The sequence below is a fragment of the Pseudomonas sp. IPO3774 genome (assembly GCF_013386835.1).
In the GTDB taxonomy this organism is placed as follows: Bacteria; Pseudomonadota; Gammaproteobacteria; order Pseudomonadales; family Pseudomonadaceae; genus Aquipseudomonas.
This window is the reverse complement of sequence record NZ_JACAQY010000007.1, coordinates 56,075-112,180: the sequence shown is the minus strand read 5'-3', so window position 1 is coordinate 112,180 and position 56,106 is coordinate 56,075. Positions and strand designations below refer to the sequence as shown.

Here is a 56,106-nt window from a genome sequence, read left to right as displayed (position 1 = left end):
ACCACCGCCACTTCACCCGACACCGTGCCGACGCCAAACAGCATCACCACCGGCACCAGGTACACGAAGGTCGGGGTGGTTTGCATGATGTCGAGGATCGGCCGCATCACGCCCCACACCCGCTCGCTGCGGGCGCACCAGATGCCCACCGGAATGCCCACCACCATGCAGATCACAATCGCCGTGGTGATCAGCGACAAGGTGGTCATGGCCTCGTCCCACACCCCCAACGCGGCGATCACCACCAGGGCCACGGCGCTGAACAGCGCCACCCCCAGGCTCGCCGCACGGTAGGCGATCAGGAACATCAGCAACACCATGACCGGGAACGGGATCGCGTGGATCACCGTGTCACTCAGCCCCAGCAAATGCTCCACCGGCCAGCGAATCGCCTGGAACATTGGCCGCAGGTGAATCCCCAGCCACTCCACACCCTGGCTGATCCACTGGTCTACGGGTAAAACCGCGAGGTCTTCTGAACTAAGCATGCTGTGCAACCTCCGCAGCGGCAGGGCGCGGGGCCGGGACGCTGGCTATGCAATCAAGAATGTGCGCGCTGTTGAGGGTGCCGACGAACTGCCCGTCGCCATCCACCACCGCCACCGGCAAACCCGGTTTGAGCAGGCGCGCGGCTTCCACCAGCTTGGCGCTGGCCGGCACGCAAACGAACTGGCTCGACAGCCGTTGCAGTGCGTCGGCGCCGCCGCCCACGGCCAGCAGCGCTGCCGAGTCCAGCACGCCGACCGCCTTGCCGCTGGTGTTCAGTACGAATGCAGCCGTGCTGTCATTGCCCACCACCCGGGTGTCACCCTGCACCAGCAGCGTGTGGGCTTTTTCCATGATCGAGCGCGCATCGAACAGCCGCGAACGGTCCACCTCCCGGGTGAACGCCGCGACGTAATCGCTGCCCGGGTCCATCACGATTTCCTGGGGCGTGCCCTCGCGCACCACTTGGCCGTCGGCCATGATCGCGATGCGTGTGCCCAGCTTCAGGGCTTCCTGGAAGTCGTGGGTGATGAACAGGATGGTTTTTTTCAGGGTGCGTTGCAGGCGCAGCAACTCGTCCTGCATCTCGGTGCGGATCAATGGGTCGAGGGCACTGAAGGCCTCGTCCATGATCAGCACGTCGGCGTCGGTGGCCAGTGCGCGGGCCAGGCCGACGCGCTGGCGCATGCCGCCGGACAGCTCGTGGGGATGGTGGTCGGCCCACTTGGCCAGGCCGACAATCGCCAGTACTTCCAGGGCCCGCTTGCGCCGCTCGGCCGCCGAGACACCGCGCAGCTTGAGGCCGAACTCGGTGTTCTCGATCACGGTTTTATTCGGCAGCAGCGCGAAGTGCTGGAACACCATGGAGATACGCGTGCGGCGCACTTCCCGCAGTTGGTTTTCGTCGAGGCTCACCAGGTCTTCGCCGTCCAGCAGGATCTTGCCCGCGGTCGGTTCATTCAGGCGGTTGATACAGCGCGCCAGGGTGGATTTGCCCGAGCCCGAGAGGCCCATGATCATGTAGATCGCCCCGCTGGGGATCGACAGCGATACGTTGTTGAGGCCGACCACGGTGGCGGTCTCGGCCAGGATCCGGTCTTTGCTGGCCCCGGCGGTCAAGAGCTGCATGGCCTTGTCCGGGGTTGAGGAAAAGACCTTGTAGAGGTTCTCAATCTTTAGTCGTTCGCTCACCAATTGCCTCCAATTGTTGTTTTGCAATCTGCGGAAAACTTCATCAATAGAAATTTTTGGGCTACTGGCAGTTAAAAATCTTCGAGCTAAGGCGACGCAAGGCGCAGTCGCAAAAATTTCTTGTTGTGGTGCCAAGGCACTTACAGCATGAGCGGTGTGGCGAGTGCAAGGGTTGGGCGTCAACCGGTCGTTGAATCCGATGGAGCCATGCTTTCCCGGGCTTTGCGGGCCACACGAAACGCCTCGACACCCGCCGGCACGCCGCAGTACACCGCGATCTGCACGAGGGCGGCGCGCAGTTCGTCGTCGCTCAGTCCGTTGCGCAGGGCGCCGCAGAAATGCGTGCCGAATTCGTCCATGCGCCCCAGCGCCGCGAGCATTCCCAGGTTGAGCAGACTGCGTTGCTTGAGGTCCAGGCTGTCGTCGGTCCAGACCATGCCCCAGCAATACTCGTTGAGCACCTCCTGGAAGGGCCGGGAAAAGTCGTCGGCGCGGCCCAGGGCCTGGTCGACGTAGCTATCGCCGAGGACTTGGCGGCGAACGCTTTCGCCTTGGGCCTGCAGTGATTTATCCATGATGAGTCTCCGAGTCGGTTAGAAAGTCGCGTATCAGGGCGGCCACCTGTTGCGGCGCCTCGATCAGGATGCAATGGCGCAGCCCAGGCAGAATCCGCAGTTGCGAACCCTCGATGCGATCGTGCATGAACGCCGCCATCCGTGGGTTGGAGCCGGCGTCTTCGGCACCGGTGGCAATCAGCGTGGGGCAGCGGATCCGTGACAGCTGTTCGCCGAAATCCGACTCGGCCAGGATGCGATACGCCGCGGCATAACAGCCCGGGTCGTTGTCGGCATTCAGTTGGCGCAGACGGGTAACGGCCTCGGGATTGCGCGCCTGAAAATCCTCGGTCAGCCAACGCGACAGCGATGCCTCGTAGTGAGCCACCGGCTCCCCGGCCTGCAAGGCGGCGAGGCGCGCGTGTACCCGCTCGCGCTCCTCGGCGTTACGCCCGGCGACGGTCGACAGCAGCACCAACCGGTGAACCCGCGACGGATGAGTCAGGGCCATGCGCTGGGCGATCAGCCCGCCCAACGAGAACCCGGCCAGGTCGAACTGCTTGAAGCCCACGTGATCCGCCAGGGCCAACGCCTCACCCACCAAATGATCAATCTCATAACGACCGGGCGTGCGGGACGACTGGCCGTGGCCGCGCAGGTCGAAGGTCAGCACGGTGAATTGCTCCTGCAGACCCGCCACCGTTTCAGCCCACGCCTCAAGGCTGGAACCCACGCCATGGATGCACACCAGCGGGCGCGGTCCATGCCCGTCCAGGCGATAGTTGAGCGTGACGTTGGCCACGCTGAAACGTTGTGCCTGGCCCATCACGCGCTGACCTGGTTGCGTTGTCTGGCGCGTTCGCGCTCGGCGAAGAATGGCATCACTTCATCGATGAACAGGCGCAGGGTCTGCTTCTGCAGTTCGAACGGCAGGTTGAAGGTCAGGCCCAGGCAATACTGGTCGACACCGGCGGCTTCGTAGTCGAGCAGCTTTTCGATGATTTCTTCCGGGGTGCCGAACATCAAGTTGCGTCGCAGGTTTTCCGGGTTGTAGTTGTCTTTGCCGCGCACGCTTTCAAACGGCACCGGCTCGGGGAAGCCGTTGTGCACGGTGCCGATGTTCTGCATCAGGTTCTCGAAGGCGCGGCCAAAATCCATGCTGTGCTTGACCGGCAGTTCCCAGTCGTTGGCGTTGGCGTACACGCAGGTGCGGCGCTGCATCATGAAGCGCGGGCGTGGCACGTGGGGGTTGTCGGCCACGGCCTTGTTGAATTTTTCGCCGAGCACCGCGATTTCGGCCGCCGGCAGCGAGAGCGGGGTGGACAGGATGTTGGCGCCAATGCTCACTGCCCAGTCGAAGGTGCCCGGGTCCCGTGCGGCGACCCAGATCGGCGGGTGGCCTTTTTGCAACGGCTTCGGTACGGCGGCGGTCTGCGGGAATTTCCAGTAGTGGCCGTCGTGGGCGTAGTCGCCGGTCCAGAGCTTTTGCACCGCCGGCACCAGTTCCTTCATGTAGCCCACACCTTCCTGCTGTTGCAGGCCGGGGGTCATGCGGTCGAACTCGTACTGGTAGGAACCGCGGGCGATGCCGAATTCCAGGCGGCCGTGGGTCAGGTGATCACACAGCGCGGCTTCACCGGCAAGGCGGATCGGATGCCAATAGGCAGCAGCGAGGGTTGCGGTGCCCAGGCGGATACGCTCGGTGTGCTGGCCGAGCCAGGTCAGGGTCTGGAACGGGTTGGGCGCGATGGTGCATTCCAGGGTGTGGTGTTCGGAGGTCCACAGGGTTTCAAAGCCGCCGGCATCGGCGATCTTTGCCAGCTCCAGCAGGTTGGCCATGACGGTCTGCATCGGCACGTCTGGCGAGAAGCGTTCCATGCTCAGGGATACGGCGAATTTCATAAGATGCTCCTTGAATAATCAGCGCAGGCGAATGACGAAGGGGTCCTGCATTTCGCCGGAGTAATCGATGACCACGTTCTTGGCCCGGGAAAATTCGCGCATCACGTCAAAGCCGCCGCGACGGCCATATCCGCTGTGCTTGAAGCCGCCGTTGGCGGACATGTAGGCCGAGCTGCGGTAGGTGTTGATCCACACCGTGCCGGCGTCGATGCGGTTGGCAAAGCGCATCGCGCGGTCGATGTTCTGGGTCCAGATTCCGGACGCCAGGCCGTAGTGGGTATCGTTGGCCAGGCTGAGCATTTGCTCTTCGGTGGTGAAGGGCATCACACCCACTACCGGGCCGAACAATTCGTCGCGCATGAACGGCATGTCGTTGGTGGCGTTGGCCATCACCGTGGGCTCGAAGTACCAGCCTTCGGACAGGTGCGCGGCGCTGGGGCGCTTGCCGCCGACGGCGATCTGCGCGCCTTGTTGGGCGCCGCTGGCGATGTAGCCTTCGAGCTTTTGCAGTTGGGCTTGCAGAGCCAGCGGGCCGATGTCGGTGTGTTCTTCCATCGGGTGGCCGACGCTGATCTGTTGGGTGCGGGCCACCAGGGCCTCGACGAACTTGTCGTAGATCGGCGCTTCGACAAAGCAGCGCGAACCGGCCACGCAACTTTGCCCGGCGGCGGCGAAGATCCCGGAGACCACGCCGTTCACGGCCTTCTCGATATCCACATCGGCAAACACCACGTGGGGCGATTTGCCGCCCAGTTCCATCTGGCACGGCACCAGGTTATTGGCGGCGTTGCCAGCGATACGCCGACCCGTTTCGGTGCTGCCGGTGAACACGTATTTGGCGATGTCGGGATGGCGGGTCAGGGCCTCGCCGGTGACGGCGCCGTTGCCGGTGACTACGTTGACCACACCCGCCGGGAAGCCGGCTTCGATGATCAGTTCGGCCAGCGCCAGTGTGGAGGCGCTGGCGTGTTCCGAGGGCTTGATCACCACCGTGTTGCCGATGGCCAGGCACGGTGCGAGGGTGCCGGTGAGCAGCATCAGCGGCGAGTTCCACGGGGTGATCATGCCGACCACGCCCAACGGCTCGCGGCTGCTGTAGTTGAGCTGGTTGAGCTTGTTGACCGGGATCACCTCGCCTTGCAGCTTGTCGGCCATGCCGGCGAAGTACACGTAGGCATCGGGCAGGGCGCTCATTTGCGCGCGCATTTCCCGCAGCAGCTTGCCGTTGTCGCGGGTTTCCAGCAGCGCCAGTTCTTCGGCGTGCTCGGCCACCAGCTGGGCCAGGCGATACAACAATTTGCCGCGTGCGGTGGGCGTCATGTTGCGCCACTGCGGGTCGTTGAAGGTCTTGTGGGCGGAAGCGACGGCGCGGGCTACGTCGCCCGCATCGGCCTGGGCGAACTGGTACCAGGACTGGCCGGTGGTGGGGTCGAAACTGTCGACATAGCTGCCGCTGTCGGGAGCGACAAAGCGACCGTCGATAAACAGGTTGAGGCGGTTGCCTTCAAGGGCGCTGACCGTGGTTTTCATGCAAGAGTCCTGTAGGTGCGTGTCAAAGGGGCGCGTTTTCGAGCATCGCGATGCGGCCGCTGGCGGCAGAGCCGGTGTAGATGCCGAACTGCTGGTTCTGGCGCTCGCGGGCATAGCGGCGCACCACCGAGCGCAGTTCGTTGACCGGCATCTGCTCGATGGGCAACGCGTCCAGCGGGAAGAAGCGCAGGGTGTCGGGCAGCTCGGCGTCGAACGGGCCGAGCTGGGCGCGGTAGATCAGGTAGCCGGGGTCGGTGTCGTCGACATCGAACGCCGAGTACAGGAAGGTCGATTCCAGTTCCACCGGCAGCGAGCTGTCGCCGGCGTCGATAAAACCCTTGCGCTTGCCGGCCACCGGCAGCGTCCAGCCGCCCTGGCCATCGGCGCGAAACAGGATCGCGTCGCCGGCTTCGATCAGGTAGCCGATGATCATCTTGTGGGAGTCCAGCCAACTGGCCGGCAGCGGGTCCTGGATGTTCGCGTAGCGGCCCCGGCAGAAGCACAGCGGCAGCTTGGGGCTGGTGCCGAAGGCGCGGACCTGGCCTATCAGCACCAGGTGGTCGCCGGCTTCGATGCGCTGGTGCACGCTGCAGTCGAACCAGGTCAGGCTGTCGGTGAGGATCGGTGCGCCGGTGTGCACGGTGTCGTGGTTGACGGTGTGGAATTTGTCTGGCGACTTGGAGGCGAAGGTCCCGGAGACGTCCACCTGGCCTTCGTGCAACAGGTTCACGGCAAACTGTTCGGTGCTGGCAAACGCGGTGTAGCTGGCGGCCGACTTGCCCACGCACACCAGCAGCAGCGGCGGGTCGAGGGACACCGAGGTAAACGAATTGGCGGTCATGCCGCGCGGGTTGCCATCGGTGTCATGGGTGGTGATGACGGTGACGCCGGTGACGAAGGTGCCGAAGGCCTGGCGCAAGGCGCCCGGATCGACGGCTGCAACGTTGGCGCTGATCGCGGTGCTCGGCATCGGGGTACTCCTTTGTTCTTGTGGTGTGAAGCAAGCCTACGAGCAAGGGAAACCGTGGGCTTGCGTCGAAAAATGGTAGCGAAGACGAAAGTTTTGCTTCGTTTCGCAGTGGTCCGGCATTTCTGTGGCAAACATCAACCCTGTGGCGAGGGAGCTTGCTCCCGCAGGGCTGCGAAGCAGCCCCACGACGGCAACCGGGTGCTTTCAGGCGGACCATGGCGGGGCTCATGGGGCCGCTCCGCGACCCAGCGGGAGCAAGCTCCCTCGCCACAATTGAGCGTCGTTCTTCAGCCAGACGTCAGTCCTTGGGTTGTTCCGCTTCCATCTCGGCCATGTCCTGGTAGCGGTCGGCAATCCGTGGGTGGGCACGGGAGCCGTCGCTGGCGCCGATGGCGATCAGCACTTCGTCGGGGCCCGGGGCATCGGCGACCTGGAAGTTGGCGGTGAGAAAGTGCGAGCGCTTGCCGGTTTCGCTTTTGTGCACCATCGGCAGCGAAAGCAGGGCGCCCGGTGCATTGCGGGTGTTGGTGAAGCTCAAGTAGGCGGTGCCTTCCACGGCTTCGCGGAACAGGTTGCCGAAGCGCAGGGTGTGGATCAGGCCCGAGGCGTGTTCGATTTCGCCGTTGACCCCGACAGCCGCCGCCTTGCCGAAGGCTTCGACCTTGCCCCCGGGCATCAGGGCGATCAGGCGACGGGTCATCTCATGGCCCAGGCCGGGGGCCAGGCGCAGGATTTCCGGACGCAGGTTTTCGACGAAGCCCTGGCCGGCCCAAGGGTTTTTCAACACGGCTGCCACCACGATCAGGGTGATCGGTTTGCCGGCGTCCTTGCCGCCTTCGATAAAGGTTTCTTCGATAAAGGTGCAGTACTTCCTGACGCCCAGATTTTCCAGATTCATGATCACTCGTCGCCCTTTTGGCTGTTGGTTGTGGCCTTAGGCTAGGAGCGTTGGGCAGCAGCGTCTTCCGTGGTTACGCAGTGCAAATCCACTGGACATTGCTCTGAACCGGAGCAAGTATCAGGCGGGCCTGGCAGGCAACGTGGCTGCCGTGACCTCCATGTTCGGGTGAGCGCCTTGAATCGAGAAATGCAGATACTGTCGTTGCGCGATGTGGCCAGTCAGATCAACTCTGGCGGTGACCTGCAGTCGATGCTGCACCAGTTGGTGTACGCCAGTTGCCGCCACACCCACTGGACCATGAGTTCGATCATGGCCATCGACATGGACGCCGGCTTCGGCCACGTGATCGCCCGCCATGACCCGACCCTGGTGCAGCGCCCGCTGGTGGATTGCTGGGAGCTGTCTTCCAGCCCGGTGATGACCGCCCTGCAACGCAACGAGGCGGTGTTCATCCGCGACGTGCGCGAATGCGAGTACCCCGGCTACCGCCGCGAATCCCTGGAGCGCGATTACCGCACGGTGATGGTGATGCCGATGAACTGCACCGACTTCGACGGCCGGCCCATGGTGCTCAGTGTGATTTCCCGCACGCTGATGGACGTTTCGGAAGAAGACCGGGTGTTCCTCGGCATGATCATCCACCTGGGCGCCATTGCCGTGGAGCGCCAGCGCCAGCTGGAAGCCGAACGCCGCGCCGCCGAGCGCCTGCAGCAGGCGTTGCATGTGCATACCACGATGCTTGAACACGTATTGGGCGGCGGTTCGGTGACATCGTTGTCGCTGATGGTCGGCGACCAGTTGCCCAACCCGGTGATCGCCGTGGACTTCACCGCCAACCAGGTGGTGGCGGGGCGTTCCCCGGATCCCGCATTGTTTGACGACAATGCCTGGCAGGCCGCAGTCGCCGGGGTGCTCAGCGTGCAGGTCACCAAGGCCGCCCAGGAAAGTTTGCGCAGCGCCCTGCGCAGTACGGTCAACCTGTTCCTCGACGATGGCCAGCGCCAGTTCACCCTGCGGGCGCAGATCGAACCGTTGATGGTCGACCACGAACTGGTGGGCGCGCTGGTGCTGTTCCCGGTGGCGGCGCCGGTCAACGAGCTGGACCTGCTGATGCTGGAAAGCGCCAAGTTCGCCTTGAGCGTGCAGATGATGCGCAGTTTTATCCGCTTTCGTTTTGAAACCCGGACCCAGACCGAGCTGCTGCTCGAAGTGCTCGAGGGCCGCTGGCGCGATGCCGATGACATCCAGCAGCGCGCCCAGCGGCTGGGCATCAGCTTCAGCACCGCGCAGCAGATGATCATCGTCGACTACGGCGCCAAGGCCCGGGAGGCGAAGAACCTGCACCACAACGTCGCGCGCATCCTGCAGCGTGCAGGGATGCAGGCCACGGTGATCATTGTCGACAACGGTTTGGTGTGCCTGGTGCCGGCGGAAGGCGAGCGCTTGAGCAAAATCAAACGGCAGATTACCGATGACCTGGCGCACTACCTGGGTGCCGAGCCGATCCTGCTGGCCAGCGGGGTGTGCCGGGCGCTGGCGGATTATCCTGCCGCGTGGGAGCGCTGCCGGCGGCTGATCGAGATTGCCCGCTCGTTCGGCCGCAGCGGGCCGATCTCCGATCAGGATTTCGGGCCGATCCCGATCTTCGTCGCGGCCGTGGGCGGAGAAGACATCCGCACCTTCGTCAACGACAGCGTTGGCGCCATGCTCGCCCATGACCGCAAGCACCAGACGCCGTACCTGGAAACCCTGACGGCGTATCTGCGGGAGAGCTGCCGCAGCCAGGCATGCGCGGACGCGATGGGGGTGCATGTGACGACGCTGCGCTATCGGCTGGCGCGGATCCAGGAGTTGTTCGGGATTGATGTGGAAACGCCGGAACGGCGGTTTGCCACGGAATTGGCGATTCATTTGCAGCGGGTGATTGATAGCTGACGGGTAGCATTGCTCCACTTAATAGGAAGCATTACTATTCACACCCCGCCTCCCCAGTGCTTCCTTGATGACTCCTCAGCCGCCCCGCAGAACAGGCTTTTTCGAGCACTACGAAGAGTTGATCGGGACCTGGACGCGCCGCCTGAGAAACCGTCAGCAGGCCGAAGACCTGGCCCACGACACTTTTGTGCGGGTGCTTGAGTCCAGCGCCACCAAGGTTGAGCAACCTCGCGCCTATCTGCATCAAACGGCGCGCAATATCGCCGTTGACGCCTATCGCCGCGAGGACCGGCGGGAGGCGATGGCCCTGGAAGCCTTTGATCAGAGTTCGCCCCACAGTGGCGACCCGGAGCATTTCATGCACGCGATCCAGCTGGCGGATTCCATCGAGCGAGCCCTGGCCGAGCTGCCGCTCAATTGCCGCAAGATTTTTATCTGGCAGAAAATCGAGGGCCTGACCCAGCAGGAAATCGCCGAACGCCTGGGCCTGTCTAAAAACATGGTGGAAAAGTATATGATCCGCACCCTGCGGCATCTACGTGACCGCCTGGATGCGATGGCACCATGACCAATGCCCGCTTTGAAACAGGATCTTCCATGATGGATACCCGTGAGTGTGCCTGCGGCAGTGCGACGGCCCGCGACGAGGCGGCGCAATGGTTTGTGCGTGTGCAGGACAGCCCATTGAGCGCAGAAGAACGCGAGCGTTTTGATGCCTGGCGTGCAGAGCATGCCGAGCACCAGTACGAATTTGATGTGCTGCAAGGCTTGTGGAGTGCCACCGATCTGGTGCCCAAGGCGCGCTTGCAGGCGTTGTGCGATGCCCCGCAACCGCGTGCGAAGCGCCGGCCCGTGCTGCGTTATGCAGTGGCTGCAAGTGTGCTGGCGGTGGCCCTGGGCCTGGGGTTGTTCAGTGGCCTGGATCATCCGGCGACGTACAACGCCGAGTTCCGCACTGCATTGGGGGAGCACCGGCAGGTGGCGTTGCCCGACGGCTCGCTGATGGACTTGAACAGCCGCAGCGTGGTGGCCGTGCACTATGTAAAAGGCCAGCGCGGCATCGAGCTCAAGCAGGGCGAGGCCATGTTCAGCGTCGAGCACGACACCAGCCGGCCCTTCGTGGTGGACGCCGGGGCAGGGCAGGTGACGGTCACCGGTACGCGTTTCGACGTGCGCCGCGATGACGACCAGACCCGCGTGGTGGTCGAGGCCGGTACGGTCAAAGTGCAAGGGCGCTCATCCGATGACATCGTGATGCTCACGGCCGGTCGGGGCACCCATGTGGATACCCGGGGCCAGGTGGCGGCTGCTTACGCCGTCAACCCTGAAGAGCTCACGGCCTGGCGCACCGGCAAGCTGGTGTTCAACAACGCCACCCTCGGCGAAGTGGCTCGGGAGGTCTCACGTTACCGCGAGCAACCTTTGCGGGTCAGCGCGCCCGCGGTGAGCAACCTGCGCTTGACCAGCGTGTTCAAATCCACCGACACCGACGCCTTGCTCAAGGCCTTGCCGCACATTCTTCCGGTGGCCTTGCGCACCTTGCCGGACGGTAGCCAGGAAATAATTTCGCGATAGATTCAGGTTTTTTTCGAGTTCTTCGTCTTCTTGTGCAACTGCAACTGGTTTGCATTAACAGCCGCACTCTCTTGCGATCACAGGACTACGTTCGACGTGAAAAAACTCGCCATGAAAAACAATAAATCATCCCGCTGGGCACCCCTCGCCCTGGCGCTGGCCGTCAGCGCCGCACTGCCGGCGGCCTATGCTGACGATGGCATTCATATCCAGGCCCAGTCCCTGGGTTCGGCCTTGAGCCAATTGGGTCAGCAGACGTCGCTGCAAGTGTTCTTCAGCCCCGACATGGTGGCCGGCAAACAAGCCCCGGCCGTCGACGGCAACCTGTCGCCCGAACAAGCGCTGCGCCAGTTGCTGCAGGGCAGCGGCCTGGATTACCAGATCGATGCGGGCTCCGTGACCCTGCGCCCGCTGGGCAAGGGCACCGGCGAAGCCGGTTCGCCGCTGGAGTTGGGTGCCACCGACATCAAGGTGGTCGGCGACTGGCTCGGCGACGCGAATGCCCAAGTGGTGCAGAACCACCCGGGGGCGCGCACCGTGGTGCGCCGTGAAGCCATGGTGGAGCAGGGCGCGATGAACGTCGGTGACGTGCTGCGGCGCATTCCCGGGGTGCAGGTACAGGAGGCCAACGGCACCGGTGGCAGTGATATTTCCCTCAACGTCGGGGTACGCGGCCTGACCTCGCGTCTGTCGCCACGCTCCACGGTATTGATCGACGGCGTACCGGCAGCGTTTGCACCCTACGGCCAGCCGCAGTTGTCGATGGCGCCGATTTCCTCCGGCAACCTCGACAGCATCGACGTGGTGCGTGGCGCAGGCTCCGTACGTTATGGACCACAGAACGTCGGCGGCGTGATCAACTTCGTCACCCGGGCCATCCCGGAAAAATTCTCCGGCGAAGTCGGCACCACCCTGGAAACCGCGGCCCACGGCGGCTGGAAACACATTGAAAACGCCTTCATCGGCGGCACCGCCGACAACGGTATCGGTGCTGCGTTGCTGTATTCCGGGACCAAGGGCGATGGTTACCGCGACCGCAACAACTCCAACGACATCGACGACGTGATCTTCAAGACCCACTGGGCGCCGACCGATCAAGACGATTTCTCGCTGAATTTCCACTACTACGACGCCAGCGCCGACATGCCCGGCGGCCTGACCCAGAAGCAGTACGACGCCAACCCGTATCAATCGGTACGTGACTGGGACAACTTCAATGGCCGGCGCAAGGATATGTCCTTCAAGTACATCCGGCAGATCGACGACCGCACCCAGGCTGAAGTGCTGACCTACTATTCCGACAGTTTCCGCGGCAGCAACATCGCCAACCGCGACCTGAAGACCCTGGGTTCCTACCCGCGCACCTACTACACCTTCGGCATCGAGCCGCGTGTGTCCCATGTATTTGACCTGGGGCCGAGCACCCAGGAAGTCAGCGTCGGTTATCGCTACCTCAAGGAAGGCATGCACGAGCAGGCCACCAGCCTGGCGCTGGTCAACAACGTGCCGACGCCCGTGGGCCAGAGTGACGGCCACGTGTACCAGGACCGTACCGGTGGCACCGAGGCCAACTCGTTCTATATCGACAACAAGATTGATATCGGCAAATGGACCGTCACCCCGGGCATTCGCTTTGAGCAGATCCGCACCGAATGGCACGACCGTCCGGTGGTAGGCCTCAATGGCGCCACGGTTCAGGAGAAGCGCCGCGAGATCCACAACAACGAACCGCTGCCGGCCCTGAGCGTGATGTACCACGTCTCCGATGCCTGGAAGCTGTTCGCCAACTACGAAACCTCCTTCGGCAGCCTGCAATACTTCCAGCTGGGCCAGGGCGGTAACGGCGACCAGACCGCGAACGGCCTGAACCCGGAAAAAGCCAAGACCTACGAAATCGGTACCCGCTACAACGACAGCGTCTGGGGCGGCGAAGTGACGTTGTTCTACATCGACTTCTCGGACGAGTTGCAATACGTCAGCAACGATGTGGGCTGGACCAACCTCGGCGCTACCAAGCACGAGGGCATCGAAGCGTCGGCCCATTACGACCTGTCGAACCTCGACCCGCGCCTGGACGGCCTGACCGCCAACGCCGGCTTCACCTACACCAGGGCCACCTCCGAAGGCGACGTTGCCTTCAAGGGCCGCGACTTGCCGCTGTATTCCCGTGAAGTGGCCACCCTGGGGCTGCGTTACGACATCAACCACTGGACCCACAACCTGGACGTCTATGCCCAGTCCGGCCAGCGTGCGCCGGGCACCGGTACCACCTACATCACCCAGCCGACTGCTGATGGCCAGTACGGGGATATTCCCGGCTACGTCTCGGTGAACGTGCGCAGCGGTTATGACTTCGGTGCGCAACTGTCGAACCTGAAGCTGGGCGTCGGGGTAAAAAACGTGTTCAACCAGGAACACTACACCCGCTCCAGCGACAACAACTCCGGGATCTACCTGGGTGAACCGCGCACGTTCTTCGTGCAGGCCAGCGTCGGCTTCTGATGCGTGCCTGATCCCAGGTATCGACAGTGACGAGGGGGCGCAAGCCCCCTCGCCATAGCCCTTCTTCCTACTCTTTTTCTAACGATTTTCTGCGTCCGCAGGAACTGAATCCGACAGGTCTACCACACAAGGAGGTGCCCACTTTCCATGGGATACCTTGTATCGCCGAGGTGTCTTTGAGCCGGGAGTGAATCGTGTCAATACGCCGAACTGGAGATGCCTATGTCGGTAACCTTATCCAACTCAACTGTTGCCAACCCCTCTGATAACGCCGCGCAGCCGCATACTGATGCCGCCACATCGACGCAGTCACGCTCACGCTCCGGGCAGGGGTCGATCCACATCAGCTTCAACTTGCCACAGAATGGGATCGGCCCGGGATATTCGAATTGGACGACGACGCAGAGCACGATGGATCGCCATGGTGCCGCCAACAACTCATTCCGGGCGTCCTATGCAAACTCGTTCCTGGGCGGGCTGATCGGACAGCTTCAGGACTTTCTGCACAAGCTGTTCAATCCGTTCCGGCCTCACCCCGGTTATGGTCGTCCTGATCCCTCCATTCCACTCAGGCCTCTTCCCGGACACTGCCGTCCGACCCCCTGCAAGCCTGACCCGGGATACGGTCGCCCGGACCCACACTTTTCGAGGCAAACCCCCGATCAACTGGGGAACCTCCTCAAGAACAAATTTGATGCGTTCACGGTGCCGGGCCAGCCCTTCATCACAAAACAAAGCCTGGAGGAGATGGCGGGCAGACGGTTGACCAACGACCAGGACCGTAATGAGAACATTCTGTTGGCCCGGGAACTGCTGCGACGCCCAGACGTAATACAAGCCTTTGACCGAGCCGGCAGGACCGGTGATCTGGATGGTCGAATCTCCCGGCGGGACCTCAACGCCGTGCTCGACTCCGGCAACGCCTTGAAGTACAAGACCGACAAACAGCTCGCCGAACAGATGTTGAAGGACTTCGACGCCCTGAAGGGTATCTGGAGCCGCTCCATCAGTATCAAAGATTTGAAAAAATTGGCCGCATCGTCGTCGAGCGACCCAAAGCAACAGCGGCTCATCGAGTTGGCCAAGGAAGTCACTCAGCGCTCAAGCCTGTTAACGCTGATGGACTCTCTTGACCGGTATGACGGCAAGATCGGCAGAGCCGCCCTGCGCCACCTCTCTCTGAACCTGTTTTAGCTCGATCACGCCGCGACCCTCTCGCGGCGTGATGACCTGCCTTGATCAATCCGCTGCTTTCAAACTCTCAGCCAGGGCTCAGACATGGCTACACCTTCGTGTGGATCGCACAATCCTGGCTATCAGCCAGCCTGTCTTGCGCCGACGGGCAGCGATACCCTGCAACCGCCCCCCGTTGCCGCACCGGGCAAACGGTGCGAAGAGGGCGCCGAAGCCCGGCGAGTGAAGAACTTCACCGGGCAGCACACGTTCCAGGCGCCGGCGGCTGACGACTTCATCAAAGGCATGTTGCCGCACGGGCAGTTGCCTGCCTCCCACGCGCCTGGGTTACGCCCGTTGCGCGCGGTGATGGGCGCTATGGTCGCAGCGATCAAAGGCCTTTGGCAGGAGACGAAACCGACCTGGCCAGGGTCTCGAAAAGCCGACTGATTCTTCGGTTTTTACATGTTGTCATTGGAACGCTGCTCTATCTCGGAACCATTGCCACCGGCACACCACACACCTTTGGCCTGTTTTCACCTGAGCGATACGGCGATTGCCGGGATGATGACCAGGTCAATGTGGAACCGGAAAATGGTGGAGATGAATCATGACAATCAACGGCGGGTCGGTCTGCCAGCACCTCGGTGCTACACCCTGTATTGCCCCGGCACTGGACGGCGGTACACGGGCAATTCACGCCGCTTCAAGTGAACCCGGTGAGGCTGCGCGAAAGCACAGCCATCAATCCGGCGGGGCGCCTGTCCGCTCATCAGGCTATCGGCCTCCTTTGCGGGGGGAGAGTCACTGCAGGAGTCTGCTGCAACACCTGGGGCTTCAGAACGAAGTGGCCAGCCGCCTCCGCGGGCCCAATCCCTACATTCGTTTGCCGGACAGCGATTTGGTGAGCGCGGCGAACGCCCAATTTGCCATGCTGAAAAAACTCCATGAGAACTGACGGACTGAAGCTGTCTTCACTGCAACGAATCGCCAGTAAAAAGCTCGGTGCCAGCCGAGAGGCCGACAGCGCTATCCTGCTTGCCAAGGCGATCATCCAGCGTCCGCGCCTGATCGATGCGATCCTCGACCAGGACGGCTACATCACCCGCGAAAGCCTGGCACAGGCCGAGAACGTCGTGTTCGGCAACAGCGATCCCAGTGCCTTCAGCCCGGACCCTTTCCACACAAAAAACAATGCCGATCTCGTCCGTCTGTTCAAGGAAATGTTCACCGAGTTACGGGACCGGTCGCGGGACCGCATGGGGTTTTTCGAGCAGATCTGCTACGTCAATATCGAGGTGCTGGCGATGATGAGCAAAGACCCGGATGAGCTCGACAGCCATGGCCAAGTTGTACTGGACCCGGCCACGGGGCTACCGAAGAAGAAATACGACGAACAGCAGGTGTATATGGCGAAAAACCTTGTGGACCGGCCGGGCTTGTTGCGGTCGCTGGAAAACACCGCCGACAGCGGTCGGCGAATTTTCGGCAGTCATCACCAGGCGGGCTGGCTCAGCAACAAAACCCTTGATCGCTGGCTGGAACTCCAGAAAGCCAAATGACCCCGGGTTGACGCCTCAATGTACGAGGCGTGATGGGGCTGGGTGGTCAGACCCGCAGTATTTTCCCGCTGATCGCCACACCGATCAGCAGTACGGCAATCAGCACAAAGGCAGTGCTCAAGCTGCTGCCATGGGCGATGAAGCCGATCACCGCAGGGCCGGCGAGAATGCCGGTGTAGCCCAGGGTGGTGATGGCGGGCACCGCAATGTGTTCCGGCATGACGGTCTGCTTGCCGACGGCGGTGTACAGCACCGGTACGATGTTCGAACACCCGGCACCGACCAGAGCATACCCCAGCAGGGCGGTTTCCCACGCAGGTAATAGCGTCGCCAACAGCATGCCGCCGGCGGCGAGCGCGCCACCGAATACAATCACCCGGGTTGCGCCCAGGCGGCGAACTATCCTGTCGCCGGTAAGGCGCCCGACGGTCATGGTCAAGGCAAAGGCTGCGTAGCCAAGGCCCGCATAGGCTTCGTCAAGGCCGCGCTCGGCGCTCAGGAACACCGCGCTCCAGTCCAGCACGGCGCCTTCGGCAAGAAACACGATGCAGCACAGGCAGCCGATAAACAGCACCACGCCGTGGGGCACGGCAAAGGCCGGCCCGGAGCTTTCACTGCCGTAAGGCAGCAGGTGTGGCCCGGCCTTGAGCAAGGCCACTACGATGACGACGATCACGGCGAGGGTGGCCTGCAACGGCGACCAGCCCAACCCCAGCAGCCCGCTGACACCTGCCGCCCCGACGATCCCGCCCAGGCTGAACAGCCCGTGGAAGCCCGACATCATGGTCTTGCCGCTGGCTCGTTCGACCATCACCGCTTGCAGGTTGACCGTGGAGTCCACCGTGCCCAGGCCGGCACCAAACACAAACAGCGCGGCCATCAGCAACGGAATCGAGGTGACGGTGGCCAGCATCGGCAGGCCCAGGCAGATCAGGAGGGTGCCGCCGGTGGCCACTCGCCGGATACCGTAGCGCGACGCCAGGGCCCCGGCGACCGGCATCGCGATCATCGAGCCCACCCCCAGGCACAACAGCAAAAGGCCGAGGGTGCCCTCATTGAGTTGGGCGCGGGCCTTGGCATAAGGCACCAGTGGTGCCCAGGCGGCGATGCCGAAGCCGGCGATGAAAAACGCGATGCGGGTCGACATTTGTTCCAGCCGCCCGGGTACCACGGGCGCTGGGGTGCTGATGGCGGTCATGAAAAATCCTTGGTTTTGCGTTCAACGAACGATGTGCAGCGCAACATCCTTGCACATCAGGCCGTATCGAGCGAGCCGGGTTCCCTTGGCATGCCTGAACACAGGGCCAAACATTTTTTCCAGGATCATGGAACGCGACGGGCCTTTCCAACCACTATCAGTTCGTAGGACAAGTAACAACTTGAGGTGCGAGGTGGCCTGGAAGGTGCGTAATCCCCGCGAGAACTGGTGAACCCCGGGCTTCCAGCGACGGATTACCACCTTCCAGGCCGATCCTCTCACTTCAGCAGCCGCGCCAGTTTGCCATCCCGCACCTGCAACACTTCAAACAGGCCCAGGGCCTGCAGGGCGGGGAGGGCTTGCAGGATGTCCTGTTCGGCCAGCAAGCGCTGCTCGTCCGGGGTGGCCGGATCGCACCAGGTTCTGGCGTTGGCGAGGAATGCGCCCACCGTGCCCTTGCGCACGGTCACGCCATTGAATTGGCCTTGGTCGAGATGGTCGGGAAGCGCGTCTTCTGCACGCATGGCGGAGCCCTCAATGAATGAATCCGCAGTCTGGGCGTGCGCAAATGGCTACACTGCCTTATCCAGGTCATTCAATACGGTAAAGCTGCCATATGCCGTCAACACTCGTTTCAGCCCAGCTCGCCAATGCGACCGGCGGTCCGTTGCTGGTGGCGACGTTGCGCAGCAGTCCGGTAGCACGCACCACGGCCCTTCATCAGCATGCCCGCGGGCAATTGCTCGGAGCCCAGCGCGGGTTGTTGTCGGTGCAGGCGGCGCACCAGCATTGGGTAGTACCGGCCACCCATGCGGTGTGGATTGCCCCCGATTGTTCCCACGCCTTGCGTTCCCACGGGCCGTTTGATGGCTGGAGTGTGTATGTCGAACCCCAGGCATGTGCAGGGCTGCCCCGACAGACGTGCGTTATCGCCACGTCGGCCTTGTTGCTGGAAGCCGTCAGGCGCGCGGCAACCTGGAGCCAGCTGCTGCTCGAGCCGCCACAGTCACGGATCGCCCAGGTGATCCTTGATGAAATCGCCGGGTTGCCCCAGGAACCATTCGGCTTGCCGCTGCCCCGGGACCCGCGCCTGTTGCGCATCGCCCAGGCGCTGGCCGACAGTCCCGACGACAACCGCCTGCTGGAACACTGGGCGCAGTGGGCCGGTGTCTCGCCGCGTACCCTGGCCCGGCGGTTTATTGCCGAGACCGGGTTCACCTTCAGCCAGTGGCGCCAGCGCGCGCGATTGTTGCGCGCCCTGGAGTTGCTGGCGGCGCATGCACCCGTGACCCGGGTTGCGCTGGACCTGGGTTATGAAAACGTCAGTGCCTTTATTGCGATGTTCCGGCGTACGTTCGGGACGACGCCGGGGCGGTACTTCACGGATGGCGCAAGCGACTACGGGCATACACCGCCACAATCACGAAACACCCCATAGGCAACAGGTAAGCCAGCGCCACTGTGCTGTTGTCCGCCACCTTGCCCATCAAGTAGGGCATCAGGGCGCCGCCGACGATCGCCATGATCATGAACGAACTGCCGCGCTTGGTGTGCGGCCCGAGGTTCTTCACGCCCATGGCGAACAGCGTCGGGAACATGATCGACATGAAGAAGAACACCGCGATCAGCGCGATCACCGAGATACCTTCCAGGCCGATCACCACCAGGCCGCACAACGCGATATTGATCAGTGCATAAATCAGCAGCAGCTTCTGCGCGCTGACCCGGCCCATCAGCCAGGTACTGAAAAAGCGCCCGAACATGAAGGCCAGCATTGCGATCGACAGCAGGTAGGCGGCTTGCTGATTGCCCATCTGTGCCCAATGCTCGGTGACGTAGTTGATGAAAAATGCGCCGACTCCGACCTGGGCCGCCACATAGAAAAACTGCGTGATCACCCCACCGACGAACTCCCGGTGCTGCCACAGACCCTTGCCGGCCGTCGGTTGCAGTGCCTGTTCCTGCGCGCGCAAATCCGGCAGCGGCGTGCGGGCGATCAGCAGCGCCACCAGCAGTACCAGAACCGCGATCACCACGTAGGTGGTCTGCAACGAACTCATGTCCGAGGCCGGTGTGCTGCCGGCGCTGAAGAACATCGCGCCGCCAATCAGCGGGCCGAAGAACTGGCCAAGGCCATTGAATGATTGCGCCAGGTTCAACCGCCGCTCGGCGCCCTGGGGTTCGCCCAGCACGGTGGCATAGGGGTTGGCAGCGGTCTCCAGGCAGCCCAGGCCGCAGGCGATGACAAACAGCGCGAACAGGAAAAACGGAAAGCTCGCCGCCGCAGCCGCCGGCATGAACAGCAGCGCGCCCGCCGCATACAGGCACAGGCCCAGCAGGATCCCGGCCTTGTAGCCGTGGCGGTCCATCAACAACCCGGCCGGCAAGGCGATCAGGAAGTACGCGCCGAAATAGGCGCTTTGCAACAGCCCGGACTGGGCCTTGCTGACGTGCAGGACTTCCTGGAAGTGCTTGTTCAGTACGTCGAGCAAACCGTAGGACAAGCCCCAGAGGAAAAACAGACTGGTCACCAGCATCAGCGCCCAGCGATAGGTCGGCACGGCACGGGTGCCTGGCAGGTGTGTATCTTTGCTTAACATGACGCTTCTCCTGTTGTTTTTATGGGATCAAGGCGTGCGATGCAGCGGGTATCAGGGTTGGTCGGTAAGGCGGAAAATCTGCTCCAGGGGCTGCCATTTGCCGCCGGGGTCAGTCCACGGCGTGGGGGCCTGGAAGCGCCACATCAGGGTTTCCCAGGCTTGCACGTCGGGGTTGGCGCGTGCAGCGTGGTCCAGCCCTTCGAAGCTGAACCCGGCCGCGGTGTCCATGACCATGAACAGCCGCGTGCCCAGGCGCCAGATCTGCATTTCCAGGATTTGCTGGCTGCGCAGATGCTCTGCCACGGCAGGCCAGATGCGTCGATGCAGCTGCTGGTACTCGGCGATCAATGCCGCATCGTCGATCAGGTCCAGCGCCAGGCAGTAACGTTGGCCGCTCATGTCAGCGCCCGGTCGAGGTGGGTGTAGCCTCCATCCACCACCAGCCACTGTCCGGTGGTGTGGGAGGCGCGGGGTGAGAGCAGGAACAGCACGCTGTCGGCAATTTCCTCGGGAGTGGTCATCCGTTTGCCCAAGGGGATTTTTTCGACGATGGCGGCGAGCTTGGCCTCGGGGTTGTCGAAGCCGTCGATCCAGCGTTGATACAGCGGCGTCAGCACCTCGGCGGGCACCACGGCATTGACCCGGATGCCGAACTCCAGCAAGGAGGCGGCCCATTCCCGGGTCAGTGACAGCTGCGCACCTTTTGCGGCGGTATAACCGCTGGTACCGCCCTGGCCGGTGAGGGCCGTCTTGGAGCTGATATTCACGATTGCCCCGCGGCTGGCCTTGAGGGCATCGAGGCACAAGTGGGTCATCAAGTAGTAATGAATCAGGTTCTTTTCCAGGGATTCGACGAACGCTGCACGGCCCGCATCCAGGCCCACGCCGTCGTTGACCCCGGCGTTGTTCACCAGGCCGTCGATGCGTCCGAAACGTCGCAACACTTCGTTGACGGCTGCGCGGCAGGCGTCCTCATCGCGCAACTCGACACGGATGAAGTGGCTTTGACCGTGCTGCTCAAGCTCGGCCGCGAAGGCCGGCGACAACGGTTGATGGCCGAAAATTACCGGGATTGCGCCTTCGGCAATCAATCCCAGGGAAATGGCGGCGCCAATCCCCGAGCCGCCGCCGGTGACGATGATCACGCGGTCTTGCAAATGCAGATTCATGGGCAGTTTCCTTCAAGGTGATAGACCCGCTGGGCCGTGCCGCCCCAGATGGCCTGCTGTTCATCGGGCGACAGTGGGCCGAGGGTTTGTTGCAGCAATTGGCAGGTGCCCTGGTATTCCCCGGCCAGCAGGCACACCGGCCAGTCCGAACCGAACATCAGGCGCTCGGCGCCGAACAATTCCAGCGCCAGTTCGATGTAGGGGCGCAGGGCTCGGGCGTTGCGTTGCTCGGGCCCGGCTTCGGTGAGTAGGCCCGACAGCTTGCAACTGACGTGGGGCAGGGCGGCCAGTGGCGCCAGGTGTTCGGCCCAACCGACGGGGCCGTTGGCGATGTCCGGTTTGCCCAGGTGGTCCAGCACCAGATGATGCCGGTCGTGGCGCTGGCACAGGACTGTCGCGGCGTCGAGGTCGGCGCAGCGGATCAGCACCTCGTAGACGTAGCCTTGTTGCTGCAGGTGTTGCAGGCCACGGGAGAACCTGGCGTCGGCCATAAAGCTGGCAGGCGTAGGCTCATCCTGAATCTGATGCCGAAAGCCCTTGAGTCCCGGTGCGTCGCGCCACTGTTCGAGGTGCTGTTCCAGGCGTGGGTCGCACAGGTCGACCCAGCCGACGACGCCGAGTATCCATGGGTGCTGCCGCGCCATTTCCAGCAGCGCGTCGGTTTCCTGCTCACCGGCGCGGGCTTGCACGGCAATGCAGCCATCCAGGTCGGCAGCGTCGAGCAACGGCCGCAAGTCCTGTGGGAGAAAGTCCCGCCGCAGGTCAGCCTCAGCCGTACCGATCCACGGATAATCAGCGGCCCGGTAGCGCCAGAAATGCTGGTGCGCATCGAGCCTCAAAGGTGATGGGGACGACATTGTTATTGTGCTCCGTCCATTCAAATTGCGGTTCAGCTCACGGCCGGTGGCGGTATTGCTCCCGGGACGCGGCTTTCATCTGGATCGAAAAGCCCGGCGCCTTCGGCGGCAGATAGGCCGCACCGCGCACCACGCAAGGTTCCTCGAAATGCTCGTGCAAATGGTCGACATACTCGATCACCCGGCCTTCGTGGGTGCCGGCAATGCACAGGTAGTCGATCATCGACAGGTGCTGCACGTACTCGCAAAGCCCGACACCGCCGGCATGCGGGCACACGGGCAGGCCATATTTGGCCGCCATCAGCATCACCGCCAGCACCTCGTTGACCCCGCCCAGGCGGCAGGCGTCAATCTGCACCACATCAATGGCTTCGCGCATGATCAATTGCTTGAAGATGATCCGGTTCTGGCACATTTCGCCGGTGGCGACCTTGACCGGCGCCACGCCCAGGCGAATCTTGCGATGGCCCTCGATATCGTCGGGGCTGGTGGGTTCCTCGATGAACCACGGCTTGGCAAACGCCAATTCGCGCACCCAATCGATGGCAGTGTCGACTTCCCACACCTGGTTGGCGTCAATCATCAATTGGCGGTCCGGGCCCAATACTTCGCGGGCGATGCGTACGCGCCGCAGGTCATCCTGCAAGTCGTGGCCGACCTTGAGCTTGACGTGGTTGAAGCCGGCATCCACCGCTTCCTGGCACAGCCTGCGCAGCTTTTCGTCGCCGTAACCGAGCCAGCCGGCGGAGGTGGTGTAGCAGGGGTAGCCATTGGCTTGCAGGTCGGCCAGGCGTTCAGCCTTGCCTTCGGCGCGTTGGCGCAGCAAGGCCAGGGCTTCGCTGGAGGTGATGCAGTCGGTGATGTAGCGGAAATCGATGCAGCGCACCAGCTGTTCCGGGCTCATGTCGGCGACCAGGCGCCACAGGGGTTTTCCTTCGGCCTTGGCCCACAAGTCCCACGCGGCATTGACGATCGCGCCGGTGGCCAGGTGGATCGCGCCCTTGTCCGGGCCGATCCAGCGCAACTGGCTGTCACTGGTGACATGCCGCCAGAAGCGGCCCATGTCTTCGGCGATCCATTCCAGGGTCAAGCCCACCAGCAGCGGCTGCATGGCCTGGATCGCCGCGCAGCAAATCTCGTTGCCACGGCCGATGGTGAAGGTCAGGCCATGGCCTTCAAGGGCCGGGTTGTCGGTCTGCAAAATCACATAGGCGGCCGAGTAGTCCGGGTCCGGGTTCATGGCGTCGGAACCGTCCAGGGACTGGGACGTAGGAAAGCGGATATCTTCGACGCGAATCGCGGTAATGGTAGTCATGAACGGCTCCTAGTCTCTTGTCAGGCGTCGACCGTGGTCTGGTTCTGTTCGCCGAGGCCTTCGATACCCAGGCGGATTTTTTGCCCGGGCTTGAGGTAGACCGGCACTGGCTTGATCCCCAGGCCGACACCGGGCGGGGTGCCGGTGGAAATCACATCCCCCGGTTGCAGGCTCATGAACTGGCTGAGGTAGCTGATCAGTTTGGGGATCTGGAAAATCATCGTGCGGGTGTTGCCGTTCTGGTAGCGGTGGCCGTCGACTTCCAGCCAGATCGACAGTTGGTGCGGGTCGGCGATCTCATCGCGGCTGACCAGCCAGGGGCCGAGCGGGCCGAAGGTGTCGCAGCCCTTGCCCTTGTCCCAGGTGCCGCCGCGTTCCAGCTGGAACTCGCGCTCGGAGACATCGTTGATCACGCAGTAGCCGGCCACGTGCTGCATGGCCTGGCTTTCCTCGATGTAGCGGCCACCCTGGCCGATCACCACCCCCAACTCCACTTCCCAGTCGGTCTTGGTGGAGTGGCGGGGGATTTCGATGTTGTCGTTGGGGCCGACGATGGCGCTGGTCCACTTGTTGAAGATGATCGGTTCGTCAGGGATGGGGGCGCCAGTTTCGGCAGCGTGATCGGCGTAGTTCAGGCCGATGCAGATGAATTTTCCTACCTGGCCGACACAGGCGCCCAAACGCGGATTGCCCGGTACCAGGGGCAGGCTCGCGGGGTCGAGTTCTTGCAGGCGAGCGAGGTTTTGCGGGAGCAGGGCGTCACCGGCGATATCACTGATGTGAGCGGACAAGTCACGCAGACGTCCATCAGCGTCCAGCAGGGCCGGGCGTTCCTGACCTTTTTCACCATAGCGCAGCAATTTCATGAGCAATCCTCTTATTGGAAGTGGGCGGTCAGTTGCTCCAGCCGCCGTCAATGATCTGGGTGGTGCCGGTGGTAAACGCGCTGGCATCGGAGCCAAGGTACAGCGCCAGCTGGGCAATTTCCTGGGGCGTGCCCAGGCGTCCCATCGGCTGGCGGGCGGTGAATGCGGCGTATACCTCGTCCTGTTGACGGCCTTCATGGCGGGCTTGTTCGACGATGCGTTGCTGCAGCGAAGGCGACTCCACGGTGCCCGGGCAGATAGCGTTGCAGCGGATGCGCTGGGTGACAAAGTCGGCCGCGACGGATTTGGTCAGGCCGATGACGGCCGCCTTGCTGGCGCAATAGGCAAAGCGGTTGGGCACGCCCTTGAGGCTGGAGGCCACCGACGACATGTTGATGATCGAGCCGCCGCCCGCCGCCAGCATCCCCGGCAGAAACGCGCGGATCATGCGGTACATGGCGGTGACGTTCAGGTCGAGGGCAAACGTCCAGTCGCTTTCCGGGCATTCGAGGATATTGCCGGCATGCACCACGCCTGCGCAGTTGAACAGCACATCGAGCGGGCCGATCTCGGCAGCAAGGCGTTGAATAGCGCTGGCGTCGGTGACGTCGAGCAAGACCGTTTGCGCGCCCGACAAGTCAGCGAGCGCCTGTTGATTGATGTCGGCTGCAATCACTTCGGCCCCTGCCGCCAGATAGGCTTCGACGCTGGCGCGGCCAATGCCCTGGGCGGCGGCGGTGATCAGCACGCGTTTACCGGTGAGGTCCATGACAGACTCCCTTGATTATTGTTATTGGCTCAATGGTCAGGCCATTGAGGGCGTGAAACACCTGCATCTGCGGCATAGCGAACCCTGGTGGGTTTGCTATGATCAGCACACTGGAAACGATCCAATGGTCAGGCCATTGATCCAATTTTTAGCATGGGTCATCCCGGTCAACAAGCGGCTTTTTTGCGGGTTGATCGCTTTGACCGTGCTGTGCATGAATCGAGCTGAGCCTAGATGCCATTTCAAGTGATTGATAACCAACGTCTTTATCGACAGATTGCCGACCAGTTGCGGGCGTTGATCGACAGCGGAGAATTTCCGCCGGGCAGTCGACTTCCCGCTGAGCGTGAACTTGCCAAACTGCTGGGCGTGAGTCGCGCTTCCGTGCGTGAGGCGATGATTGCCCTGGAGGTGATCGGCCTGGTAGACGTGCGGGTGGGCAACGGCGTGCTGGTGTGTGAACCCGTGCAACCGACAGTCAGCCAGGAACCGGTGATGGCCCAGGCCACCCGGGATCAATGGAAAGAGTTCGATCCGGAACTCAACCTGCACGTCGACTTCAATGCCGAGATTCCACCGTTTTCCCTGCTCCAGGCCCGTCGCCTGATTGAGCCGGAAGCCGCCGCCCTGGCCGCCAAACATGCCACCGACGAAGAGCTGGCGGGGATCCGCGAGGCCTTCGAGCGTAATGTGCAGGACAACCGCGACGGCTCCCATACCCATCCGGGCGATCGCCTGTTTCACATTCGCATCGCCCAGGCCTCAGGCAATCCGGCGTATGCGTTGATGATTGCGCACTTGCTGGGGCATCGTTACGGCAGCATGTTCCAGCGGTTGCAGGCGCATTACACCTCGGACGACATGCCCCATCGCTCGGAAGACGAGCATCGCAAGATCCTCGATGCACTGGAACAGCGAGACGTGGAGGGTGCGCGACAGGCGATGCGCAAGCACCTGGAAGAGGTGGTACGAATCTTTATGCGGACTGCGCAATGACCCTGTTCTACGACGCCCGCGGGAATATCTACGGGGTGGTAAGCCCGGCGCAGTTACGCAGCAAGGGTATCGACGTGCCGGACCGTGCCGACTTGGCCGCTGGCACCCGAGGTGTTTGGGCATTGGCGGCGATTGCCGCCGAGTGCGGTTGGGACGAGTTGCCGCGCCCGGCCGAGGCCAAGGCGCATCGTTGTGACGGTTTGTTGGTGGGGCCGTTCCAGGCCGCGCCGCCTTTTGACCTGTTGATCGTCAACACCGACGGTTCCCTGGCCGAACGCAGTGGCAATGGCCTGACGATCTTTGCCCAGTCGTTGACCGACCAGGGATTGATGGCGCAAGGCTGTGAGTTGCGGGTGCATCACGACAAGACAGACGCACTGTCGCCGGTGGTTACGCGGGTTGAGCCGGCGGAGTACGAACAGGTGCAGGGCTTTTGGCTGGCGCTCGGGCGTCCCGAGTTCGGGCCTTTGGCGGTAGGGGCTGTTGGTGTGGGCGCGGTCTCGCTTGAGGGAACTGAGGTGAGCCATGTTTCGCCACTGGCTGCGCTCAACCCCGAGTGGAATCACAGCCAGTTTGTGCGTGTGGGCAACCCGCATTGTGTGACGCTGGTACAGGACGCGTCAGCGTTGCCGGACAACGCCCAGCTGCATCGATCAGCCTGGTTCGATCCGCTGAGGGCGATTGCTTTCGCACCGCCTGCCGGGGCCGGCCAACCTTGTATTTCCGGGGTCAACCTGCAATGGGTCGCCCGGGATTCAGGCAATCGCGTGATCGCGCGGGTGTTTGAGCGTGGTGAGGGGCCCACGGCGTCCTCCGGGACCAGCGCCAGTGCGGTGGCATGCGCCGCCTGGTCTGTAGGATGGGTGACGGCGGGTCAGGTGGCGGTGGTGATGCCGGGCGGTACCGCACCCGTACGGTTGCAAGCAGAGCTGGGTGAGTTGCTGAGCGTTAGCCTGTTCGGGACTGCGCGGCTGCAGGAAGTTTGAAAAAGGCAGTGGCGGGCTTAATCATCTTTGTCAGCTGTTTCTCTATAAATAAGCAGCTCTGGTGAATGGTGGTGTAAGAGTATTCTCGTTAGTCAGTACCGGCTGTTTAACTGCATTTCTGTATTTATAAAAGACCCTTCCAATATCAATGTACGAATCTTCTTTTTTATTTTGAGGCGGCCGAATTTCGCCTGAAATCGCTAGTATTCCTGGGGTTCAGGCACTTTTTATCGGCTTCGAATTGAGTGGCTTTATCTGCGTTTTACGGGAGAAGTTATTTCAGCTCGACAATGAATGGCGGGTAACAACGGATGTTCAATACGCTTGTTTCGTCACGTTTCAAACTGGTCGTTGCAGGAATGAACCAGGCATTTCAGGTGCTGGCTTTTAAAGGCAGCGAAACGATTGACCAGCCTTTTTTTATTGAAGTGCAGTGGGTCAGTGAAAACCCCAGCCTGGATCTGGAGAAGTTACTTCACCAACCGGCCTATCTGGATTTTGGCGAGCCCGGTGAAGGCCTGCACGGGCAAATCTACAGCGTTGGCCGGGAAGGCCCGGGGCAGCGGCTGACCCGCTACCACCTCACCCTTGCGCCGCGCGTGGCGTACCTGGCCCATCGTTGCGACCAGCGGATTTTCCAGCAGCGCAGCGTGCCGCAAATTATCGCGGCAGTGCTTGAGCAGCACGGCATCCTTGCTGATGCCTATACCTTCGAACTGGGGCCGGTGGTTTACCCACCGCGTACGTTCTGTGTGCAATACGCGGAAACCGACCTGCACTTTATCCAGCGGTTGTGCGAGGAAGAGGGCATTCACTACCACTTTCGCCACAGTGCAGACGCCCATGTACTGGTGCTGGGTGATGATCAGACGGCGTTTCGTCGTTTGCCGGCGCAACGCTACTGCCCGGCCGGAGGCCCGGCTGCCGAAACGCTGGTGATCCAGCGTTTCGATGTGCGCCTGGCCACGCGCAGTGCTCAGGTTGTTCGGCGTGACTACGACTTCGAACATCCGTCGCTGCGCTTGCAGGAGCAGGCCGGGTCTTTCCCGGCACTTGAAGACTATCAATACCCTGCGGGATTCACGGGGCATCTGCGAGGTTCGCAGTTGGCCCGGCGTGGCCTGGAACGTCATCAACGCGACCGTCATCGGGCCCTGGGCCGCAGTGACCAGCCGGCTTTGCGCAGCGGGCATTTCCTGGAACTGCGCGGCCATCCGGACCGCACCTGTAATGACTTGTGGCTGATCACCGGCGTACGTCACGAAGGCTATCAACCGCAGGTGCTGGAGGAGGCGGTGGTGGATGTCGAGGCATTCCACGGCTACCGCAATCGATTTACCGCAACGCCCTGGCGCGCCGCTTACCGCCCGCCGCTCAAGCACGTCAAACCGCGTATCAGCGGCAGCCAGACCGCAACCGTCACCGGGCCCGAGGGTGAAGACGTGCATTGCGACGCTCACGGCCGGGTGAAAATTCGCTTTCATTGGGACCGCCTGGACCAGCACGACGACAAGAGCAGCTGCTGGGTGCGTGTGGCGTCCGGATGGGCGGGTGACAGCTATGGCGCGGTGATGATCCCGCGTGTGGGCATGGAGGTACTGGTGACGTTCCTGGAAGGTGATCCAGACCGGCCAGTGATCAATGGTTGCCTGCCCAATACCTTGCAGCCTGTTGCCTATCCGTTGCCCCAACACAAGACCCGCAGTGTGCTACGCAGCCGCAGTTCGCCGGGCGGGGCGGGGGCCAACGAGCTGCACCTTGAGGACCGCAGCGGCCAGGAGCTCATCTACCTGCGCGCCCAACGCGATCTGGAGCAGCAGGTCGGCCACGACAGTCGGCTGGAGGTGGTGGGCGAACGTCGGGAAACCATCCACGGCTTGAGTGCCACCACCCTGGGAGGCGAGGAACACCGCAGCATCGCCGGCGACCGCAAGGTTCGGCTTGGGGCTGATGATCACTTGCACGTGCAGGGCAACAGCCAGACCCTTGTCGGCCAGACCCTGGTGATCGAAGCGGGGCAACAGGTCCATCTGAAGGCGGGGGCCAATCTGGTTATCGATGCCGGTGCGCAGTTGAGCTTCAAGGCCGGTGGTGAGCATTTGCTGATTCAGGCCGGCGGGATTTTCAGCAGTCGGCCGATCACGTTGGGCGGTGCGCCTGCCGTGATTCGCACAGCCAACCCAGTTGGACCGGGTGACGTGGCTGCTTCGTCCGCATTTGCAGCGGATGGGCCGAAGGTTTCGGTTATCCAAGGCGCAGTCATGGAGCTGGCCAGAAGACTGGATGCGGACTTCTGTCCAGTGTGCGAGCGCTGCCGTGAAGGCCTGTGCGAATCCACGGGGAGGGCGGCTTGATGGAGATCGCGCCTGGCCAGTGGATGGCTGAACAGCAGCAGGCAGGGCGCCGGCTGTGCCTGGTTCTACAGGGTGAAAGCGATGCGCGTGGGGTACTGCTGGCGACACGCACGGTCGCTGAGTATCGCTGCCTCTTTGGTGAAACCGTCGCATCGGAAATGGCAGCGGATGGGCCGATGCTCCTGTTGCTCGACCATGTCAGCGAGCCCGCATTGGTGGGTTTGCTGCAAAACCCCCAGCGTAATTGGGGCTGGTTGGGCAGCCTGCCTGGTGATGATTTATCGGGTGTTACCCGGCACTGGCGCGACAGGTTGGTGGTGGGAGCGGCGGGCAGTCAGGCGCTGTACCGCTTCCACGATAACCGCACCTTGGCGCGGGCCTTGGTTCACCTGCCTGCTCGGGACTGGCCTGTTTTTCTCGGGCCGCTGATCGGCGTGTGTTACTGGCAGGGTGAGCGTTGGAGTTGTGTCGATAACCCGGCTCCGGGGGCGTATCCGGTACCCGATCCTGCGCCGTGGCTGGAGGTGCCGAATCCCCAGGCGGGAGTGATTCTGCAAGCCAATATCCTGCGTTACCTGCTGGCCGAGTACAGCGAGGCGTTGAGCGCACTGGTTGAGTTTCAAGACCCGAGAGTCTGGTTGGCGCAGGTGCTGGAGCAAGCGCGGGCCTGGCAATGGGACAGGCCGGAACAGCTGGAGTTTTTGGTCGTGCGGCGGTTGTTGGAAGCCACTGGGGACGTACTTGTTCGATGGCAGCCGATGCGTGGGGAAGTGGCGGAGGATCATTTTCAGCGGGTGGTTGGGGAGTGGCGTCGGGTGGAGCGGGAGCAGCAGGATGCGTAGGGGATTTATGTCGGGCGTGTGGCGAGGGCTGTTCGTTTGTGGCGGGCTGGCTGTTTCTGGCTGTGCGATGAAGCCGGCGGACAGTTTCATCCTGGAAGTCGATTTGCCGGCGAATTTTCGCTTCAAGAGTGATGCGGCTTACCGGCCCGCAACGGGTGAGACCTGCACCCTGCCCAAACGCCGGGGCAAGCGGCCGGAGGACAAGGTTTTTGAAACCCTCGGCAAGCCGGTCGCCAATCGGGTGAGCTTTGAAGTACCACTGACGGAAGTGGTGGATGGGTGCCCGTTGGTGTTACGCAGTATTACGTTTGATATGTACGCGAAGTGGGGGGAGCGGTCGGCGGATGTCGGGGGGGATTTCGCAATTATTAATGTGCGGGATCGGTTGGAAGAGGGTATGGCCGGAATGCCTGAGCCGGGTGTTCAGGAGTTATGGGGGCGGTGTCAGTGGTTTTTCAGGACGATCGGACCGCTGCATGCGATCAGGAAAATCCTTATGTGTAATTCGTTGGACGCCATTGGACAGCCGAGTAAGTCACGAGCAGGAGGCTTTGTACAACGGGATCAGTTAGAGGGGAAAACACTGAGGATGGTGCTGGCAGTAGCAAGCGAGGAGCTACCCGCTGTAGACGACAACTGGGTTGCCGTTCCGGGAGGCTGGAGACGCTGTATGGGGGAAAGCTTGGACGATGTGTTTGCGTATTGCCGTGGGAATACTACTGATTTCAAAGCTATCAAAATGCCGGATGGACGCGTATGCGACGTCTATCCAACGTGTACAGAATAGGAGGCTTATTCATGAAACAGGATGCATGGAAGCAACCGTTTTTTAGCGACAAGGCACCTGCTTGTTCGTTAAGAGGACATTGGGCAAGTTTCTGCTTAGTAGATGAGTTTGGGGACGGAAAGGCCTACGGCGGTCTGCCTTACACATTTTATGACAGTGCGGGGTGTGAGTACTTCGGTCGTTTGGATGGTGAGGGCTTTGCCAGGCGAGATGATTTTTACTGTGGTCCGCTCGTCATTAAGTTGGATGAACACTACTCCGGTTCAGAAAAGCCTTATACCGATTTGATGACGCGTCTGGCTTACAAGCTACCCATCACCGAGCTCCAGGTTCGTGCGGAACAAACCCGCTTTCTCCGGGCCGATGGCCAGCGTGTCGAACGAAGCCTTTCGAAAAATCAGACGGACCTGTTCTATCAGGTCGAAGTACGTGATCTGGTCCGATACGCCGCTCACTTGCCACGCATCGTATCCCGTACTCATCGGCCCCCGCGACATGCACTAAAAATGATGGCCGACCTTGGATTCGGGCCACCCCAGCCGACGTTGGTTGGTGTCGTTTTATTTCCCAACCGGCACACAGTACTTGAGGTTCGCCCATTGCGAGCACTGCGCCCTATGCTGTCCATCGAGGATCAATTCTGTGCCTTGAACCTCTATCAGTTGGCACTTATGTCCACGTTGAGCTATTGCGATTTTGGACAGGAGCCCCCAGCAAAACCCATAGACCAAGTCAGCTTTCAACGGGACCCTAGCGTCGGTCATTTCTTTGCCGACAGACTATCGGGCTATCAGGAACCCTGGAAGGTCGATGCTAAGCAAGTACAACACTTTTATCCGTTATTGGAAGAGGTACCGTATTCCCTGCGTTTCGAAATTTTGCCCTTCGATCCTGAGTTGTATCAGCAAAATCGCTCCGAGTTGGGTGAAGAGCAGGAACATCCAGCACGTCTGCACTTTTTCGACGACGAAAAGGATGGCACTGATACTCAGGCATTTATCAGTCATCACGATGAAGTGATCATTATTGCCGTAAGGGGCACGGCCAGCGGAGTCGACATACTGAGGGATGTAAATGCCCATCAAGTGAATTTCATTGATGGTGTCGGCAAGGCTCATGAAGGCTTTTACCAGGCTTATCAAGCCATGCATGATTTTGTACGGCGCTACCTTGACCAATTTTATACAGGGCAGCGCATCGTGATTTGCGGGCACAGCCTCGGCGGTGCGATTGCCTTGTTACTGGCTGAGGGATTACGTCGAACCGAAGATACCCACTACAACATCCTCCTATACACCTACGGAGCCCCCCGAGCTGCCGACTCCGAATTCACCGACGGTGCCTCCGCTCTGGTGCACCACCGCATCGTCAATCACAGTGACCCTGTCCCGAGTGTGCCTGCGCCCTGGATGAACACCACCGCCAAAATCTGGATTCCTGGCGCCGTGGTGCTATTCAGTAACCCAGCGCCCGGGGGCCTGCTGTTTGCCTTGGGCCTGGTACGGCTGACCGGCAACCCTTACCAGCATCACGGCGCGCAGCAGCACATCATGCCGATACTCCTACCGGACGGTACACGGTCCTCCGTTTTGTGGACCCCTGGCTGTGAATCCATTGAGGACGCAGCCTGTAAACGCGCATTGAGGCTCAATGGCGATATGCCGGATCGCGCCAACCTCATCAAACAGCTTGTTCAGAGTGCCCATCACTCCATGGTCGTCAGCTACATCCCCGCCGCCTGGGCCACGTTGCGCCGCTGGCAACAAACACTCGACACCCATGGCACCCTCGTAACTGCCCGTGAGTTTGAACTGATCGACGAAGCCCTATTCACCATGCAGCACCAGCTACGGGAGCAACGAAAGAAACTGGATCTGCATCGCCCTGCCAACCAGCGTGGCTACGAACACCACGACCCCTTGAGCCAGGAAGTCGACCGGCTGAAAGACAGTCGCGACCGCCTGGCAACCCTCCGCTGGCGCCGCCTCCAGGCCCGCGACGTCTACGGCAGCCACGCTTCATCCCCAACCCTGCAATCCAGCCTGAAACGCTGGTTCGCTCACCCGCAAAATCGCGTACTCACCCAAGTGGCGAGCATCCCGCCACAATCGGATGATGGCTGGGGAAAGCCACAAACCCTCGATATAGATTCAATCGTATGAGCCTACAAAAACTCCACCTGCGCCGGCCGGCGTTTCATCAACACTTTGCCCGCTCGAATCGAATACAACGGCAAGCCCTGGCTGCGAATCATTTCATAGTCGCTGTCTGCAGACAGGATCAACAGGTTCGCCGGGCGTCCCGGTTCCAGGCCATAACGATCCCCCAGGGCCATCGCCCGGGCGCTGTTGTCGGTGACCAGGTCGAGGGCACTTTGCAGGTTGCGGTAGCCAAGCATGTGGCAGATATGCAACCCGGCTTCCAGCACCCGCAAAATGTTGCCGTTACCCAAGGGATACCAAGGGTCGACGATGGAGTCCTGGCCGAAGCAGACGTTCATGCCAGCCTCCAGCAGTTCGTTGACCCGGGTCACGCCGCGGCGTTTGGGGAAGGTGTCGAAGCGGCCCTGCAAGTGGATGCTTTCGGTAGGGCAGGAGACAAAGCTGATGCCCGAATGCCCCAGCAGGCGGAAGAGTTTGGCGCAGTAAGCATTGTCGTAGGAGCCCATGGCCGTGGTGTGGCTGGCGGTCACGCGGGCGCCCATGTCACGGCTGCGGGCCTCTTCGGCCAGCACTTCAAGAAAGCGCGAGTGTGGGTCGTCGGTTTCGTCGCAATGCACATCGACCAGGCAACCGGTGCGTTCGGCCAGGTCCATCAGGAACTTCACCGAACTCACCCCTTGGTCACGGGTGTATTCAAAGTGCGGGATGCCGCCGATCACGTCGGCGCCCAGGCGAATGGCCTCTTCCATCAGCTCGCGGCCATTGCGGTACGACTCGATGCCTTCCTGGGGGAACGCGACGATTTGCAGGTCGATCAGGTGGCCGCTTTCCTCGCGTACTTCAAGCATGGCCTTGAGCGCGGTGAGGTCCGGGTCGGTGACGTCGACATGGGTGCGCACATGCTGGATGCCATGGGCGGCCAGGGTCTGGATGGTTTTTTTGGAGCGGGTCTTGGTGTCTTCCAGGGTGATGGTGGCCTTGCGCTCGCCCCAGCACTCGATGCCTTCAAACAGGGTGCCGCTCATGTTCCAGCGCGGCTCGCCGGCGGTCAGGGTGGCATCGAGGTGAATGTGCGGCTCGACGAAAGGCGGGACCACCAGGTTGCCGGCGGCGTCCAGGTCGTCGGGGCCTGCCAGGGGGGCCGCGCCTTGTTGGGTGATGCTGGCGATCCGGCCGTGTTCCAGGTGCAGATCATGCAGGCCTTCACGGTTGCGCAGGCGGGCGTTGATGATGTGCATGGGCAAGTTCCTCTTGGCAAAAAACAGTCAGGCAGACAGCCGCCAGATCATCAGCGCGATGCCGATGTCCAGGCGGTCATAAGCATTGTCCAGCGTCAGCCCGCACAGGGCTTCGATACGCTGGACGCGATGCGTCAGGGTGTTGCGGTGAACCGCCAGCCGTTGGGCTGCGGCCACAAGGTTACCATTCTCGTGGAACCAGGCCTCCAGGGTCGGCATCAGGCTTGGGCCATGGTGCAGGTCGTGGCGCAGCAGCGGCCCCAGGCGTTCGTTGAGGAACTGATCGAGCAGGGCGCGATCACGTACGCCACTGAGCAGCTTGAGCACGCCCAACTCATCGTAGACACACAGCCCGGCGCGTTCACTGAACCGTCGCGCAGCGGCCAATGCCTGGCGCGCCTCATCCAGGGCCTGGGCCAGGCGCGCGGGTGGGTGCGCGGCAGCACTCAGGCCGATAAACAGTTTCAACGGTGCCAGGCGCAGATTCAGTGCCTTCAACCAACCCGCCAACAACTGACGGTTGGCCAATGCCGCACCCGCGTCTATCGCAGGCAGCAGCAACGTCCATTGTCCGGCACGCCCCAGCACGGGCAGGCGCGACGGATGCTGCGCAGCAAACTGGCGCAGACGGCGGGTAATCGCATCGTGTTGTCGGGCAAGCTGCGTCTCGACCACTGGCGCCTCACCCTGGGCAAACAGCGCGTCGCTGCCGTCCAGTTGCAACTGGACGAGTTGCCAATGGCCGGCCAGCGGCATGTCCAACTGCGCAGCGCGGTGCAGCAGCAAATCCAGGGATTGATAATCACCGGCCAGCAGGCGCTCCAGCACATCGTGTCGCGAGCGCCCCAACTGCTGCGACTGGATCAACGCCGAACCGATGGCCTGGGTCACCAGTACCATCTTCAACGAGTAAGGCTGTTCGATCAGCGGCATGCCCGCCGCTTGCGCCGCTTCCAGCAAACGCTGGGGAATCGCCTGGATATAGTCCGGCCCCGTGAGGATCACCAGGCCGGCGACCTGGCGCTGACAGGCTTCGTCCAGCAGCACCAACAGATTGGCCTCGTCCCGTGGGTGATTGATACCGGTGACGAACACCAGTTCGCCCCCCAGCACCCATTCGGCAATGCCGCTGTTTTCTGCGACATAGGGCCAGCGCACCGTGTTCTCCAGGCCGGCTTCCCCGGCCCGCAGGCACATCGATTCAAGGCCGGGCAAGGCCAGCACATCGGCGACTGTCAGGCTCATGCCTGGACGTCAGCCAAAGGTGCCCGCACCCGCAATACGCTGGTCAGCACGATGTAGGTCAGGGACGCCGCCACGATCCCCACCAACGGCGCCACCCAGGGTGAATGAAAGGCCAGCACCGTACCCACGGCATAGGCGATCAGCCCTGGCCAGTTGAAGGCCGGCAGGCGTGTATCGGCCAGGCGCGGATAGTGGCCGCGGTAGCGATAGAAGAAATCCGCCATGATCACCCCGCCAATCGGTGGGATCACCGTGCCCAGCAGGATCAGGTAGGGCACCAGCATGTCGTACATGCCCAGCAACGCCAGCAGGGTGCCGATCACCGCACCGGCCAGGGTCACCGTTTTGCGGCGCTTGGTGCGCAGCAGGTTGCAGCCGGCGACGGCGAAGTTGTAGATGGTGTTGTCCTGGGTGCTCCAGATATTCAGCAACAGCATCGCCATGGCCGCCATGGCGAAGCCTTGTAGCAGCAACACTTCGACCACGTCGGGCTGCTGGTAGACGATGGCGCCATAGGCACCGATCAACACCATCAAGCCGTTGCCGATAAAGAAGCCGATCAGGCTGGCCAGCACCGCGACCCTGGCCGAGCGTGAGAACCGCGTCCAGTTGGTAGCCTGGGTCGCGCCGCTGACAAAGGTGCCGAACACCAGCGTGATAGCCGTGGACATGTCCAGCTCACCGGTCGGCACCACTGCCAGCAGTCCATCGAGCCCGCCGACCTTGACGGTGGCGACCCACATCGACAGAAACAACAAAATACCCATGGCCGGCACGGCGATGTAGGACAGAATCTCCAACCCGCGATAGCCCACGTAGGCCGTCGCGCAGAACACCATGCCAAACAGCACCATCAGCCCGAGTACGCTGCCCTGGCTCAACTCGAAATACTTGCCCAGTACTACGGCTGCGGTGGCGGTGCCCCAGGCGTACCAGCCGATCTGGGTAAAACCGAGAATCAAGTCGCTCAGCTTGCTGCCCACTTCACCGAAGCAGAAACGCCCCATCAATACTGAATTCAAACCGCTCTTGAACGCGATGTAACCCAGGCCTGCGGCGTAGATACCCAACAGCAGGTTACCCAGGGCCACGACGCCGAGCATCTGGGTAAAGCTGAAGGCCACCCCCAGCTTGCCGCCGGCGAACATGGTCGCGGTAAAAAAGGTAAAGCCCAGCAGCACCATGGCGGTGGAGGCCAGGCCTTTGCGGGCATGCATGGGCACCTCGCTGAGAGGGTAGTCATTGCCCGGTTCGTTCTGCGTCATGTGCCGTTCTCCCTGAATGAGTGACGCAGGCCTATTGCACCCGTCGTGCCAAGTGCCAGGCAGTGACGGGCGCACGGTCAGGACTGTGCAGGTTGCACAGTATTTATAGCCAAACAGGGGAAACACGCAGGCGGGATTGGTCCTTCTGCCCACTCAGGCGCGAAAGCGGTGCAGGGTGATACAAATTGGATCACCCGTGATTCAATCGAACAGGGTGTGAGTGGTCTGCCCGCGATGAAAGGCAAAAGCGGCCTCAAGGTCGCTTTCAATGGTGCGGCCACGGGACAGCGGCGGCAGATCGTCCAGGCTGAAGAAGCCAACTTCGGTGGTTTCGAAACCGGCCGCCGGCGCCAGTTGATCAACCCGTTCGCACAGAAAGTAGAGTTTGTAGAAGTCCCGGATATCCGGCCGGTACAAGCCTTTGGCCTTGTGGGTGACGCTGTACAGCGCCTTGGCCGTGACCGTCAGCCCGGCCTCTTCGCGAATTTCCTTGACGATGTTTTCAGCCGCCGACAAACCAATATCCGCATAACCGCCGGGCAATGCCCAGCAGCCATCCGTGAGCTCGCGGACCAACAGGATCCGGTCACCGTCAATCACTGCGCCCCGCACATCAATCATGGGCGTCGAATAACGTTTGGCAAAATCCGGCACCAGCCCGGTGATGCGCTCCAGCGGTACTTCGCCCAATTGCGCCAGCATGCTGTGGGCAATCTGGGCGATTTCCTCGAGGCGCTCGCGCTCGAAGTCATCGGTGCAGAAGTGCAGCCCCGTGGAGGCCAATGCTTGCAGGCGCTTGGCCTGGGCCAGCCAGGTGTTTTCCATGGGAGCTCCTTCAGTGCGAGGCGGTGAAGTCTTTATGCATGTAGACCCGACGCAGGCCGTTTTCCTCGGCCCGGTGGGTTTCCACATAGCCTTTGCGGGTGTACAGCGCGATGTTTTCGGTCATCGCTTCATTGGTGTAGAGACGGATGGAGCCATGCCTGGCCTGGCCTTCCGCGAAGCCCAGCAACAGGCGCCCGTAACCCAAGCCCTGGGCACCGGGGTCGACGGCCAGGTTATCCAGCAGCAGGTACTCATCGTGATGAATCAGTACGACAAAGCCGTGGACCTGGCCCGCACTCTCCAGCACATGCACCCGTTCGGCGGCGACCTGCTGGCGATAGTCATCCAGCATCGGCCCTGGCTTGCGCCCGATTCGCTGGATGTAAGGGGAGTAGGCGGCGTGGACGATCGCTTCAATAGCGGCGATATCGTCGCCGGTAGCGGGGCGGATATGGGTTGGCATCGCAGCGCTTCCTGTACAAGAGGCCACGACTGTAAGGGAGTCTCCGGCATAAAAAAACCACCGCAAGGGTGGTTTTTTACATCGCCGGCTTATTCGCCGCGATAGATGCAGCCGCTGGTGCAGGTCTCATGGATGCGAATCGCGCTGAGTTCCGGCAACAGCGGTTTCAGTTCATTCCAGATCCACTTGGCCAGCACTTCGCTGGTGGGGTTTTCGAGGCCCGGGATGTCGTTGAGGTAGTTGTGGTCGAGGCGTTCGTAGAGCGGCTTGAAAATCGCCTTGATCTCCGAGAAGTCACGGATCCAGCCGGTGTGCGGGTCGAGGTCGCCGCTGAGGTGGATCGCCACCTTGAACGAATGGCCATGCAGGCGCCCGCATTTGTGGCCTTCCGGAACGTGGGGCAGGCGGTGGGCGGACTCGAAGGTAAACTCTTTGAAGATTTCCACAGGGTTTTTCAGCTCGGTGAGGTGTCTGGCAGGCGGCGAGTTTAACAGTTTGTCGCGGCCGCGCGCATACCGCGTAGCAGCTGTCGAGCCATGGCGAGGCTGCGTTTGCGATTTGTCTGACAAACCGAGGTGCTGCCGACGCAGCCTCGCTTGGGCTCGACAGCTGCTACGGAGAGGGCGCTAGAGAGCCAGCAGGCGTTCGCCCAATTGGCCATTGTCGGCCAGTTGCAGAAACTCATCCCCCAGCCGCTGGCTTTCGCTCATTGCGGTTTGCCAGTACTTGTTGCGGCCCGGGTCATCCCCCATGAAGCGCTTGAAGTCACTGCGGTCCGGCAGTTTGCCGTGGGGCAGTCGCGCCAGGTATTCCTTCGACGGCGCCAGCAGCAGGACATCCTGCAAACCCTGTTGATTGGCGCGGCGCCACGGCAAGCCCTTGTCGAACCAGCCGGGAATGACCCGGTCGGTGAAGTGCGGGTACAGCACGATGTCATCGCCGTGGTAGGGCAGGTCGAGGTGATAGTCCAGCAGGCCGCCATCGCGGTAAGTGCCTTGGCCCGCACCCGGCAGGTCGCGTACGCCTTGCATCACCATGGGGATCGAGCCCGACGCCAGCAAGGCCTGGCGCAGGTTGCCCAGTTCCAGATCAAGGAAGCGCGACGGGAAATCCTTGAGCGCATGCAGCGGTGGCGCCTGGCGTGGGTCGTGGACGATCAGCCGTTCGAAGTGCCGGGACAACCGCGCGCGGCCCCTCAGGTTGTCGGCGATCACCGAGGACAACCCCAAACCAAGCCGACCGCGATGATCGTCGGCGAGCAGGCCATGGCTTTTGACCACCATGATGTTCAGCCGGTAGTGCGGGTTGTCGAGCACGCGGGCATCGCGGCCGGCCAGCAAGTCATCGAGCATGCGCACGCAGCTCTGGCTGACTTCGGCCATGGTCACGCCTTTGGCAAAGCTTTGTGCGTTGTACAGCCGGCCCAGGTCGAGCAGGCCTTGCACCGGGTCGGGCAGGCACGCACTGGCAAACCGCCAGGAGCCTATCGAGGCGCCGATCAGCGCACGCTCGCGGGGCGCCCGGGGCAGCCAGTCACCAAACAGCGCCAGGTCCAGACCCTGGATGCCCAGCGCCTTGGGCCCGCCGGCAGCGCCGGGAAGGATGCCGACGTCCGCAGGCGCAAGCCCCTGCTCACGAATGCGTGCAAAAGCGCGTTTACCGGCCTTGAGGGTCAAGGCGGGGAACTTCATATGGATAGCAGTCATACCGGTCTCATTTACCGCGAGCAGGGCAGTATAGAAAATCTTGCCCGGTTGCAGGCAAAGGTCTCGCAGAGAATTGCCATGGTGGCAATTCAGTTTCAGTTAAGTTGGATCCAGTACCGTGAGCCCCGTAGGCAAAATATCCCGAAACGGAGACTCACCATGAAAACCCTCACAGCCTTGATCGCCAGCAGTATCATCGCCCTCACCGCAGGCGTCGCCCAGGCTCGCGACCTGGGGCCGGACGAAGCACTGAAGTTGCGCGACGCTGGTACCATTGTGTCTTTCGAGAAGCTCAATGCTATCGCACTGGCCAAACATCCCGGCGCCACCGTGCATGAAACCGAGCTTGAAGAGGAATACGGCAAATACCTTTATCAGGTTGAACTGCGCGACGCCCAGGGCGTCGAGTGGGACCTGGAATTGGACGCCGTCACCGGCGCCGTCCTCAAGGATCATCAGGATACGTAATGAAGGTAAATCTACGCACCAGCGTTCAAGTGGCGCTGGTGCTCCTGGCATTTTGCTCAGGCCTGGCCGCTCGGGACCTGGGCCAGGATGAAGCGCTGCGCCTGCGCCAGAAGGGCGTGATCGCGCCGCTTGAGCATCTGCTGGGCCCGGCTTTCGAGCGCTACCCGGGCGCCAAGCTGCTGGACGCCGAGCTTGAAGAGCACAAGGATCGCCCTGTGCGCTATATCTATGAAATCGAACTATTGACGGTGGAAGGCGTGGTGCGCGAGATCGAACTCGATGCCAACACCGGTCAACTGCTCAAAGACAAGGAAGACGACTGATGCGCCTGCTGCTGGTGGAAGACCACGTACCCCTGGCCGATGAGCTGATGGCCGGACTCAATCGCCAGGGCTATGCCGTCGACTGGTTGGCGGATGGGCGCGATGCGGTGTACCAGGGGCGCAGCGAACCCTACGACCTGATCATCCTTGACCTCGGCCTGCCGGGTTTGCCCGGGCTTGAGGTGTTGACGCAATGGCGTGCCGCCGGCCTGGCCACGCCGGTGCTGATCCTCACTGCCCGCGACTCCTGGGCCGAGCGCATCGAAGGGCTCAAGGCCGGGGCCGACGACTACCTCAGCAAACCGTTCCATCCCGAAGAGTTGCACCTGCGTATCCAGGCCTTGCTGCGTCGTTCCCATGGCCACGCCAATCAGCCCACCTTGCAGGCTGCCGGCTTGCACCTGGATGAGGGTCGCCAGTGTGTGATGCGTGATGGCGAGGAGATCCAGCTGACCGCGGCCGAGTTTCGGCTGCTGCGTTACTTCATGCTGCACCCCGAGCAAATCCTTTCAAAAAGTCACCTGGCCGAACATTTGTACGATGGCGAGACCGAGCGTGACTCCAATGTGCTGGAGGTCCACGTCAACCACCTGCGCCGCAAGTTGGGCCGCAGCGTGATCGAGACCCGGCGCGGCCAGGGTTACCGGTTTGGTGCCAGCCCGGCATGAAGTCGATCCAGCGGCGCCTGAGCCTAGGGCTGATCAGTGTGATGGTGATCGTCGGCCTGGTGCTGGCGCAGACCAGCCTGTGGCTGTTCGAAATGGGCCTGCAACGTTACCTGGAGTCCGGCTTGCGCAACGACAGCGAGAACCTGCTGGTGGCGCTGGTGCGCGGGCCGGCGGGGGTGCAACTGGATGAGCAGCGGTTGTCTCCTGCGTACCAGCGTCCGTTTTCCGGGCACTATTTCCGTATCGATTTTGCCGACACCCATTGGCGTTCCCGCTCGCTGTGGGACCAGGAACTGCCGCAGTTGCCCCACGCCGGGCTCAAGGGCAACCTGCAGTTGGGGCCGGAAGGCCAGCAGTTGCTGGTACTGCGTTCGGACTACAAACGGTTTGGCCAGTCGATTTCCATCAGCGTGGCCCAGGACTACACACCCGTCAGAGAAAGCTTTCGGCTGATGCGCCAGATCGGCCTGGTGCTGGGGCTGGCGGCGCTGTTGCTGATCCTGATTCTGCAACGGGTCACCGTGCGCCGCGCCTTGCGCCCGCTGGAGACCGCACGCAACCAGATCGCCCAACTGCAGCAGGGCCAGCGCTCGCAACTGGACACCCAGGTGCCGGTGGAGCTGGAGCCGCTGGTGGCGCAGATCAACCATCTGCTGGCCCACACCGAAGACAGCCTCAAGCGCTCGCGCAATGCCCTGGGCAATCTCGGCCATGCCTTGAAAACCCCGTTGGCGGTGTTGCTGAGCGTGGCATCCAGCGAACAGCTCAAGGACCATCCGCAACTGAGCAAGCTGCTGCGGGAACAGTTGGAGCAGGTGCAGCAACGGCTTAATCGTGAACTCAATCGTGCCCGCCTGGCCGGAGAGACACTGCCGGGTGCCTTGTTCGATTGCGACGGCGAATTACCGGGGTTGCTTGCGACCCTGAACATGATCCATGGCGAACACCTGGATTTGAGTTACCGCGTGCCGCCCGGTTTGCAATTGCCGTGGGACCGCGAAGACCTGCTGGAACTGTTGGGCAACCTGCTGGACAACGCGTGTAAATGGGCGGACGCGGAGATTGTGTTGAGCATCGGCGAAACCCCGGAAGGCTTTCGGTTGGCTGTCGAAGATGACGGGCCGGGGATTCCCGAGAGCCAGCGTGATCAGGTGTTCAGCCGAGGCACGCGGTTGGATGAGCAGACTGACGGGCATGGTCTGGGGCTGGGGATCGTGCGGGATATTGTCGAGGTGTGGGGCGGGGTGCTTCTGTTGCAGGAGAGCGAGCTGGGCGGGTTAAAGGTCATCATCGACCTGCCACGCCGCCATTGAAAACAAACCGTAGCAGCTGTCGAGCCTCGCCAAGGCTCGACAGCTGCTACGGGATACTCGGGCTGATTGCCGGAGTATCCCGCAACTCATCAAACCCTGAACTGATCCATCAGGCCCTGCTGCTGATTCGCCAGGCTGTTCAACGCCTGGCTGACCCGCGCCGATTCATTCGCTTGCTCGGACAACGACTCCGTCACATCTCGAATCGTCGCCACGTTGTTGTTGATCTCCTCGGCCACCGCACTTTGCTCTTCGGCGGCGCTGGCGATCTGCAGGTTCATGTCGCTGATTACCGTTACCGCATCGCCGATCTGGCGCAAGGCGGTCACGGCCTGGCCCACTTGTTCGACGCTGCCCTGGGCCTGGCGATGGCTGTTGCTCATGGAACCGACCACTTCCTGGGTACCGCTTTGCAGTTGCTCGATCACCAGGCGGGTTTCTTCCACCGACTCCTGGGTACGCCGCGCCAGGTTGCGCACTTCATCGGCGACCACCGCAAAACCGCGACCGGCTTCACCCGCACGGGCGGCCTCGATAGCGGCGTTCAGTGCCAGCAGATTGGTCTGCTCGGCGATTGCACGAATCACTTCCAGTACCGAGCCGATCTTCTCGCTGTTGGCCGCCAGTCCTTCAACCTGGGTCATCGCGGTGCTCATATCCGCCGCCAGGTGGCCGATGCTGGTGGTGGTGCGGTCGATCACGGTCAAACCTTCACGCGTCGCCTGATCGGCATCGCGGGCCGCCTGGGCGGCTTGCGCGGCACTGCGGGCGACGTCCTGGGCGGTGGCGCTCATCTCGTGGGAGGCGGTGGCCACCTGGTCGACCTGACGGTATTGCTGCTCCATGCCGGCACTGGTTTCAGTGGCGATGGCGGCCGACTGGTCGGCGGTGCCACGGGCGTCCTGCACTGAGCGTTTGACCTGGGCAATGATCGGCTGCAGCTTGTCGAGGAAGCGGTTGAACCAGCCGGCCAATTCGCCGAGTTCGTCGTGTTTGTCGTAGGCCAGGCGGCGGGTCAGGTCACCTTCGCCACTGGCAATGTCTTCCAGCATGCGCGCCACACCGAGGATCGGCCGGGTCACGCTGCGGGCCATCAGCCACACCAGCAACAGGCCGACGATTGCTGCCAGCAGGCCCAGGCTCAGTTCCAGCAGAGTGCCCTTGGCGTTATCGGCGTCCAGTTTGGACTTCAGGGCTTCAGCCGGAGCCACCAGGACTTTTTCCGGAACATCCAGCAACACGCCCCACGGCTTGCCATCGGGGATCGGCTGGAACGGCGCGAGCACCTTGAGTTGGTGGTCGGTGCGCACGCTGCGGGTCTGGGTGCTGGTGGAAAGCGAACTGATCAATTGCGCGCCGTTGGCGGTGTCGACGGCATCCAGGCGCTGGCTGAGTTTGCCGGCGTCCGGACTGTAGCCGGCCAGCAGGCCCACCGGGCTGATGATGCTGACGCTGGTCTGGCCGTCGTAGAGTTTCTGGCTGGCGCCCTGGCTGACGGCTTGCAGGCTGTTGAGGTTGATGTCCACCGACAGCGAGGCGATGACTTTGCCGTTGACCATCAGCGGGAAGACGATGCTGGTCATCAGCACCTTTTGCCCATCGATCACATAGAAGTACGGCTCGATCACGCAGGGCTTGAGTGTGGTGCGCGGGCAGGTGAACCAGGCGTTGGCTTTTTCGCCGCTGGGTCCGACGCTGGTGTCGGACATGTCGCTTTCAGGCAGCGACATTGAAGTCAGCTTGCCCGCAGTCGGCTGGGACCAGTACAGCGCAAAGCGGCCCTTGTCGTTGCTGCCCAGCTCTTGCTGGTTGGCGAACAGTTCGTCCTTGCCATCCAGTGCGTTGGCCTCGAATACCAGGGACAGGCCCAGCAGTTCCGGATTGGCCTGCAGCGCGGCCTTGACCTGGCGGGTCAGGTCTTCGCGCAGGTCGAAGGCATCCAGGAAGCGTTTCTCGGCCTGTTCGCGCAGGAACAACACCTGCCGGGAAAAACCGTGGCCGTATTGATAGGCGTCCATGAACTGCTGGCGAATGCCCAAGGCCTGGACCTCACCCTGGGCTTCGATGCGTGCCTGGGCGGCTTCGTCGAGCATTTCCATACTGGAAGCCTTGACCAGGTCGGAGCTCTGCGCCATGCGGTACAGCGAGAGACCTACCAGCAAGGTCACGATGCCCAGCAGGCAAAGACCGGCCAGCAGGGTAATTTTCCATTGAATGGACAGCTGTCTGAGCGACATGGAGCCTTCCTTAACCTTTCGATACGACAGAGACGATCTGCCTGTATCGGCGGCTCGGAAATTTTCTTTATTCAAACGATCAATTTAAACCTGTTTGTGTGGCGAGGGGGCTTGTCCCCCGTTGGGCTGCTTAGCGGCCCCAAGAAAAGCGGGAGCGCTGCGCACTCCAACGGGGGACAAGCCCCCTCGCCACAGACAAATCCCCTAACCACTGACAAACCTTCTCCCCACTTTTTTGACAAGGCAGGCCGGGTGCTGCAAAGTGCGCGCCCTCTAATAAAACTCCCTTAAAACCTGGTTTGCGGCAGCCGTTCCCGACAGCAGCCCGGGCAGGTGCGTGCTTTTTTCATGTTTTCTGTCTTGAGGTAACGATGATTAATGCAGTAATCGCCGCGGTCGGCACCATGCTGGTGCTCAGCTTGTCCCGCGTGCATGTGGTGATCGCGATCATTGTCGGCGCCCTGGTGGGTGGCCTGACCGGCGGCCTGGGTATCGACGCGACGCTCAAGGCGTTCAACAGCGGCCTGGGTGGCGGTGCGACGGTGGCGTTGTCCTACGCGCTGCTCGGCGCGTTCGCCGTGGCGATTGCCAAATCCGGCCTGGCCCATGCGCTGGCCGATAAAGCCCTGCTGCTGGTGGATCGCCAGGAAGCCACGGGCGGCAGTCACGTCAAATGGCTGCTGATCGGTCTGCTCTGGGTGGTGGCCATCGCCTCGCAGAACATCCTGCCTATCCACATCGCGTTTATCCCGCTGCTGGTACCGCCGCTTTTATATGTGCTGACCAAACTGCAGCTGGACCGCCGTCTCATCGCCTGCGTCATGACCTTCGGCCTGATCACGCCCTACATGTTTCTGCCGGTGGGCTTCGGCAACATCTTCCTGAATCAGATCCTGCTGGCCAACGTGGCCAAGAGCGGTGTCGACATCAGCCAGGTCAACGTCACCCATGCCATGGGCCTACCGGCGCTGGGCATGGTGGTCGGTTTGCTGGTGGCGGTGTTTGTCAGCTACCGCAAGAAGCGTGTGTACGACCTGGAGAAGATCGAGCGAGTCGAGCAGGTGGCGGTGCAATACAACCCGCTGACCCTGCTGGTGGCCGGCCTGGCGATTGCGGCGGCGTTCATTATCCAGCTGTGGCTGGACTCGATGATCATTGGCGCCCTGGCCGGGTTCCTGATCTTTTCGGTGTCGGGCATCGTGCGCTGGCGCGACACCGATGACCTGTTCACCGAAGGCATGAAGATGATGGCGATGATCGGCTTCATCATGATCGCCTCGTCAGGCTTTGCCGAAGTGCTCAAGGCCACCGGTGAAGTGCAGACACTCGTGCAAGCCTCGGCGGCGTTTATCGGCCATAGCCGCGGTGTGGGCGCGCTGCTGATGCTGCTGGTGGGCTTGCTGGTGACCATGGGCATCGGCTCGTCGTTTTCCACGGTGCCGATCCTGGCGGCGATCTTTGTGCCGCTGTGCGTGCAGCTGGGCTTCAGCCCGCTGGCGATCGTGTGCATCGTCGGCACGGCCGGGGCATTGGGTGATGCCGGCTCGCCTGCGTCGGACTCCACCCTGGGCCCGACTTCCGGTTTGAACATCGATGGCCAGCACCACCATATCTGGGACACCGTGGTGCCGACCTTCCTGCACTACAACATTCCGCTGCTGGCGTTTGGCTGGTTTGCCGCGATGACGCTCTGACGGGATTGTCCTACAGATTTATTGTAACTAGCCGTTAACCTCTTGAGTTGTCCCTCAAGAGAGAAGAGCCATGCGTCTGAGTCTAAAGGCCAAAGTACTGTCCCTTGCTGTCCTGCCCGTGTTGTTGTTTGCCGTGATCATCAGCCTGACCACGGTGTGGATCCTTCGGGAGCAGGCCCGCAACGAGGTCGAAGAAACCCGTCAGAACCTGCTCAACGACGCCAAGACCACCTTGCGCGGCTACGTCGAGGTGGCGATGACCACCATCAAGCCGCTGTACGACGCTGCCGCCCAAGGCGATACGGCCGCACGGACGCAAGTGGTCAAGCTGCTGTCCAACACCAGCTATGGCAAGGATGGTTATTTCTTCGGCTACGACTCCGAGACCATTCGCCTGTTCAAGGGCAACAGCCCGGACGGCGTCGGCAAAAGCTTCAAGGACAACCGCGACCCGAACGGCGTCTACGTCAACCGCGACTTGGTGAAAGTCGGCAAGGACGGCACCCACTACCTGCAATACAGCTCGACGCAGCCCGGCCAGACCGAGCTGGTGCCCAAGCTTGGCTACACCGAATACTTGCCCAAGTGGGACATGGTGATCGGTACCTCGGTGAACCTGGATGGCATCGACGCCCAGGTTGCCGAGGTTCAGGCCAAGGTGGAGAAACGCATGGAAGGCGTGGTGCTGAGCATCATCGGCATTGCCGTGGTGGTGCTGTTGGTGATTGCCGCCGTGGGCATGCTGGTGGCCAATACCATCCTGCGGCCGTTGCACCTGATGAAGATCAACCTCGACGACATCGCCGCCGGTGAGGGTGACCTGACCCGCCGCCTGGCCATCACCAGCCAGGACGAGCTTGGCGAACTGGCAGGCTCTTTCAACCGCTTTGTCGACAAGATCCACAGCCTGGTACGCCAGATCACCGAGATGACCTCCCAGCTTACCGGCCTGGTGAGCCAGGTCGCCGAGCAAGCCAACCGCTCGGAAAAGGCCATGGAGCGCCAGCGTCACGAGACCGACCAGGTGGCTACCGCGATCAACGAAATGTCCTCCGCGGCCCATGAGGTGGCGCGCAGTGCCCAAGGCGCAGCCGTCGCTGCGCAGCAAACCGACGCCGAAGGCCAGGCCGCGAAAAAAGTCGTGGATGGCAGCATCGCGCAGATTCACGCGCTGGTGAACGACATCCGCAGCAGCGGCGTGTCCCTGGACAGCTTGCAGCAGGATGTGTCGTCGATTGTCAGCGTGCTTGGCGTGATCCGCTCGATTGCCGAACAGACCAACTTGCTCGCCCTCAACGCCGCCATTGAAGCCGCGCGGGCAGGGGAGGCCGGTCGTGGTTTTGCCGTGGTCGCCGACGAAGTACGGGCGTTGGCCAGCCGCACCCAGCAAAGCACCCAGGAAATCCAGGGCATGATCGACCGCCTGCAAAAAGGCACCGAGGCCGCCGTGGAATCCATGCGCCGCTCCAGCGATGCCGGCGACGGCACGTCCGCCCAGGCCAACGAAGCCGGAGCGTCCCTGGACACCATGGCGCAGCTGATCGGCACCATCAACTCGATGAACGCGCAGATCGCCAGCGCGGCGGAAGAACAAACCGCCGTGGCCGAAGAGATCAACCGCAGCGTGCATCAGATCGCGGTGGCGGTTGACAGCGTGGCCGATGAAACCCAACAGGGGGCCCAGACCTCCCGCAGCCTGGCGGACCTGGGGCAGCGGTTGGGTCAGTTGGTGGGGCAGTTCAGGATTTGATTGCAGGCTTTTGCCCATCGGCAACGTCCTGTTGCCGATGGGGTTGCCTGGATTGATCGATCAGGTCAACAGCGCCAACCGCTCCACCGTCTCCGGAAACCTCGCCACCAGCCGAATCAACGTTGCCGCCTGAGCATTGGGTTTTGCTCGGCCTTGCTCCCAGTTTTCCAGGGTCCGTGTATTGGTGCGCAGGTACATCGCAAATACCGAGCGCGACAGATTGAGTTGTTGGCGCACGGCAATCACTTCGTCGGCAGTGAGAGGTGCCAGTTTGTTCAACTGCACCTTGTGGCTACGCAACGTTACCTTGCCTTGTCGTTCATCTGCCAGCGCGTCGAAGCCTTCGACCCGTTCGGAAAAGATGTCACGTTTCATGAGTGTACCTACGTAGATTGCGTATAGGTCGACAACTCTACGGTGGCGCTTGGGAGGGGGATATCAGGAGAGATTGTGTGTCGGGTCAGACAACTCCGCCGTTTCTGTAGGACCGAGCTTGCTCGCGAAAAACTGAAAAGCGCCGCGTTGTTTCAGATACCCCGCGTCATCGTTAACGACCATCGCGAGCAAGCTTGCTCCTACAGCGGAAAGCAAAACGGCGCCCGAAGGCGCCGTTTTGCTTGCTGCGTTTAACTAAGCGATCAACCCGCCATCACCGCATGCTGCACCAGGGTGAGCAACGGTTGTGGGTACACACCCAGGAAGAACGCCAGCAGGGCGATTGCCAGCAGCATCACGCCGCCTGCTTTCTGTTCCCAGTGCAACTCGGCGTCCACACGGCGCAGGTTTGGCTCGATCAGGTACAAGGTCACCATCACGCGCAGGTAGTAGAAAACGCCGATGGCGCTGCCCAGTACCAGGGACGCAACCAACCACCATTCGTGCGCTTCAACACCGGTGGCCACGATGTAGAACTTGCCGATGAAGCCCGCAGTCAGCGGGATACCCGCCAGGGACAGCATCATCACGGTCAGTACGGCGGTCAGGTACGGACGGCGCCAGAACAGGCCGCGGTATTCGTACAGGGCGTCGGCGTCGCGGCCTTTGTAAGGTGAGGACATCAGCGTGATCACACCGAATGCACCCAGGCTTGTGATCACGTAGGTGACCAGGTACACGCCGATGGCTTCCATCGCCAGGCCCTTGCTCGCCACCAGGGCGATCAGCAGGTAACCGAAGTGCGCGATGGACGAATAACCCAGCAGACGCTTGAGGTTGTTCTGGGTCAGCGCCAGCAGGTTGCCGAACAGGATCGAAGCGATGGCGATGATGGTCAGCACGTTGCTGAGTACACCGGTGTTGGCCGCAGGGGAGATCTGGAACAGACGCACCATCACGGCAAACACGGCGACTTTCGACGCGGTAGCCAGGAAAGCAGCCACCGGCGCCGGGGCGCCTTCGTACACGTCCGGGGTCCACAGGTGGAACGGCACCAGCGACAGCTTGAACGCCAGGCCGATCAGCATCATGGCCAGGCCCAGTTGGGCGATTGGCGCTGGGCTGCCGGAGGCTGCCAGGGCGTGACCGATACCGCTGAAGCTCAGGCTGCCGGCTTCTGCGTAGAGCAGGGCCATACCGAACAACAGGAATGCCGAACCGGCAGCCGACAGCACCATGTACTTGATGCCGGCTTCCAGGGAGCGCTTGTTGAAGAAGGCATACGCTACCAGGCCGTAGACCGGGATCGACAGCAGTTCCAGGCCGATGAACAAGCCGGCCAGGTGCTGCGCGCTGACCAGCACGATACCACCGGCCGCAGCCAGCAGGATCAGCAGGTACAGCTCTTCGCGGTTGCCCGGGTAGCCGGTGCCGCCTTCGCCGAGGTAGGCGTGGGCAAGCGTGACGCAGGCCAGGGTAGCAACCAGGATCAACGCGATATACAGCAGCGCGAAGTCATCGACCATCATCAGCGGGGTCACGGCCAGTGGCGCGACCTTGAGTGCCGGGATAATCGACAGCAGGGCCAGGTTCAAGCCCGCACAGGACAGCAGGAACGTTTGCGAGTGATTGCGGCGCCAGGCGATCGCCAGCATCACCACCACGATGGTGAGGCTGGTGATCAGCAGCGGCGCAAGCGCGATAAAGTGTTGGATCGTGAATTCCATAGCGCTCTTACCGGGCCGAAGCGAGTTGAGAGAAGGCGGTGCCGAACCACTGCTGCACGCCATGCATCGTTGCGGCAGAAGTATCCAGGAACGGTTGCGGGTACACGCCGATAAACACCAGCAGTACCGCAAGGCCGAGCACCATGATCAGTTCGCGACCGTCCATGCCGTGCAACACGGTGTCGGACTTGGCCGGACCGAAGTATGCGCGGTGGATCATGATCAGCGAGTAGACCGAACCGAACACCAGGCCAGACGTAGCGATCGCACTGACCCACGGCGTATGCACGAAGGCACCCATCAGGATCAGGAACTCGCCGATGAAGTTACCAGTACCCGGCAAGCCCAGGGATGCGGCGGCGAAGAACAGGCTGATGGCCGGCAGGTAGGCGATACGTGACCACACGCCACCCATCTCGCGCATGTCACGAGTGTGCAGGCGCTCGTACAGTTGGCCGCTGAGGATAAACAGTGCCGCAGCCGACACACCGTGAGCCAGCATCTGGATCACTGCGCCTTGCAGCGCCAGTTGGCTGCCGGAGTAGATGCCGATCAGTACGAAGCCCATGTGGGAAACGGACGAGAAGGCAATCAGACGCTTGATGTCGGTTTGGGCGAAGGCCAGGAACGCACCGTAGAAGATCCCGATCAGACCGAGGGTCATGGCGATCGGCGCGAACTCGGCCGAGGCATTCGGGAACAACGGCAGGGCGAAACGCAGCAGGCCGTAGGCCGCCGTCTTCAACAGGATACCGGCCAGGTCGACGGAACCCGCAGTCGGCGCCTGGGCGTGAGCGTCAGGCAACCAGGAGTGGAACGGCACCACCGGCAGCTTCACCGCGAACGCGATGAAGAAGCCCAGCATCAGGATGTACTCGGTGGTCAGGGACATCTTGGTTTTCAACAGGTCGGCGTAGTTGAACGTGATCACGCCCGTGCTGTTGAAGTTGACCAGTACCAGGCCCAGGATCGCCACCAACATGATCAGGCCGGAAGCCTGGGTGAAGATGAAGAACTTGGTCGCCGCGTAGATCCGGGTTTTCTTGCCGTCCGAAGAACTGTGACCCCAGAGCGCGATGAGGAAGTACATCGGCACCAGCATCATTTCCCAGAAGAAGAAGAACATGAACAGGTCGAGGGCGAGGAACACGCCGACAACGCCGCCCAGGATCCACATCAGGTTCAGGTGGAAGAAGCCCACGTGACGCTGGATCTCTTTCCAGGAGCAGAGTACCGAGAGGATACCCAGCAGGCCGGTCAGCAGGATCATCAACAGCGACAGGCCGTCGAGGGCCAGGTGCACGTTGATGCCGAAGCGCTGGATCCACACGTGCTTGAATTCAAGCGCGAAGGTGGGATCGACACCCGGTGCCGGAGCAAATGAATAGTCGCCATGGGCCCACAGCCAGAGGCCGAGCGCGAGTTCCAGGGACATGGTCAGCAACGCAATCCAGCGGGGGAGGGTGGCGCCGAAGCGTTCACCCATCCAGCAGAGCAGGCCGCCGATAAAGGGGATCAGGATTAGCCAGGGCAGAATCATGACGGGCTCGTTTCCTTTCGCAAGTTCGCAAAGTTCGCAATGTGCATAGTCAGACCGCGACCACGATGATGGCGCCGATTACCAGGACGGCACCGGCCGCCATGGAAGCTGCATACCAGCGCAATTGGCCGGTCTCGCTGCGGCTCAGGGCGGTGTGACCGGCCTTGGCGGCACGCGGGATCAAACCGATGGTCTGGTCGAGCGGGTCTTTGCGCAGTACGTGGCTGATCGCAAGGTATGGCTTGACGAACAGTTTGTCGTAGATCCAGTCGAAGCCCCAGGCAGCGAACCACCAGGCCGAAAGGAAGCGGCCAATGCCACTGTTGGCGATGGCAGTGACGAAGCGGCGCTTGCCGAGGAACAGCAGGGCCGCCAGCAGGATACCCGCGATGGCGATGGCGCCCGAGGCGATTTCCAGGCTGTGCTTGGCTGCACCACCGGCATGGCCGGCGCTTTCCGGCAGAACACCGGCCAGTGGCGGGGTGATCATGGCGCCGACGAAGGTCGACAGGATGATCAGCACCGACAGTGGCAGCCAGTGGGAAATGCCATGGCCTGCGTGGGCTTCAGTCTTGGCTTCACCGTGGAACGTGATGAAGATCAGGCGGAAGGTGTACAGCGAGGTCATGAACGCACCTACCAGGCCGGCGTACAGCAGGCCGTGGTTACCGCTGGCAAAGGCTTCCCAGAGGATTTCGTCTTTCGAGTAGAAACCTGCGGTCACCAGTGGCAGGGCCGACAAGGCCGCGCCGCCGACGATGAAGCTGGCGTAGGCCAACGGCAGTTTCTTCCACAGGCCGCCCATCTTGAAGATGTTCTGCTCGTGGTGGCAGGCAACGATCACCGCACCGGAAGCAAGGAACAGCAGGGCCTTGAAGAAGGCGTGGGTCATCAGGTGGAAGATCGCGCCGTCCCAGGCGCCAACGCCCAGGGCCAGGAACATGTAGCCGATCTGGCTCATGGTCGAGTAGGCGAGGATACGCTTGATGTCGGTCTGAACCAGGGCAGCAAAACCTGCCAGTACCAGGGTCACGCCACCCACCAGGCCCACCAGATGCAGAATCTCCGGTGCCAGGGTGAACAGGCCGTGGGTACGGGCAATCAGGTAGACACCGGCGGTTACCATGGTCGCGGCGTGGATCAGTGCCGAAACCGGGGTAGGACCGGCCATCGCATCCGCCAGCCAGGTTTGCAGCGGCAGTTGCGCGGATTTACCGACAGCGCCACCCAGCAGCATCAGGGTCGCCAGGGTGATCCAGAAGTCGCCGACCTGGAATTTCTGCGGTGCCAGCACCAGCAGTTCCTGGATGTTCAGCGTGCCCACCTGTTGGAACAGGATGAACAGGCCGATGGCCATGAACACGTCACCGATCCGGGTCACGATAAAGGCTTTGAGTGCGGCGTTACCGTTGTTGCGGTTGCTGTAGTAGAAACCGATCAACAGGTACGAGCACAGGCCCACGCCTTCCCAGCCGAAGTACAGGAACAACAGGTTATCGCCCAGCACCAGGAACAGCATGCTGGCGATAAACAGGTTGGTGTAGGCGAAGAAGCGCGAGTAACCGGCTTCACCGCGCATGTACCAGGACGCGAACAGGTGGATCAGGAAGCCCACACCCACCACCACGCCGAGCATGGTGATCGACAAGCCGTCGACGTAGAGGGCGAAGTTGGGCTTGAAGCCCTCCACCGACATCCACTGCCACAACACCAGGGTGTAGTGACCGCCTTCAGGCGGTGCGACGTTGAATTGCCAGATGACGTAGGCGGCGACAATTGCCGACAGGCCGATGGAACCCACGCCGACCAGGGCCGAGAGGTTTTCCGACCAGCGTCCACGGGAGAACGACAGCAGCAGGAAACCGATCAGGGGAAATACGAAAGTCAGAAAGATCATGTTCATCCGCGCATCTCACTGGCAGCGTCGATATCAAGCGTGTGGAAGCGACGATACAGTTGCAGCAGGATCGCCAGGCCAATACTGGCCTCGGCGGCTGCCAGGCTGATCACCAGGATGAACATCACTTGTCCATCCGGCTGGCCCCAACGGCTACCGGCCACGATGAACGCGAGTGCCGCGGCGTTCATCATGATTTCCAGGCTCATCAACACGAACAGAATGTTGCGGCGAACCATCAGGCCGACCAGGCCAAGGCAGAACAGGATGCCGGCGACCGCCAGACCATGCTCCAAAGGGATAGCAGGCATCGTCATTGCTCCTTGGCTTCGTTGCGGCCCAAGTGGAAGGCGGTGATGGCTGCAGCGAGCAGCAGCATCGAAGCCAGTTCGACCACCAGCAGGTACGGGCCGAACAGGCTGATGCCCACGGCTTTCGCGTCTACGGTGGTGTGGCCGATGGCCTGGCCGCTCTGGTGAGCGAACAGCACATACAGCAGTTCACCCAGCAGCAGGGCTGCCAGGATCACCGGGCCGAGCCAGATGCCGGGCTTGAGCCAGACGCGTTCCTGGGCGACAGACGCCGGCCCCAGGTTGAGCATCATCACCACAAACACAAACAGCACCATGATGGCGCCGGCGTAGGCGATCACTTCCAGTACACCGGCGAACGGTGCGCCGAGGCTGAAGAAGGTCATGGCCACGGCGATCAGCGAAATGATCAGGTAGAGCAGGGCGTGCACGGGGTTAGTGTTGGTGATCACGCGAAGCGTGGACACCACTGCAATACCCGATGCGAAATAGAAAGCGAATTCCATCTTTCTTCCTTAAGGCAGCAAGCTCTTCACGTTGATCGGCTCGGCTTCGTTTTGTGCGGCGCCTTTCGGCTTACCGGCAACGGCCATACCTGCAACACGATAGAAGTTGTAATCAGGGTTTTTACCGGGACCAGAGATCAGCAGATCTTCTTTCTCGTACACCAGGTCCTGACGTTTGAACTCGGCCATCTCGAAATCCGGTGTCAGCTGGATCGCGGTGGTCGGGCAAGCTTCCTCGCAGAGGCCGCAGAAAATGCAGCGCGAGAAGTTGATGCGGAAGAAGTCCGGGTACCAGCGACCGTCTTCGGTTTCAGCTTTCTGCAGCGAGATGCAACCCACCGGGCACGCCACGGCGCACAGGTTGCAGGCCACGCAGCGCTCTTCGCCGTCGGGGTCGCGGGTCAGGACAATGCGGCCGCGATAACGCGGCGGCAGGTACACCGCTTCTTCCGGGTATTGCAGGGTGTCGCGTTTGCGAAAGCCGTGACCGAACACCATCACCAGGCTTCGCAACTGGGTACCGGTACCCTTAACGATGTCGCCAATATATTTGAACATGGGTCAAATCCTCACTGAACCGCGCCCGCTGGCGTGTTCAACAACACAACGGCAGCAGTCACCAGCAAATTGATCAGGGTCAGCGGCAGGCAGAATCGCCAGCTGAAATCCATCACCTGGTCATACCGTGGACGCGGGATGGAAGCGCGCAGCAGGATGAACAGCATGATGAAGAACGCGGTCTTCAGGAAGAACCAGAAGAACGCCAGCTGCGGCAGGATGCCGAACGGACCGTGCCAGCCGCCGAAGAACAGCGTGACCAGCAGGGCCGAGATCAAGATGATGCCGATGTATTCACCAACGAAAAACATGCCCCATTTCATGCCGGCGTATTCAATGTGGTAACCGTCGGCCAGTTCCTGTTCCGCTTCCGGCTGGTCGAACGGGTGACGGTGAGTCACGGCGACGCCAGCGATGAAGAACGTACAGAAGCCGAAGAACTGCGGAATGATGAACCACAGGTTCTGCGCCTGGTACTCGACGATGTCGCGCATGTTGAACGAGCCCACCTGCACCACGATGCCCATCAGCGCGAGGCCCATGAACACTTCGTAGGACACGGTCTGGGCCGAAGCCCGCAAGCTGCCCAGCAGGGCGAACTTGTTGTTGCTCGACCAACCGGCGAACAGCACCGCGTAGACCGACAGGCCGGCCATGGCGAAGAAGAACAGCAAGCCGATGTTCAGGTCCGCCACGCCCCAGGTCGGGGTGATCGGGATGATTGCGAAGGCAATCAGCAAGGCGCTCATGGCCACGACCGGTGCCAGGGTGAAGATCACCTTGTCGGCAAACGGCGGGGTCCAGTCTTCCTTGAA

Annotated in this window: 53 protein-coding genes and 2 pseudogenes (2 of these 55 only partly in view); 21 read left to right on the top strand and 34 right to left on the bottom strand. The window is 61.8% G+C overall.

Annotated elements, in window-relative coordinates; genetic code table 11:
* The 8 genes from HYE77_RS03570 to HYE77_RS03535 form a co-directional block, all read right to left on the bottom strand.
* Positions 1-488, bottom strand: the 5' portion of a protein-coding gene (locus HYE77_RS03570) for a proline/glycine betaine ABC transporter permease (RefSeq protein ID WP_102369461.1). It extends 409 nt beyond the left edge of the window; only the first 488 of its 897 coding nucleotides appear in the window; its start codon is at positions 486-488; its stop codon lies beyond the left edge, outside the window.
* Positions 481-1,677 (bottom strand): glycine betaine/L-proline ABC transporter ATP-binding protein, encoded by a 1,197-nt coding sequence (locus tag HYE77_RS03565; protein WP_173883048.1) that lies wholly within the window; start codon positions 1,675-1,677, stop codon positions 481-483. Before HYE77_RS03565 ends, HYE77_RS03570 begins: the two co-directional genes overlap by 8 nt.
* A gap of 179 nt (positions 1,678-1,856) precedes the next feature.
* Positions 1,857-2,252, bottom strand: a complete 396-nt coding sequence (locus HYE77_RS03560; RefSeq protein WP_177068408.1) for a carboxymuconolactone decarboxylase family protein — start codon at positions 2,250-2,252, stop codon at positions 1,857-1,859.
* A complete protein-coding gene (locus tag HYE77_RS03555; RefSeq protein ID WP_177029063.1) occupies positions 2,245-3,057 on the bottom strand; it encodes an alpha/beta fold hydrolase in 813 nt (270 codons plus the stop codon). Before HYE77_RS03555 ends, HYE77_RS03560 begins: the two co-directional genes overlap by 8 nt.
* A complete protein-coding gene (locus tag HYE77_RS03550) occupies positions 3,057-4,133 on the bottom strand; it encodes an LLM class flavin-dependent oxidoreductase (protein ID WP_003219483.1) in 1,077 nt (358 codons plus the stop codon). The genes HYE77_RS03555 and HYE77_RS03550 overlap by 1 nt, the downstream gene beginning before the upstream one ends.
* Positions 4,134-4,151: 18 nt before the next feature.
* Positions 4,152-5,663: an aldehyde dehydrogenase gene (locus HYE77_RS03545; RefSeq protein ID WP_087693080.1), complete on the bottom strand. Its 1,512-nt coding sequence runs from the start codon at positions 5,661-5,663 to the stop codon at positions 4,152-4,154.
* A 22-nt stretch (positions 5,664-5,685) separates the two neighbouring features.
* Positions 5,686-6,633: a flavin reductase family protein gene (locus HYE77_RS03540; protein WP_003219486.1), complete on the bottom strand. Its 948-nt coding sequence runs from the start codon at positions 6,631-6,633 to the stop codon at positions 5,686-5,688.
* 298 nt (positions 6,634-6,931) lie between these two features.
* Positions 6,932-7,531 carry an amino acid synthesis family protein gene (locus tag HYE77_RS03535; RefSeq protein ID WP_003219487.1) on the bottom strand — a complete coding sequence of 200 codons (600 nt, stop codon included), beginning with the start codon at positions 7,529-7,531 and terminating at the stop codon, positions 6,932-6,934.
* Between the two features lie 189 nt (positions 7,532-7,720).
* Here HYE77_RS03535 and HYE77_RS03530 point away from each other — a divergent pair, with 189 nt between their 5' ends.
* The 7 genes from HYE77_RS03530 to HYE77_RS03500 all read left to right on the top strand — a co-directional run bounded on the left by HYE77_RS03530 (position 7,721) and on the right by HYE77_RS03500 (position 16,281).
* Positions 7,721-9,469 (top strand): helix-turn-helix domain-containing protein, encoded by a 1,749-nt coding sequence (locus HYE77_RS03530; RefSeq protein ID WP_177068407.1) that lies wholly within the window; start codon positions 7,721-7,723, stop codon positions 9,467-9,469.
* A gap of 67 nt (positions 9,470-9,536) precedes the next feature.
* A complete protein-coding gene (locus tag HYE77_RS03525) occupies positions 9,537-10,037 on the top strand; it encodes a sigma-70 family RNA polymerase sigma factor (RefSeq protein WP_003219490.1) in 501 nt (166 codons plus the stop codon).
* Between the two features lie 32 nt (positions 10,038-10,069).
* A complete protein-coding gene (locus tag HYE77_RS03520) occupies positions 10,070-11,044 on the top strand; it encodes a FecR family protein (RefSeq protein ID WP_087693093.1) in 975 nt (324 codons plus the stop codon).
* Between the two features lie 96 nt (positions 11,045-11,140).
* Positions 11,141-13,546: a TonB-dependent receptor gene (locus HYE77_RS03515; RefSeq protein WP_177009178.1), complete on the top strand. Its 2,406-nt coding sequence runs from the start codon at positions 11,141-11,143 to the stop codon at positions 13,544-13,546.
* A gap of 222 nt (positions 13,547-13,768) precedes the next feature.
* Positions 13,769-14,740 carry a type III secretion protein gene (locus tag HYE77_RS03510; RefSeq protein ID WP_177023251.1) on the top strand — a complete coding sequence of 324 codons (972 nt, stop codon included), beginning with the start codon at positions 13,769-13,771 and terminating at the stop codon, positions 14,738-14,740.
* A gap of 84 nt (positions 14,741-14,824) precedes the next feature.
* Positions 14,825-15,169 carry a hypothetical protein gene (locus HYE77_RS03505; RefSeq protein ID WP_256344310.1) on the top strand — a complete coding sequence of 115 codons (345 nt, stop codon included), beginning with the start codon at positions 14,825-14,827 and terminating at the stop codon, positions 15,167-15,169.
* Between the two features lie 497 nt (positions 15,170-15,666).
* On the top strand, positions 15,667-16,281 hold the full coding sequence (locus tag HYE77_RS03500; RefSeq protein ID WP_008432744.1) for a hypothetical protein: 615 nt from the start codon (positions 15,667-15,669) through the stop codon (positions 16,279-16,281).
* A gap of 46 nt (positions 16,282-16,327) precedes the next feature.
* Here the strand turns inward: HYE77_RS03500 and HYE77_RS03495 are convergent, their stop codons facing one another.
* Positions 16,328-17,479: an MFS transporter gene (locus HYE77_RS03495; RefSeq protein WP_008432746.1), complete on the bottom strand. Its 1,152-nt coding sequence runs from the start codon at positions 17,477-17,479 to the stop codon at positions 16,328-16,330.
* Positions 17,480-17,757: 278 nt separating this feature from the next.
* Positions 17,758-18,003, bottom strand: a complete 246-nt coding sequence (locus HYE77_RS03490; protein ID WP_177068406.1) for a hypothetical protein — start codon at positions 18,001-18,003, stop codon at positions 17,758-17,760.
* Positions 18,004-18,095: 92 nt separating this feature from the next.
* Here HYE77_RS03490 and HYE77_RS03485 point away from each other — a divergent pair, with 92 nt between their 5' ends.
* On the top strand, positions 18,096-18,917 hold the full coding sequence (locus HYE77_RS03485; RefSeq protein WP_032899034.1) for a helix-turn-helix domain-containing protein: 822 nt from the start codon (positions 18,096-18,098) through the stop codon (positions 18,915-18,917).
* Here the strand turns inward: HYE77_RS03485 and HYE77_RS03480 are convergent.
* The 7 genes from HYE77_RS03480 to HYE77_RS03450 are packed head-to-tail and all read right to left on the bottom strand — an operon-like array spanning position 18,859 to position 25,055.
* Positions 18,859-20,079 carry a sugar MFS transporter gene (locus HYE77_RS03480; protein WP_003219513.1) on the bottom strand — a complete coding sequence of 407 codons (1,221 nt, stop codon included), beginning with the start codon at positions 20,077-20,079 and terminating at the stop codon, positions 18,859-18,861. The genes HYE77_RS03485 and HYE77_RS03480 overlap by 59 nt on opposite strands.
* A 51-nt stretch (positions 20,080-20,130) precedes the next feature.
* Entirely contained in the window at positions 20,131-20,478 is a 348-nt protein-coding gene (locus tag HYE77_RS03475) for an L-rhamnose mutarotase (RefSeq protein WP_177041749.1), read from the bottom strand.
* Positions 20,475-21,248 (bottom strand): SDR family oxidoreductase, encoded by a 774-nt coding sequence (locus tag HYE77_RS03470; RefSeq protein ID WP_003219518.1) that lies wholly within the window; start codon positions 21,246-21,248, stop codon positions 20,475-20,477. Before HYE77_RS03470 ends, HYE77_RS03475 begins: the two co-directional genes overlap by 4 nt.
* On the bottom strand, positions 21,245-22,105 hold the full coding sequence (locus tag HYE77_RS03465; protein ID WP_177068405.1) for an amidohydrolase: 861 nt from the start codon (positions 22,103-22,105) through the stop codon (positions 21,245-21,247). Before HYE77_RS03465 ends, HYE77_RS03470 begins: the two co-directional genes overlap by 4 nt.
* Positions 22,106-22,142: 37 nt before the next feature.
* Positions 22,143-23,420, bottom strand: coding sequence for an L-fuconate dehydratase (locus HYE77_RS03460; RefSeq protein WP_008432761.1), 1,278 nt, complete (start codon positions 23,418-23,420; stop codon positions 22,143-22,145).
* Between the two features lie 20 nt (positions 23,421-23,440).
* A complete protein-coding gene (locus HYE77_RS03455) occupies positions 23,441-24,286 on the bottom strand; it encodes an ureidoglycolate lyase (RefSeq protein WP_177068404.1) in 846 nt (281 codons plus the stop codon).
* 28 nt (positions 24,287-24,314) lie between these two features.
* Positions 24,315-25,055 (bottom strand): SDR family oxidoreductase, encoded by a 741-nt coding sequence (locus HYE77_RS03450; RefSeq protein WP_008432765.1) that lies wholly within the window; start codon positions 25,053-25,055, stop codon positions 24,315-24,317.
* Positions 25,056-25,289: 234 nt separating this feature from the next.
* Between HYE77_RS03450 and HYE77_RS03445 the strand changes: the two genes are divergently transcribed.
* The 6 genes from HYE77_RS03445 to HYE77_RS03420 all read left to right on the top strand — a co-directional run bounded on the left by HYE77_RS03445 (position 25,290) and on the right by HYE77_RS03420 (position 33,182).
* On the top strand, positions 25,290-26,051 hold the full coding sequence (locus HYE77_RS03445; RefSeq protein ID WP_087693068.1) for a FadR/GntR family transcriptional regulator: 762 nt from the start codon (positions 25,290-25,292) through the stop codon (positions 26,049-26,051).
* On the top strand, positions 26,048-27,037 hold the full coding sequence (locus HYE77_RS03440; RefSeq protein WP_177029071.1) for a diaminopimelate epimerase: 990 nt from the start codon (positions 26,048-26,050) through the stop codon (positions 27,035-27,037). The genes HYE77_RS03445 and HYE77_RS03440 overlap by 4 nt, the downstream gene beginning before the upstream one ends.
* 311 nt (positions 27,038-27,348) lie before the next feature.
* A complete protein-coding gene (locus tag HYE77_RS03435) occupies positions 27,349-29,391 on the top strand; it encodes a type VI secretion system tip protein VgrG (protein ID WP_177068403.1) in 2,043 nt (680 codons plus the stop codon).
* On the top strand, positions 29,391-30,233 hold the full coding sequence (locus tag HYE77_RS03430; RefSeq protein ID WP_177068402.1) for a DUF4123 domain-containing protein: 843 nt from the start codon (positions 29,391-29,393) through the stop codon (positions 30,231-30,233). The genes HYE77_RS03435 and HYE77_RS03430 overlap by 1 nt, the downstream gene beginning before the upstream one ends.
* Entirely contained in the window at positions 30,226-31,020 is a 795-nt protein-coding gene (locus HYE77_RS03425; protein ID WP_177068401.1) for a hypothetical protein, read from the top strand. The genes HYE77_RS03430 and HYE77_RS03425 overlap by 8 nt, the downstream gene beginning before the upstream one ends.
* Positions 31,021-31,031: 11 nt before the next feature.
* Positions 31,032-33,182 (top strand): lipase family protein, encoded by a 2,151-nt coding sequence (locus HYE77_RS03420; RefSeq protein WP_177068400.1) that lies wholly within the window; start codon positions 31,032-31,034, stop codon positions 33,180-33,182.
* A 2-nt stretch (positions 33,183-33,184) separates the two neighbouring features.
* Here HYE77_RS03420 and codA read toward each other — a convergent pair whose 3' ends face one another.
* The 7 genes from codA to HYE77_RS03385 form a co-directional block, all read right to left on the bottom strand.
* Complete coding sequence (gene codA, locus HYE77_RS03415; protein WP_177068399.1) at positions 33,185-34,420, bottom strand: cytosine deaminase; 1,236 nt, start codon at positions 34,418-34,420, stop codon at positions 33,185-33,187.
* Positions 34,421-34,447: 27 nt separating this feature from the next.
* A complete protein-coding gene (locus HYE77_RS03410; protein WP_003219540.1) occupies positions 34,448-35,665 on the bottom strand; it encodes a PucR family transcriptional regulator ligand-binding domain-containing protein in 1,218 nt (405 codons plus the stop codon).
* Positions 35,662-36,930: a cytosine permease gene (codB, locus tag HYE77_RS03405; protein WP_003219542.1), complete on the bottom strand. Its 1,269-nt coding sequence runs from the start codon at positions 36,928-36,930 to the stop codon at positions 35,662-35,664. The genes HYE77_RS03410 and codB overlap by 4 nt, the downstream gene beginning before the upstream one ends.
* A gap of 201 nt (positions 36,931-37,131) precedes the next feature.
* The gene (locus HYE77_RS03400; RefSeq protein WP_008432778.1) at positions 37,132-37,755 is read right to left on the bottom strand and encodes an NUDIX hydrolase; all 624 of its coding nucleotides are present in this window, start codon (positions 37,753-37,755) and stop codon (positions 37,132-37,134) included.
* Positions 37,756-37,765: 10 nt separating this feature from the next.
* Positions 37,766-38,218 carry a GNAT family N-acetyltransferase gene (locus HYE77_RS03395; RefSeq protein ID WP_177068398.1) on the bottom strand — a complete coding sequence of 151 codons (453 nt, stop codon included), beginning with the start codon at positions 38,216-38,218 and terminating at the stop codon, positions 37,766-37,768.
* Positions 38,219-38,307: 89 nt separating this feature from the next.
* On the bottom strand, positions 38,308-38,664 hold the full coding sequence (gene queD / locus HYE77_RS03390) for a 6-carboxytetrahydropterin synthase QueD (protein ID WP_003190259.1): 357 nt from the start codon (positions 38,662-38,664) through the stop codon (positions 38,308-38,310).
* A 180-nt stretch (positions 38,665-38,844) separates the two neighbouring features.
* The gene (locus tag HYE77_RS03385; protein ID WP_003219547.1) at positions 38,845-39,924 is read right to left on the bottom strand and encodes a hypothetical protein; all 1,080 of its coding nucleotides are present in this window, start codon (positions 39,922-39,924) and stop codon (positions 38,845-38,847) included.
* A 159-nt stretch (positions 39,925-40,083) separates the two neighbouring features.
* On the opposite strand from HYE77_RS03385, the gene HYE77_RS03380 reads away from it, so the two are divergent.
* The 4 genes from HYE77_RS03380 to HYE77_RS03365 are packed head-to-tail and all read left to right on the top strand — an operon-like array spanning position 40,084 to position 42,696.
* Positions 40,084-40,392 carry a PepSY domain-containing protein gene (locus HYE77_RS03380; RefSeq protein ID WP_008432789.1) on the top strand — a complete coding sequence of 103 codons (309 nt, stop codon included), beginning with the start codon at positions 40,084-40,086 and terminating at the stop codon, positions 40,390-40,392.
* The gene (locus HYE77_RS03375; RefSeq protein WP_102369441.1) at positions 40,392-40,715 is read left to right on the top strand and encodes a PepSY domain-containing protein; all 324 of its coding nucleotides are present in this window, start codon (positions 40,392-40,394) and stop codon (positions 40,713-40,715) included. Before HYE77_RS03380 ends, HYE77_RS03375 begins: the two co-directional genes overlap by 1 nt.
* Positions 40,715-41,383, top strand: a complete 669-nt coding sequence (locus HYE77_RS03370) for a response regulator transcription factor (RefSeq protein WP_003219550.1) — start codon at positions 40,715-40,717, stop codon at positions 41,381-41,383. Before HYE77_RS03375 ends, HYE77_RS03370 begins: the two co-directional genes overlap by 1 nt.
* Entirely contained in the window at positions 41,380-42,696 is a 1,317-nt protein-coding gene (locus HYE77_RS03365) for a sensor histidine kinase (protein WP_008432791.1), read from the top strand. The genes HYE77_RS03370 and HYE77_RS03365 overlap by 4 nt, the downstream gene beginning before the upstream one ends.
* 89 nt (positions 42,697-42,785) lie before the next feature.
* Here HYE77_RS03365 and HYE77_RS32895 read toward each other — a convergent pair whose 3' ends face one another.
* Positions 42,786-43,541 carry a methyl-accepting chemotaxis protein gene (locus tag HYE77_RS32895; protein WP_371132963.1) on the bottom strand — a complete coding sequence of 252 codons (756 nt, stop codon included), beginning with the start codon at positions 43,539-43,541 and terminating at the stop codon, positions 42,786-42,788.
* Positions 43,542-43,643: 102 nt separating this feature from the next.
* A pseudogene (locus tag HYE77_RS32890) lies at positions 43,644-43,790 on the bottom strand (HAMP domain-containing protein); the annotation flags it as partial.
* A gap of 1,517 nt (positions 43,791-45,307) precedes the next feature.
* Here HYE77_RS32890 and HYE77_RS03355 point away from each other — a divergent pair.
* From HYE77_RS03355 to HYE77_RS32880, 3 genes and pseudogenes are all read left to right on the top strand, one after another.
* The gene (locus tag HYE77_RS03355) at positions 45,308-46,627 is read left to right on the top strand and encodes a Na+/H+ antiporter family protein (RefSeq protein ID WP_177055358.1); all 1,320 of its coding nucleotides are present in this window, start codon (positions 45,308-45,310) and stop codon (positions 46,625-46,627) included.
* Between the two features lie 70 nt (positions 46,628-46,697).
* A pseudogene (locus HYE77_RS32885) lies at positions 46,698-47,519 on the top strand (cache domain-containing protein); the annotation flags it as partial.
* A gap of 36 nt (positions 47,520-47,555) precedes the next feature.
* On the top strand, positions 47,556-48,377 hold the full coding sequence (locus tag HYE77_RS32880) for a methyl-accepting chemotaxis protein (RefSeq protein WP_371132463.1): 822 nt from the start codon (positions 47,556-47,558) through the stop codon (positions 48,375-48,377).
* Between the two features lie 60 nt (positions 48,378-48,437).
* On the opposite strand, the gene HYE77_RS03345 is transcribed toward HYE77_RS32880, so the two are convergent.
* The 8 genes from HYE77_RS03345 to nuoH all read right to left on the bottom strand — a co-directional run.
* On the bottom strand, positions 48,438-48,752 hold the full coding sequence (locus HYE77_RS03345) for a DNA-binding transcriptional regulator (protein WP_177041779.1): 315 nt from the start codon (positions 48,750-48,752) through the stop codon (positions 48,438-48,440).
* Between the two features lie 263 nt (positions 48,753-49,015).
* Entirely contained in the window at positions 49,016-50,479 is a 1,464-nt protein-coding gene (nuoN, locus tag HYE77_RS03340) for an NADH-quinone oxidoreductase subunit NuoN (protein ID WP_003219557.1), read from the bottom strand.
* A gap of 7 nt (positions 50,480-50,486) precedes the next feature.
* Entirely contained in the window at positions 50,487-52,019 is a 1,533-nt protein-coding gene (gene nuoM / locus HYE77_RS03335) for an NADH-quinone oxidoreductase subunit M (protein ID WP_003219558.1), read from the bottom strand.
* Between the two features lie 49 nt (positions 52,020-52,068).
* Positions 52,069-53,922, bottom strand: coding sequence for an NADH-quinone oxidoreductase subunit L (nuoL, locus tag HYE77_RS03330; protein WP_003219559.1), 1,854 nt, complete (start codon positions 53,920-53,922; stop codon positions 52,069-52,071).
* Positions 53,919-54,227, bottom strand: coding sequence for an NADH-quinone oxidoreductase subunit NuoK (nuoK, locus tag HYE77_RS03325; protein WP_003219560.1), 309 nt, complete (start codon positions 54,225-54,227; stop codon positions 53,919-53,921). Before nuoK ends, nuoL begins: the two co-directional genes overlap by 4 nt.
* A gap of 2 nt (positions 54,228-54,229) precedes the next feature.
* Positions 54,230-54,733, bottom strand: coding sequence for an NADH-quinone oxidoreductase subunit J (gene nuoJ / locus HYE77_RS03320; RefSeq protein WP_003219561.1), 504 nt, complete (start codon positions 54,731-54,733; stop codon positions 54,230-54,232).
* Positions 54,734-54,742: 9 nt separating this feature from the next.
* The gene (gene nuoI / locus HYE77_RS03315) at positions 54,743-55,291 is read right to left on the bottom strand and encodes an NADH-quinone oxidoreductase subunit NuoI (protein ID WP_003174725.1); all 549 of its coding nucleotides are present in this window, start codon (positions 55,289-55,291) and stop codon (positions 54,743-54,745) included.
* An 11-nt stretch (positions 55,292-55,302) separates the two neighbouring features.
* Positions 55,303-56,106: the 3' portion of an NADH-quinone oxidoreductase subunit NuoH gene (gene nuoH / locus HYE77_RS03310; protein WP_003219563.1), read on the bottom strand. It continues 204 nt past the right edge of the window; the window shows 804 of its 1,008 coding nt (coding positions 205-1,008); its start codon lies off the right edge, out of view — the gene reads right to left on this strand; its stop codon occupies positions 55,303-55,305.

Excerpts from the sequence above, each read along its gene's own strand:
- HYE77_RS03375 (WP_102369441.1), top strand. The coding sequence starts at position 40,392 with ATGAAGGTAAATCTACGCACCAGCGTTCAAGTGGCGCTGGTGCTCCTG.
- HYE77_RS03520 (WP_087693093.1), top strand. The coding sequence starts at position 10,070 with ATGGATACCCGTGAGTGTGCCTGCGGCAGTGCGACGGCCCGCGACGAG.
- HYE77_RS03540 (WP_003219486.1), bottom strand. The coding sequence starts at position 6,633 with ATGCCGAGCACCGCGATCAGCGCCAACGTTGCAGCCGTCGATCCGGGC.
- nuoM (WP_003219558.1), bottom strand. The coding sequence starts at position 52,019 with ATGATTCTGCCCTGGCTAATCCTGATCCCCTTTATCGGCGGCCTGCTC.
- HYE77_RS03560 (WP_177068408.1), bottom strand. The coding sequence starts at position 2,252 with ATGGATAAATCACTGCAGGCCCAAGGCGAAAGCGTTCGCCGCCAAGTC.
- HYE77_RS03500 (WP_008432744.1), top strand. The coding sequence starts at position 15,667 with ATGAGAACTGACGGACTGAAGCTGTCTTCACTGCAACGAATCGCCAGT.
- nuoJ (WP_003219561.1), bottom strand. The coding sequence starts at position 54,733 with ATGGAATTCGCTTTCTATTTCGCATCGGGTATTGCAGTGGTGTCCACG.
- HYE77_RS03345 (WP_177041779.1), bottom strand. The coding sequence starts at position 48,752 with ATGAAACGTGACATCTTTTCCGAACGGGTCGAAGGCTTCGACGCGCTG.
- HYE77_RS03370 (WP_003219550.1), top strand. The coding sequence starts at position 40,715 with ATGCGCCTGCTGCTGGTGGAAGACCACGTACCCCTGGCCGATGAGCTG.
- HYE77_RS03455 (WP_177068404.1), bottom strand. The coding sequence starts at position 24,286 with ATGAAATTGCTGCGCTATGGTGAAAAAGGTCAGGAACGCCCGGCCCTG.
- HYE77_RS03490 (WP_177068406.1), bottom strand. The coding sequence starts at position 18,003 with ATGCGTGCAGAAGACGCGCTTCCCGACCATCTCGACCAAGGCCAATTC.
- HYE77_RS03525 (WP_003219490.1), top strand. The coding sequence starts at position 9,537 with ATGACTCCTCAGCCGCCCCGCAGAACAGGCTTTTTCGAGCACTACGAA.
- HYE77_RS03410 (WP_003219540.1), bottom strand. The coding sequence starts at position 35,665 with ATGAGCCTGACAGTCGCCGATGTGCTGGCCTTGCCCGGCCTTGAATCG.
- HYE77_RS03425 (WP_177068401.1), top strand. The coding sequence starts at position 30,226 with ATGCGTAGGGGATTTATGTCGGGCGTGTGGCGAGGGCTGTTCGTTTGT.
- HYE77_RS32895 (WP_371132963.1), bottom strand. The coding sequence starts at position 43,541 with ATGGAGCAGCAATACCGTCAGGTCGACCAGGTGGCCACCGCCTCCCAC.
- HYE77_RS32880 (WP_371132463.1), top strand. The coding sequence starts at position 47,556 with ATGACCTCCCAGCTTACCGGCCTGGTGAGCCAGGTCGCCGAGCAAGCC.
- HYE77_RS03365 (WP_008432791.1), top strand. The coding sequence starts at position 41,380 with ATGAAGTCGATCCAGCGGCGCCTGAGCCTAGGGCTGATCAGTGTGATG.
- HYE77_RS03530 (WP_177068407.1), top strand. The coding sequence starts at position 7,721 with ATGCAGATACTGTCGTTGCGCGATGTGGCCAGTCAGATCAACTCTGGC.
- HYE77_RS03460 (WP_008432761.1), bottom strand. The coding sequence starts at position 23,420 with ATGACTACCATTACCGCGATTCGCGTCGAAGATATCCGCTTTCCTACG.
- nuoL (WP_003219559.1), bottom strand. The coding sequence starts at position 53,922 with ATGAACATGATCTTTCTGACTTTCGTATTTCCCCTGATCGGTTTCCTG.
- HYE77_RS03465 (WP_177068405.1), bottom strand. The coding sequence starts at position 22,105 with ATGTCGTCCCCATCACCTTTGAGGCTCGATGCGCACCAGCATTTCTGG.
- HYE77_RS03435 (WP_177068403.1), top strand. The coding sequence starts at position 27,349 with ATGTTCAATACGCTTGTTTCGTCACGTTTCAAACTGGTCGTTGCAGGA.
- nuoK (WP_003219560.1), bottom strand. The coding sequence starts at position 54,227 with ATGCCTGCTATCCCTTTGGAGCATGGTCTGGCGGTCGCCGGCATCCTG.
- HYE77_RS03440 (WP_177029071.1), top strand. The coding sequence starts at position 26,048 with ATGACCCTGTTCTACGACGCCCGCGGGAATATCTACGGGGTGGTAAGC.
- HYE77_RS03445 (WP_087693068.1), top strand. The coding sequence starts at position 25,290 with ATGCCATTTCAAGTGATTGATAACCAACGTCTTTATCGACAGATTGCC.
- HYE77_RS03535 (WP_003219487.1), bottom strand. The coding sequence starts at position 7,531 with ATGAATCTGGAAAATCTGGGCGTCAGGAAGTACTGCACCTTTATCGAA.
- HYE77_RS03475 (WP_177041749.1), bottom strand. The coding sequence starts at position 20,478 with ATGAGCGGCCAACGTTACTGCCTGGCGCTGGACCTGATCGACGATGCG.
- HYE77_RS03385 (WP_003219547.1), bottom strand. The coding sequence starts at position 39,924 with ATGACTGCTATCCATATGAAGTTCCCCGCCTTGACCCTCAAGGCCGGT.
- HYE77_RS03480 (WP_003219513.1), bottom strand. The coding sequence starts at position 20,079 with ATGTTAAGCAAAGATACACACCTGCCAGGCACCCGTGCCGTGCCGACC.
- HYE77_RS03545 (WP_087693080.1), bottom strand. The coding sequence starts at position 5,663 with ATGAAAACCACGGTCAGCGCCCTTGAAGGCAACCGCCTCAACCTGTTT.
- HYE77_RS03420 (WP_177068400.1), top strand. The coding sequence starts at position 31,032 with ATGAAACAGGATGCATGGAAGCAACCGTTTTTTAGCGACAAGGCACCT.
- codA (WP_177068399.1), bottom strand. The coding sequence starts at position 34,420 with ATGCACATCATCAACGCCCGCCTGCGCAACCGTGAAGGCCTGCATGAT.
- HYE77_RS03550 (WP_003219483.1), bottom strand. The coding sequence starts at position 4,133 with ATGAAATTCGCCGTATCCCTGAGCATGGAACGCTTCTCGCCAGACGTG.
- nuoN (WP_003219557.1), bottom strand. The coding sequence starts at position 50,479 with ATGGAATTCACGATCCAACACTTTATCGCGCTTGCGCCGCTGCTGATC.
- HYE77_RS03485 (WP_032899034.1), top strand. The coding sequence starts at position 18,096 with ATGCCGTCAACACTCGTTTCAGCCCAGCTCGCCAATGCGACCGGCGGT.
- HYE77_RS03450 (WP_008432765.1), bottom strand. The coding sequence starts at position 25,055 with ATGGACCTCACCGGTAAACGCGTGCTGATCACCGCCGCCGCCCAGGGC.
- HYE77_RS03555 (WP_177029063.1), bottom strand. The coding sequence starts at position 3,057 with ATGGGCCAGGCACAACGTTTCAGCGTGGCCAACGTCACGCTCAACTAT.
- HYE77_RS03430 (WP_177068402.1), top strand. The coding sequence starts at position 29,391 with ATGGAGATCGCGCCTGGCCAGTGGATGGCTGAACAGCAGCAGGCAGGG.
- HYE77_RS03470 (WP_003219518.1), bottom strand. The coding sequence starts at position 21,248 with ATGAATCTGCATTTGCAAGACCGCGTGATCATCGTCACCGGCGGCGGC.
- HYE77_RS03505 (WP_256344310.1), top strand. The coding sequence starts at position 14,825 with ATGGCTACACCTTCGTGTGGATCGCACAATCCTGGCTATCAGCCAGCC.
- HYE77_RS03380 (WP_008432789.1), top strand. The coding sequence starts at position 40,084 with ATGAAAACCCTCACAGCCTTGATCGCCAGCAGTATCATCGCCCTCACC.
- HYE77_RS03395 (WP_177068398.1), bottom strand. The coding sequence starts at position 38,218 with ATGCCAACCCATATCCGCCCCGCTACCGGCGACGATATCGCCGCTATT.
- nuoI (WP_003174725.1), bottom strand. The coding sequence starts at position 55,291 with ATGTTCAAATATATTGGCGACATCGTTAAGGGTACCGGTACCCAGTTG.
- HYE77_RS03510 (WP_177023251.1), top strand. The coding sequence starts at position 13,769 with ATGTCGGTAACCTTATCCAACTCAACTGTTGCCAACCCCTCTGATAAC.
- HYE77_RS03400 (WP_008432778.1), bottom strand. The coding sequence starts at position 37,755 with ATGGAAAACACCTGGCTGGCCCAGGCCAAGCGCCTGCAAGCATTGGCC.
- HYE77_RS03495 (WP_008432746.1), bottom strand. The coding sequence starts at position 17,479 with ATGACCGCCATCAGCACCCCAGCGCCCGTGGTACCCGGGCGGCTGGAA.
- codB (WP_003219542.1), bottom strand. The coding sequence starts at position 36,930 with ATGACGCAGAACGAACCGGGCAATGACTACCCTCTCAGCGAGGTGCCC.